Annotated in this window: 59 protein-coding genes, 5 tRNA genes and 1 pseudogene; 36 read left to right on the top strand and 29 right to left on the bottom strand. The window is 63.2% G+C overall.

Annotated features, from left to right (window positions below; all coding sequences use genetic code 11):
• Positions 1–71: 71 nt before the first annotated feature.
• Together glnA and ATB98_RS12455 are read right to left on the bottom strand one after the other, a co-directional pair.
• The gene (glnA, locus tag ATB98_RS12460; protein ID WP_066874030.1) at positions 72–1481 is read right to left on the bottom strand and encodes a type I glutamate--ammonia ligase; all 1410 of its coding nucleotides are present in this window, start codon (positions 1479–1481) and stop codon (positions 72–74) included.
• A 91-nt stretch (positions 1482–1572) separates the two neighbouring features.
• Complete coding sequence (locus ATB98_RS12455) at positions 1573–1911, bottom strand: P-II family nitrogen regulator (RefSeq protein ID WP_003528058.1); 339 nt, start codon at positions 1909–1911, stop codon at positions 1573–1575.
• Positions 1912–2264: 353 nt separating this feature from the next.
• Between ATB98_RS12455 and ATB98_RS12450 the strand changes: the two genes are divergently transcribed.
• Positions 2265–3740 carry a bifunctional ADP-dependent NAD(P)H-hydrate dehydratase/NAD(P)H-hydrate epimerase gene (locus ATB98_RS12450; protein WP_066874028.1) on the top strand — a complete coding sequence of 492 codons (1476 nt, stop codon included), beginning with the start codon at positions 2265–2267 and terminating at the stop codon, positions 3738–3740.
• 13 nt (positions 3741–3753) lie between these two features.
• Here the strand turns inward: ATB98_RS12450 and gpt are convergent, their stop codons facing one another.
• Both gpt and ATB98_RS12440 read right to left on the bottom strand, forming a co-directional pair.
• Positions 3754–4251, bottom strand: a complete 498-nt coding sequence (gpt, locus tag ATB98_RS12445; protein ID WP_066874026.1) for a xanthine phosphoribosyltransferase — start codon at positions 4249–4251, stop codon at positions 3754–3756.
• 204 nt (positions 4252–4455) lie between these two features.
• The gene (locus tag ATB98_RS12440; protein ID WP_066874024.1) at positions 4456–5211 is read right to left on the bottom strand and encodes a competence/damage-inducible protein A; all 756 of its coding nucleotides are present in this window, start codon (positions 5209–5211) and stop codon (positions 4456–4458) included.
• A 103-nt stretch (positions 5212–5314) separates the two neighbouring features.
• Between ATB98_RS12440 and ATB98_RS28930 the strand changes: the two genes are divergently transcribed.
• The 3 genes from ATB98_RS28930 (at position 5315) to ATB98_RS12430 (ending at position 6135) form a co-directional block, all read left to right on the top strand.
• Positions 5315–5521 (top strand): hypothetical protein, encoded by a 207-nt coding sequence (locus ATB98_RS28930; protein ID WP_153435532.1) that lies wholly within the window; start codon positions 5315–5317, stop codon positions 5519–5521.
• A 63-nt stretch (positions 5522–5584) separates the two neighbouring features.
• The gene (locus ATB98_RS12435) at positions 5585–5827 is read left to right on the top strand and encodes a DUF2188 domain-containing protein (RefSeq protein WP_066874022.1); all 243 of its coding nucleotides are present in this window, start codon (positions 5585–5587) and stop codon (positions 5825–5827) included.
• 89 nt (positions 5828–5916) lie between these two features.
• Positions 5917–6135 (top strand): hypothetical protein, encoded by a 219-nt coding sequence (locus ATB98_RS12430; protein WP_066874020.1) that lies wholly within the window; start codon positions 5917–5919, stop codon positions 6133–6135.
• 126 nt (positions 6136–6261) lie between these two features.
• Here the strand turns inward: ATB98_RS12430 and ATB98_RS29485 are convergent, their stop codons facing one another.
• The 3 genes from ATB98_RS29485 to ATB98_RS12420 all read right to left on the bottom strand — a co-directional run bounded on the left by ATB98_RS29485 (position 6262) and on the right by ATB98_RS12420 (position 7128).
• On the bottom strand, positions 6262–6438 hold the full coding sequence (locus tag ATB98_RS29485; RefSeq protein WP_167354073.1) for a hypothetical protein: 177 nt from the start codon (positions 6436–6438) through the stop codon (positions 6262–6264).
• Entirely contained in the window at positions 6435–6674 is a 240-nt protein-coding gene (locus ATB98_RS12425; RefSeq protein WP_066874385.1) for a hypothetical protein, read from the bottom strand. Before ATB98_RS12425 ends, ATB98_RS29485 begins: the two co-directional genes overlap by 4 nt.
• A 175-nt stretch (positions 6675–6849) precedes the next feature.
• On the bottom strand, positions 6850–7128 hold the full coding sequence (locus tag ATB98_RS12420; protein ID WP_066874018.1) for a hypothetical protein: 279 nt from the start codon (positions 7126–7128) through the stop codon (positions 6850–6852).
• Between the two features lie 221 nt (positions 7129–7349).
• On the opposite strand from ATB98_RS12420, the gene ATB98_RS12415 reads away from it, so the two are divergent.
• Positions 7350–7434 (top strand) — tRNA-Leu (locus ATB98_RS12415).
• Positions 7435–7519: 85 nt separating this feature from the next.
• On the opposite strand, the gene ATB98_RS12410 is transcribed toward ATB98_RS12415, so the two are convergent.
• Together ATB98_RS12410 and ATB98_RS30350 are read right to left on the bottom strand one after the other, a co-directional pair.
• Positions 7520–8107 carry a hypothetical protein gene (locus tag ATB98_RS12410; protein ID WP_066874016.1) on the bottom strand — a complete coding sequence of 196 codons (588 nt, stop codon included), beginning with the start codon at positions 8105–8107 and terminating at the stop codon, positions 7520–7522.
• 80 nt (positions 8108–8187) lie between these two features.
• Positions 8188–9641, bottom strand: a pseudogene (locus ATB98_RS30350) (TrkH family potassium uptake protein).
• A gap of 155 nt (positions 9642–9796) precedes the next feature.
• On the opposite strand from ATB98_RS30350, the gene ilvA reads away from it, so the two are divergent.
• Positions 9797–11044 carry a threonine ammonia-lyase gene (gene ilvA / locus ATB98_RS12400; RefSeq protein ID WP_084435452.1) on the top strand — a complete coding sequence of 416 codons (1248 nt, stop codon included), beginning with the start codon at positions 9797–9799 and terminating at the stop codon, positions 11042–11044.
• Between the two features lie 79 nt (positions 11045–11123).
• A complete protein-coding gene (locus ATB98_RS12395; RefSeq protein WP_066874012.1) occupies positions 11124–11444 on the top strand; it encodes an HlyU family transcriptional regulator in 321 nt (106 codons plus the stop codon).
• 141 nt (positions 11445–11585) lie between these two features.
• On the opposite strand, the gene ATB98_RS12390 is transcribed toward ATB98_RS12395, so the two are convergent.
• Positions 11586–13568, bottom strand: coding sequence for a bifunctional 2',3'-cyclic-nucleotide 2'-phosphodiesterase/3'-nucleotidase (locus ATB98_RS12390; protein ID WP_066874010.1), 1983 nt, complete (start codon positions 13566–13568; stop codon positions 11586–11588).
• A gap of 209 nt (positions 13569–13777) precedes the next feature.
• Between ATB98_RS12390 and ATB98_RS12385 the strand changes: the two genes are divergently transcribed.
• Positions 13778–15025: a GGDEF domain-containing protein gene (locus ATB98_RS12385; RefSeq protein ID WP_066874008.1), complete on the top strand. Its 1248-nt coding sequence runs from the start codon at positions 13778–13780 to the stop codon at positions 15023–15025.
• A gap of 4 nt (positions 15026–15029) precedes the next feature.
• Here the strand turns inward: ATB98_RS12385 and ATB98_RS12380 are convergent, their stop codons facing one another.
• Entirely contained in the window at positions 15030–15491 is a 462-nt protein-coding gene (locus ATB98_RS12380) for an Lrp/AsnC family transcriptional regulator (protein WP_066874006.1), read from the bottom strand.
• A 157-nt stretch (positions 15492–15648) separates the two neighbouring features.
• Between ATB98_RS12380 and ald the strand changes: the two genes are divergently transcribed.
• Positions 15649–16767, top strand: a complete 1119-nt coding sequence (gene ald, locus ATB98_RS12375) for an alanine dehydrogenase (RefSeq protein WP_066874004.1) — start codon at positions 15649–15651, stop codon at positions 16765–16767.
• Between the two features lie 117 nt (positions 16768–16884).
• On the opposite strand, the gene ATB98_RS12370 is transcribed toward ald, so the two are convergent.
• The 5 genes from ATB98_RS12370 to ATB98_RS12350 form a co-directional block, all read right to left on the bottom strand.
• Entirely contained in the window at positions 16885–17385 is a 501-nt protein-coding gene (locus tag ATB98_RS12370; RefSeq protein WP_066874001.1) for a DUF1203 domain-containing protein, read from the bottom strand.
• A 77-nt stretch (positions 17386–17462) separates the two neighbouring features.
• A complete protein-coding gene (locus ATB98_RS12365; RefSeq protein WP_066873999.1) occupies positions 17463–18026 on the bottom strand; it encodes a GNAT family N-acetyltransferase in 564 nt (187 codons plus the stop codon).
• Between the two features lie 5 nt (positions 18027–18031).
• On the bottom strand, positions 18032–18895 hold the full coding sequence (gene sseA / locus ATB98_RS12360) for a 3-mercaptopyruvate sulfurtransferase (protein ID WP_066873997.1): 864 nt from the start codon (positions 18893–18895) through the stop codon (positions 18032–18034).
• Between the two features lie 121 nt (positions 18896–19016).
• The gene (locus tag ATB98_RS12355; RefSeq protein WP_066873995.1) at positions 19017–19766 is read right to left on the bottom strand and encodes an alanyl-tRNA editing protein; all 750 of its coding nucleotides are present in this window, start codon (positions 19764–19766) and stop codon (positions 19017–19019) included.
• Positions 19767–19773: 7 nt separating this feature from the next.
• Complete coding sequence (locus ATB98_RS12350; RefSeq protein ID WP_066873993.1) at positions 19774–20814, bottom strand: cysteine synthase A; 1041 nt, start codon at positions 20812–20814, stop codon at positions 19774–19776.
• A gap of 315 nt (positions 20815–21129) precedes the next feature.
• On the opposite strand from ATB98_RS12350, the gene ATB98_RS12345 reads away from it, so the two are divergent.
• Positions 21130–21975 carry an SDR family NAD(P)-dependent oxidoreductase gene (locus ATB98_RS12345; RefSeq protein ID WP_066873991.1) on the top strand — a complete coding sequence of 282 codons (846 nt, stop codon included), beginning with the start codon at positions 21130–21132 and terminating at the stop codon, positions 21973–21975.
• Here ATB98_RS12345 and ATB98_RS12340 read toward each other — a convergent pair.
• Together ATB98_RS12340 and ATB98_RS12335 are read right to left on the bottom strand one after the other, a co-directional pair.
• Positions 21963–22289, bottom strand: coding sequence for an SMR family transporter (locus ATB98_RS12340; RefSeq protein ID WP_066873989.1), 327 nt, complete (start codon positions 22287–22289; stop codon positions 21963–21965). The genes ATB98_RS12345 and ATB98_RS12340 overlap by 13 nt on opposite strands.
• Positions 22286–22645, bottom strand: a complete 360-nt coding sequence (locus ATB98_RS12335) for an SMR family transporter (protein WP_066873987.1) — start codon at positions 22643–22645, stop codon at positions 22286–22288. The genes ATB98_RS12340 and ATB98_RS12335 overlap by 4 nt, the downstream gene beginning before the upstream one ends.
• Before the next feature lie 300 nt (positions 22646–22945).
• On the opposite strand from ATB98_RS12335, the gene ATB98_RS12330 reads away from it, so the two are divergent.
• From ATB98_RS12330 to nuoG, 14 genes are all read left to right on the top strand, one after another.
• Positions 22946–23443, top strand: coding sequence for an NADH-quinone oxidoreductase subunit J (locus tag ATB98_RS12330; RefSeq protein WP_066873985.1), 498 nt, complete (start codon positions 22946–22948; stop codon positions 23441–23443).
• On the top strand, positions 23443–23748 hold the full coding sequence (nuoK, locus tag ATB98_RS12325) for an NADH-quinone oxidoreductase subunit NuoK (RefSeq protein ID WP_066873983.1): 306 nt from the start codon (positions 23443–23445) through the stop codon (positions 23746–23748). Before ATB98_RS12330 ends, nuoK begins: the two co-directional genes overlap by 1 nt.
• 4 nt (positions 23749–23752) lie before the next feature.
• On the top strand, positions 23753–25216 hold the full coding sequence (locus ATB98_RS12320) for a monovalent cation/H+ antiporter subunit D family protein (RefSeq protein ID WP_066873982.1): 1464 nt from the start codon (positions 23753–23755) through the stop codon (positions 25214–25216).
• Positions 25213–25467: a hypothetical protein gene (locus ATB98_RS12315; protein WP_066873980.1), complete on the top strand. Its 255-nt coding sequence runs from the start codon at positions 25213–25215 to the stop codon at positions 25465–25467. The genes ATB98_RS12320 and ATB98_RS12315 overlap by 4 nt, the downstream gene beginning before the upstream one ends.
• Positions 25460–27220, top strand: a complete 1761-nt coding sequence (locus tag ATB98_RS12310) for a Na(+)/H(+) antiporter subunit D (protein ID WP_066873978.1) — start codon at positions 25460–25462, stop codon at positions 27218–27220. The genes ATB98_RS12315 and ATB98_RS12310 overlap by 8 nt, the downstream gene beginning before the upstream one ends.
• A gap of 9 nt (positions 27221–27229) precedes the next feature.
• Positions 27230–28705: an NADH-quinone oxidoreductase subunit M gene (locus ATB98_RS12305; RefSeq protein WP_066873976.1), complete on the top strand. Its 1476-nt coding sequence runs from the start codon at positions 27230–27232 to the stop codon at positions 28703–28705.
• Positions 28702–30141 carry an NADH-quinone oxidoreductase subunit N gene (locus ATB98_RS12300; RefSeq protein WP_066873974.1) on the top strand — a complete coding sequence of 480 codons (1440 nt, stop codon included), beginning with the start codon at positions 28702–28704 and terminating at the stop codon, positions 30139–30141. Before ATB98_RS12305 ends, ATB98_RS12300 begins: the two co-directional genes overlap by 4 nt.
• 192 nt (positions 30142–30333) lie before the next feature.
• Positions 30334–30699 carry an NADH-quinone oxidoreductase subunit A gene (locus ATB98_RS12295; protein ID WP_066873972.1) on the top strand — a complete coding sequence of 122 codons (366 nt, stop codon included), beginning with the start codon at positions 30334–30336 and terminating at the stop codon, positions 30697–30699.
• Positions 30687–31190, top strand: coding sequence for a NuoB/complex I 20 kDa subunit family protein (locus tag ATB98_RS12290; RefSeq protein ID WP_066873970.1), 504 nt, complete (start codon positions 30687–30689; stop codon positions 31188–31190). Before ATB98_RS12295 ends, ATB98_RS12290 begins: the two co-directional genes overlap by 13 nt.
• Positions 31187–31729, top strand: coding sequence for an NADH-quinone oxidoreductase subunit C (locus ATB98_RS12285; protein ID WP_066873968.1), 543 nt, complete (start codon positions 31187–31189; stop codon positions 31727–31729). The genes ATB98_RS12290 and ATB98_RS12285 overlap by 4 nt, the downstream gene beginning before the upstream one ends.
• Before the next feature lie 77 nt (positions 31730–31806).
• Entirely contained in the window at positions 31807–33021 is a 1215-nt protein-coding gene (gene nuoD, locus ATB98_RS12280; protein WP_066873966.1) for an NADH dehydrogenase (quinone) subunit D, read from the top strand.
• Between the two features lie 18 nt (positions 33022–33039).
• On the top strand, positions 33040–33552 hold the full coding sequence (gene nuoE / locus ATB98_RS12275; protein ID WP_066873964.1) for an NADH-quinone oxidoreductase subunit NuoE: 513 nt from the start codon (positions 33040–33042) through the stop codon (positions 33550–33552).
• A 4-nt stretch (positions 33553–33556) separates the two neighbouring features.
• Positions 33557–34822, top strand: a complete 1266-nt coding sequence (gene nuoF / locus ATB98_RS12270) for an NADH-quinone oxidoreductase subunit NuoF (protein ID WP_066873962.1) — start codon at positions 33557–33559, stop codon at positions 34820–34822.
• Positions 34823–34909: 87 nt separating this feature from the next.
• A complete protein-coding gene (gene nuoG / locus ATB98_RS12265) occupies positions 34910–37483 on the top strand; it encodes an NADH-quinone oxidoreductase subunit NuoG (protein ID WP_066873961.1) in 2574 nt (857 codons plus the stop codon).
• Positions 37484–37498: 15 nt separating this feature from the next.
• On the opposite strand, the gene ATB98_RS12260 is transcribed toward nuoG, so the two are convergent.
• The 4 genes from ATB98_RS12260 to ATB98_RS30445 all read right to left on the bottom strand — a co-directional run bounded on the left by ATB98_RS12260 (position 37499) and on the right by ATB98_RS30445 (position 40259).
• Positions 37499–37939 (bottom strand): CBS domain-containing protein, encoded by a 441-nt coding sequence (locus ATB98_RS12260; RefSeq protein ID WP_066873958.1) that lies wholly within the window; start codon positions 37937–37939, stop codon positions 37499–37501.
• Positions 37940–38072: 133 nt separating this feature from the next.
• Positions 38073–38639, bottom strand: a complete 567-nt coding sequence (locus tag ATB98_RS12255; RefSeq protein ID WP_066873957.1) for an NADH-quinone oxidoreductase subunit I — start codon at positions 38637–38639, stop codon at positions 38073–38075.
• Between the two features lie 92 nt (positions 38640–38731).
• Positions 38732–39718: an NADH-quinone oxidoreductase subunit NuoH gene (gene nuoH, locus ATB98_RS12250; RefSeq protein ID WP_066873955.1), complete on the bottom strand. Its 987-nt coding sequence runs from the start codon at positions 39716–39718 to the stop codon at positions 38732–38734.
• A gap of 157 nt (positions 39719–39875) precedes the next feature.
• The gene (locus ATB98_RS30445) at positions 39876–40259 is read right to left on the bottom strand and encodes a hypothetical protein (protein ID WP_153435533.1); all 384 of its coding nucleotides are present in this window, start codon (positions 40257–40259) and stop codon (positions 39876–39878) included.
• Between the two features lie 85 nt (positions 40260–40344).
• On the opposite strand from ATB98_RS30445, the gene ATB98_RS28920 reads away from it, so the two are divergent.
• The 3 genes from ATB98_RS28920 to ATB98_RS12235 all read left to right on the top strand — a co-directional run bounded on the left by ATB98_RS28920 (position 40345) and on the right by ATB98_RS12235 (position 41974).
• Positions 40345–40497 (top strand): hypothetical protein, encoded by a 153-nt coding sequence (locus tag ATB98_RS28920; RefSeq protein WP_153435534.1) that lies wholly within the window; start codon positions 40345–40347, stop codon positions 40495–40497.
• A 224-nt stretch (positions 40498–40721) separates the two neighbouring features.
• Positions 40722–41639: a DnaJ C-terminal domain-containing protein gene (locus ATB98_RS12240; protein ID WP_066873951.1), complete on the top strand. Its 918-nt coding sequence runs from the start codon at positions 40722–40724 to the stop codon at positions 41637–41639.
• Complete coding sequence (locus tag ATB98_RS12235) at positions 41636–41974, top strand: chaperone modulator CbpM (RefSeq protein ID WP_066873949.1); 339 nt, start codon at positions 41636–41638, stop codon at positions 41972–41974. The genes ATB98_RS12240 and ATB98_RS12235 overlap by 4 nt, the downstream gene beginning before the upstream one ends.
• 213 nt (positions 41975–42187) lie before the next feature.
• Here the strand turns inward: ATB98_RS12235 and ATB98_RS12230 are convergent.
• Positions 42188–42262: transfer RNA gene (locus tag ATB98_RS12230), tRNA-Asn, on the bottom strand.
• 143 nt (positions 42263–42405) lie between these two features.
• On the opposite strand from ATB98_RS12230, the gene ATB98_RS12225 reads away from it, so the two are divergent.
• Positions 42406–42711, top strand: coding sequence for a hypothetical protein (locus tag ATB98_RS12225; protein ID WP_066874383.1), 306 nt, complete (start codon positions 42406–42408; stop codon positions 42709–42711).
• A gap of 130 nt (positions 42712–42841) precedes the next feature.
• Here ATB98_RS12225 and ATB98_RS12220 read toward each other — a convergent pair.
• The 5 genes from ATB98_RS12220 to ATB98_RS12205 form a co-directional block, all read right to left on the bottom strand.
• Positions 42842–42915, bottom strand: a tRNA-Cys gene (locus ATB98_RS12220).
• Between the two features lie 158 nt (positions 42916–43073).
• Complete coding sequence (lexA, locus tag ATB98_RS12215; RefSeq protein ID WP_066873947.1) at positions 43074–43793, bottom strand: transcriptional repressor LexA; 720 nt, start codon at positions 43791–43793, stop codon at positions 43074–43076.
• A 214-nt stretch (positions 43794–44007) separates the two neighbouring features.
• A complete protein-coding gene (locus tag ATB98_RS29475; protein WP_167354072.1) occupies positions 44008–44172 on the bottom strand; it encodes a hypothetical protein in 165 nt (54 codons plus the stop codon).
• A gap of 322 nt (positions 44173–44494) precedes the next feature.
• Positions 44495–44570: transfer RNA gene (locus tag ATB98_RS12210), tRNA-Ala, on the bottom strand.
• A 174-nt stretch (positions 44571–44744) separates the two neighbouring features.
• Positions 44745–44834 (bottom strand) — tRNA-Ser (locus tag ATB98_RS12205).
• Between the two features lie 283 nt (positions 44835–45117).
• Between ATB98_RS12205 and ATB98_RS12200 the strand changes: the two genes are divergently transcribed.
• The 4 genes from ATB98_RS12200 (at position 45118) to ATB98_RS12185 (ending at position 49220) form a co-directional block, all read left to right on the top strand.
• The gene (locus ATB98_RS12200; protein ID WP_066873945.1) at positions 45118–46170 is read left to right on the top strand and encodes a septal ring lytic transglycosylase RlpA family protein; all 1053 of its coding nucleotides are present in this window, start codon (positions 45118–45120) and stop codon (positions 46168–46170) included.
• A gap of 47 nt (positions 46171–46217) precedes the next feature.
• Positions 46218–47372 carry a D-alanyl-D-alanine carboxypeptidase family protein gene (locus ATB98_RS12195; protein ID WP_066874381.1) on the top strand — a complete coding sequence of 385 codons (1155 nt, stop codon included), beginning with the start codon at positions 46218–46220 and terminating at the stop codon, positions 47370–47372.
• Positions 47373–47487: 115 nt separating this feature from the next.
• Entirely contained in the window at positions 47488–48192 is a 705-nt protein-coding gene (gene tmk, locus ATB98_RS12190; RefSeq protein WP_066873943.1) for a dTMP kinase, read from the top strand.
• The gene (locus ATB98_RS12185; RefSeq protein WP_066873941.1) at positions 48189–49220 is read left to right on the top strand and encodes a DNA polymerase III subunit delta'; all 1032 of its coding nucleotides are present in this window, start codon (positions 48189–48191) and stop codon (positions 49218–49220) included. Before tmk ends, ATB98_RS12185 begins: the two co-directional genes overlap by 4 nt.
• A gap of 85 nt (positions 49221–49305) precedes the next feature.
• Here ATB98_RS12185 and ATB98_RS27990 read toward each other — a convergent pair whose 3' ends face one another.
• Positions 49306–49758 (bottom strand): MarR family winged helix-turn-helix transcriptional regulator, encoded by a 453-nt coding sequence (locus ATB98_RS27990; RefSeq protein ID WP_084435450.1) that lies wholly within the window; start codon positions 49756–49758, stop codon positions 49306–49308.
• A gap of 71 nt (positions 49759–49829) precedes the next feature.
• Here ATB98_RS27990 and ATB98_RS12180 point away from each other — a divergent pair, with 71 nt between their 5' ends.
• The 4 genes from ATB98_RS12180 to ATB98_RS12165 all read left to right on the top strand — a co-directional run bounded on the left by ATB98_RS12180 (position 49830) and on the right by ATB98_RS12165 (position 53534).
• On the top strand, positions 49830–50120 hold the full coding sequence (locus ATB98_RS12180; protein WP_066873940.1) for a DUF1330 domain-containing protein: 291 nt from the start codon (positions 49830–49832) through the stop codon (positions 50118–50120).
• A 225-nt stretch (positions 50121–50345) separates the two neighbouring features.
• Complete coding sequence (gene metG, locus ATB98_RS12175; RefSeq protein WP_066873937.1) at positions 50346–51896, top strand: methionine--tRNA ligase; 1551 nt, start codon at positions 50346–50348, stop codon at positions 51894–51896.
• Between the two features lie 20 nt (positions 51897–51916).
• Positions 51917–52696 carry a TatD family hydrolase gene (locus ATB98_RS12170; protein WP_066873935.1) on the top strand — a complete coding sequence of 260 codons (780 nt, stop codon included), beginning with the start codon at positions 51917–51919 and terminating at the stop codon, positions 52694–52696.
• Position 52697: 1 nt separating this feature from the next.
• Positions 52698–53534 (top strand): MBL fold metallo-hydrolase, encoded by an 837-nt coding sequence (locus tag ATB98_RS12165; RefSeq protein WP_066873933.1) that lies wholly within the window; start codon positions 52698–52700, stop codon positions 53532–53534.
• The last annotated feature ends 168 nt before the right edge of the window (positions 53535–53702 follow it).

The raw sequence follows: 53702 nt of genomic DNA, 5'->3' as shown, positions 1-53702 counted from the left end.
CGGATGAAACCCGCCTTGCTCGTTCGTCGCGAAGGGGCGGGCTCTCATTGAAGATGCCGCCCGTACCGTCATCAGACGGAATAGTACATGTCGAACTCGACCGGGTGCGGGGTCATCTCGAAGCGCATGACTTCCTGCATCTTCAGTTCGATGAAGGAGTCGATCTGGTCGTCGTCGAAGACGCCGCCGGCGGTCAGGAACTTGCGGTCCTTGTCGAGGCTTTCAAGTGCTTCACGCAGGCTGCCGCAGACGGTCGGGATCTTCTTCAGCTCCTTCGGCGGCAGGTCATAAAGGTCCTTGTCCATGGCCTTGCCGGGGTGAAGCTTGTTCTTGATACCGTCGAGGCCTGCCATCAGCATGGCGGCGAAGGCGAGATAGGGGTTGGCGCTCGGGTCCGGGAAGCGGACTTCGACGCGCTTGGCCTTCGGGTTGCTGCCGAACGGGATACGGCAGGAGGCGGAGCGGTTGCGGGCCGAGTAGGCGAGCAGAACCGGCGCTTCGTAGCCCGGAACGAGACGCTTGTAGGAGTTCGTCGACGGGTTGGTGAAGGCGTTTAGCGCCTTGGCATGCTTGATGATGCCGCCGATGAAGAAGAGGCAGTTCTCCGACAGGCCGGCATATTCGTCGCCGGCAAAGGTCGGCCTGCCGTCCTTCCAGATCGACAGGTGCACGTGCATGCCCGAGCCGTTGTCGCCGAAGATCGGCTTCGGCATGAAGGTCGCGGTCTTGCCATAGGCATTGGCGACCTGATGCACGACATACTTGTAGATCTGCATCTTGTCGGCGTTGCGCACGAGCGCGTCGAACTTGACGCCGAGTTCATGCTGGGCAGCCGCCACTTCGTGGTGGTGCTTTTCGACCGTGACGCCCATTTCGGCGAGGACGGTGAGCATTTCCGAGCGCATGTCCTGGCTGCTGTCGACCGGCGGAACCGGGAAATAGCCGCCCTTGATGCGCGGACGATGGCCGAGGTTGCCCGTCTCGTAGTCGGTGTCGTCGTTGGAGGGGAGTTCCGAGCAGTCGAGCTTGAAGCCCGTGTTGTAGGGGTCGGCCTTGTACTTGACGTCGTCGAAGACGAAGAACTCGGCTTCCGGACCTACGAAGACGGCATCGCCGATGCCGGAGGCCTTGAGATAGGCTTCCGCCTTCTTCGCCGTGCCGCGCGGGTCGCGGTTATAGGCCTCGCCGGAGACCGGATCGAGGATGTCGCAGAAGATGACCATCGTGGACTGCGCGAAGAACGGGTCCATATGGGCCGTTTCCGGATCGGGCATCAGCACCATGTCGGACTCGTTGATGGCCTTCCAGCCGGCAATCGAGGAGCCGTCGAACATCACGCCGTCGGCGAACATGTCCTCGTCGACCACGGCGATATCCATCGTTACATGCTGCAGCTTGCCCTTCGGGTCGGTAAACCGCAGGTCGACGAATTTGACGTCGTTATCCTTGATTTGCTTCAGAACTTCACTCGCAGTCGTCATTTCTTGTAATTCCCTGTGTGTGATGACGAGGATTGAAAAAATCGGGGCCGGACGGCCCCTCTATGAGGCGAGGTTATATCAGACGACGTGATCAGATGGCGTCGAGGCCGGTTTCACCGGTGCGGATTCGGATGACTTCTTCCACGTTCGACACGAAAATCTTGCCATCACCAATGCGGCCGGTCTGCGCGGCATTGCGAATGGCTTCGATGACGGCCTCCGCATTTTCATCCGCCAGCACGACCTCGACCTTCACCTTCGGCAGAAAGTCGACGACATATTCGGCGCCCCGGTAGAGCTCCGTGTGTCCCTTCTGCCGTCCGAAGCCTTTTGCTTCCGTGACGGTAATACCCTGCAGGCCGACCTCTTGAAGAGCTTCCTTCACTTCGTCGAGCTTGAAGGGCTTTATGATCGCTTCGATCTTTTTCATGAGAAAATGTCTCTCCGCTTCTCCCTGAACAGCAGGTTCGAGCCCGCTCGCCCCCCAATATGCATGTAGCGTGCCAAATTTATAGAGGAATGACGTGGCAAGCGCCAAATTTCCCGGGTGAATTCGCGGCGGTCGGCTGCCCGAACGCGTCGGCTGTCGGCATTCTGCCTATTTTTTATGAGATTTCGCCGTCTGTGCGGACAATCCTGTGGCTGGCGCCGCCGTTTCGCACTCATCGCCCGTTATTTGAGCACCATAAACGTGCAAATGCATAAATTATGAGCATTTCGGTTCGATCTCACGCCGTCCATCGCGCACTTGTCTTGCGCTCCCGGGCGCGCTTAGATCGGTCCATGCCAGATAAGCTCCAGGATATCCTCGTGACCCCCGCCGAAATGGCCGCGATCGACAGGGACGCGGCCTCGTCGGGCATCGACAGCTTTTCGCTGATGCGTTCGGCGGGGACCTCCGTGTCGGCTGCGGCCTTGCGGCTCTTTCCGGCGGCGCTGCGTTTCGTCGTCCTTTGCGGCCCGGGCAACAATGGCGGCGACGGCTATGTCGCAGCCGCCGCCCTGGTGGAGAGCGGCGCGGAGGTTGCGGTGTTTTCGTTCGGCGATCCGGCGATGCTGAAGGGCGACGCGGCTCGGGCGCGCGATGCCTGCGCGCTGACGCCGGAATCCGTTGAGGCCTACCGGCCCCGGACGGGTGACGTCGTCATCGATGCGCTTTTCGGGGCAGGGCTCGCGCGCGATTTGCCGGAGCCGTTGCAGGCGGTGATCGAACGGGTGAACGAAAGCGGCATCCCCGTCGTTGCGGTCGATCTGCCTTCCGGCCTCGACGGTCGCACTGGCGAGGTGCGCGGCGCGAGTTTCGTTGCGGCCCACACGGTCACCTTCATGGCCGCCAAGCCCGGCCACGTGCTGATGCCGGGCCGCAGCCGCTGCGGCACGCTGGAGGTGGCCGACATCGGCATTCCGGCGCGACTCATCAGCGCGCGCGCCGGCCATCTGCGCGTCAACACGCCCGCGAGCTGGAAGGACCATGCCGCCGCGCTCGATCCGGCGACACACAAGTACAGGCGGGGGCACCTCGGTGTCCTATCCGGAGGACAGGCGGCGACCGGCGCAGCCCGGCTCTCGGCCGCCGTCGGCCTCCGTGCCGGCGCGGGCCTCGTCACGCTCGCCTCGCCGCCGGACGCGCTCGCCGTCAACGCGGCACACCTTACGGCCGTGATGCTGAAGGAGGTGAGGAACGCCTCCGATCTTGCGGCGTGGCTCAAGGACAAGCGGCTGAACGCCTTCGTGCTCGGCCCCGGTTTCGGCATCGGCAAGAAGGCGAGGGACTTTGCCCTGATGCTCTGCGACCGGGCACTGGTGCTCGATGCCGACGGGATGACTTCGTTCAGCGAGGGAAGGGCGGAGCTCTTCGAGCGAATAGCGCAGGGCGGCGGCGACGTCGTCATGACGCCGCATGAAGGCGAGTTTGTCCGCCTTTTCCCGGAAGTGGCCGCGGATGCCCGACTCTCCAAGATCGAAAAGGCTGCAGCCGCGGCGAAGCTCAGCCATGCGGTGATCGTCTTAAAGGGACCGGATACGGTGATTGCCGACCCGTCCGGCCGCGCGGTCGTCAACGCCAACGCGCCGCCGTGGCTCGCGACCGCGGGCTCGGGCGACGTGCTTGCCGGCATCGTCGGCGCGCACCTGGCGCAAGGCATGCCGGCCTTCGAGGCCGCCGCCGCCGCCGTGTGGCGCCACGGCGAAGCGGGCACCCGGGCAGGCCGCACGGCGACGGCCGAGACGCTCGTCGACCACATACCGCCGCTTGCATGAGGCTGCCGTTACGTCAGCCGCGCGCGCCCTTGGCGATCGGCTCCTGATAGGTAAAGCCCATGTCCCAGGGGAAGTAGATCCAGGTGTCCTGGCTGACTTCGGTGACGAAGGTGTCGACCAGCGGCCGGCCCTTGGGCTTGGCATATACGGCCGCAAAATGCGCCTTCGGCAGCATCGCGCGGACTTCGGCGGCGGTCTTGCCGGTATCGGTCAGGTCGTCGACGACCAGCACGCCTTCGCCGCCGTCGCGCGCGATCTCCGGCGAGATACCCTTGAGCACCTTCATCTGACCTTGCGTGTCGTAATCGTGATAGGAGGCGATGCACACGGTCTCTATCATTCGAATATTGAGTTCCCGCGAGATGATCGCGGCGGGAACGAGGCCGCCGCGTGTGATGCAGACCATCGCGCGCCATTCCTGTCCGTTGTCTGCCAGGCGCCAGGCGAGCGCGCGCGCGTCGCGGTGGAACTGATCCCAGGATACGGGGAAGGCTTTATCGGGAAGAGGCATGTGCAGGCTCCGGCTTCTCATCCAATCTTGATGCGAAGCGCGGGCGGCGAACGGCCGTCTGGCCGCCGGCGCTTCGATGGTTTGCGCAATGCCATAGCGGCAACGGAGCTAGGAGCGCAAGAGCCGCGCGCACGGGGCTCTTGCAGTCTTGTCTTCATGCATGTCGTCGCGCTGAAACCGCCGCGCGCTTTCGGGCGCGATGCATCAATCATCCTGGCGTGAGCGGCCGATCGCTTCGATCATCGCCGTCACTTCGGCTTCCGCCGCAGCGAGCAACGCTTCGTCCCGTGCGCGGATGACGATGTCCGTCGAGAAGCTCTTGCCGTCGAATTTGGGATAGGAGCCGATGCTCGTTTCCGGATGGTTCTTTTGCACCTGCGTGAGCGGCCCGCCGATCACCCCTTCGCCATAGGGCGAACGCACCGTGCGAGACTGAACGGGCGTGCCGGCCTTGAGCGTCGGCAGCAGCGCGTCGAGCATGGCCTGGAACACCTGCGGCACGCCGGCCATGACATAGATATTGCCGATCGCAAAGCCGGGCGCCGTCGATACGGGGTTGGGAATGTGCGCCGCGCCGGCCGGCATGCGCGCCATTCTCTTCCGTGCCTCGGTGAACTCCATGCCGCGGCGCTCGTACATGGCCGCGAGCAGTTCCATCGCCTTGGCATCGTGGACGCAAGGGACCTCGAAGGCCTTCGATATCGCGTCGGCGGTGATGTCGTCATGGGTCGGGCCGATGCCGCCGGAGGTGAAGACATGGTCGTAGCGGCTGCGCAGGGCGTTGATCGCGTCCACGATCGCCCCCTCGTCGTCGGCCACGATGCGGACCTCCCGCAGGTCGATGCCGACCATGGTCAACATGTCCGCCAGATGGCCGATGTTCTTGTCCTTGGTTCGACCGGAGAGAAGTTCGTCGCCGATGGCAAGCATGGCGGCGGTGACAATGCTGGGACTGGTCATGCGGACTCCGGCACGAGCGGATCGCCCGGGGCGATCTCATTGATGTTATCGCAGGCTTGAACGGCCCGTTCGCCGCCGCCGTTTTGGCGCAGGATGTGCCTTGATGAATCCCGTCGACAGCGTGATTTCATCGCACTCGGCAGGGGTGCTCAAAATTATCCCGGCGGCGCGATTTTGTGGTAACATCGCGCCGTCTGGCATGCAAATGCCCGAGAGCGCTGTGCGTCGTTTTTCAGATGGATGGCTGTTTGTTCTCACCCTTGGTCGGCGCTCGATCCAGGGAGACGTGCAGCAGACAGGAGGAGCATAGAGGCCGTACGGCGACGGCCCGCCGGGGAGCGCGAGCGTCCTCGAAAATCCATGGGAGTGAAGGATGGTGCGGATCAAATATTCGATCGTTCCACATGACGGAGGCTGGGCCTACAAGGCAGCCGACGCCTATTCAGAGCCCTTTCCCAGTCGCGAAATGGCGCTGGCGGCCGCAAAGGTCGCGGCGGCCGAACAGCAGGTTGGCGGCGACGATGAGGAAATCAGCTTCCAGGATGAGAATGGCGTTTGGCATTTCGAACACGCCGACGGGGGAGACCGACCGGAGGCGACAGTCGAAGATGGCTGAAATGTAGTGTTGATGGGCGAGCGCCCGATGGCACGTCGCCCCTGAGTACGCCGCCCGCGTACGCGGCGATTAACGCGACGGAGGGTTCCATGCATTACAGCGTTCAGATCTTCACCTGGACCGCCCGGCAAGGCGTACATCAGGTGGGATCCGTCATCGAAGTCGATGCCCCCAATCCCAAGGCAGCCGCGGTGTCGCTGCTCGGATTGAGGCTCGACGACAGCGGCACGTCGTCGAGACTGGCAGTCAGGGTCTGGCGAGGCGAGGACCCCGACAAGGTCGATTGCGACTGTTTCTACTATCACTGAGGCTTAATCCCTGCCTTGACGCCGCAGGGCCCGGACGGGCTCGGTACACCAAGGCACCTCCTCCAGTCACGCCTTCCGTGTGAAGACTCCGGCTGCCATGCTGGCGAACGGAGCGCAATCACGCGTTCAGTTTGACTTCCTGAAAAGAAGCGGCTTCCAGCCGGTGCGCTGGCCGGGCAGCTCCCGCGCGCGCAACTCCGCCTGGCGCGCCTCGATGGCGCTCGCGAATGCGTCCTTCATGGCATCGATGTGGCGACGCTTTTCCAACGGATCCTCGCCATCACGCACCGTCTCTGTCGTCATGCCGGGCGCCTCCGCTCGTGGGACCGGTTTACGAAGGAGTGGCCCGCCCTGAGGAGAAGCCATTCATCCCGCGTGCCTGCCTGATATTCCTCGATGAGCATCCTGCCATATCGCTGCGCCTGGGCGCTGTCCCGCGGCCAGCGGTAGTCGCGGCACAACCGGTCGAACACGCGCTGAAGCGCGGCGAGGTCTTCCGGATACAAAGGCACAGTGCTGGACGCTTGCAATGGACGCACGCCGGTACCCTCTGTCATCAATGCAAGGATTTTTTCGAGACCGACATACATTGCCAGCAACGCGCGATAATTGAACCCCTGGCGAATCAGGGGTTGCGCAAGATTCTTCAAGGCGAGTGCCTTGCGCGAGGGCCGACCGGCCCGTCCCTGACGCAGTAGCCCGAAACGACCCACCTCAGGGGCGCCTTTGGAGATATCTTGCCAACAGCGCCCGCTGCGCCTGCCGGCGGCGCCGTTCTCTCAATCTCTCCAGTCTTTCCGGAGGGTCGATGAACAGCACCAGGACAACCGCAACGGCGACGAGCACATAGCCCGGAATGCCCGTCATCGCGCTCGCGAGAGCCGCGATCAGCATGGCGACGGCGATATAGAGCCCGATTGAATAGCGGCCGGATACCGCCTCCCACGCGAAATCGGAAATACGGTCTTTCCGTCTGACGTCCAAGAGTGTCATGGCTGAAGGGTCCCGATAGAAGTGCTTCGAAATGGTCGATAGCAGGTGTTCTGTCGGCGGTGTCGTTTGCCGCAACGTGCAGGCCGCACCATATCGCAACCGCCAGCGCAACGGATCGGACCTTTGGCGGTCGAAGCGCATCTTGCCTTCGGACTAAAGTCCGACCCGGCCGGAAAACATTCCCTTGACTGAATCGTCCAAGTGCTCGATCTAAGCTGCGCGCGGACGTGGCGAAACTGGTAGACGCAAGGGACTTAAAATCCCTCGGGCTTGCCCGTACGGGTTCGATCCCCGTCGTCCGCACCAGCGACTGATTTGCTTTGCAGACTCAATCGATTTGTCCCGGCTTTGCGGATACTTGCGGCGGCCGATCGACCCGTTCCAGCCCCGATCACGGCGCGGCGATCTTGAAGGGCTGGTCGACGCTTGCGCTCTTGCCGCTGTTGATGTCGTTGAAGCGGAAGCGCAGGACGTAGTCGCCGGCGGGCGCGCCGGTGACGTCGATCGTCAGCGTCGCATAGATCTCCTGGTTGCGCCGATAGCCCGTGAAGGTGAAGTCGCCGAAAGCCTTCTGGCCGGCGAGGACGTCTCCCTTCGGATTGAGGATGTCGAAATCCACCGTGAAGCGCGTCTCGAGCTTGCCCTTGGTGCTCGCATCCTTCCAGGTGAGCCCCACCGGTTCGACATAGGACACCAACGGCTCGCCGGCCTTGAAGACCGGGTCGGGCTTCGGTTCGTACATCGCGTAGCCGGCCGGTTCGGCCGTGACGAAGACGGCCTTGCCGATCGCGAAGGGAAGGGTTTGCGAGAAATCGCTCACCGCCTGTCGCAGCGTTTCCCGTGCCCCGGCCGCGTCTCCCGCGCCTGCCTGCTTTTCCGCCTTCGCCGCAGCCTCCGCAAGCGGCCCGGCCCGCGCTCCCGGATGAAACAAGACCGCGATCGCGATGGTGAGCGCCGCAAGCAGCAGGTGTTTCGGCATCACGTTCACCCCAGTGCCCGATCGTCAAAGATTTCCGGCATTTGGCGTGCGAGTCAAGTCGACTGCGCCCGTGGTGGGCGTCACTGCCTCCAGTAGATCGGCGTCAGGATGACGAGCACGGTCAGCACCTCCAGGCGGCCGAGCAGCATCATCAGCGACAGGAGGTAGAGTTCCGGGTCCTCGAGGGTCGAGTAGTTTCCGGCCGGCCCGATGATGCTGCCGAGGCCGGGGCCGACATTCGAGAGGCTGGTGATCACCGACGAGACGGCGGTGACGAGGTCGTAGCCAAGCGCGCCCATGACCAGGCTGCCGAGAGCCCAGAGCAGAATGTAGGTGATGAAGAACAGGAAGATCGCGCGTTGCGTGTCGGCGTCGACGGTATTCTTGCCGTATCGTACCGCATAGATCGCATTCGGGTAGACGAGCCTGTTGAGGCCCGACCGTATTGCATTGAAAAGGATGATGAAGCGATAGGCCTTGATGCCGCCGGCGGTCGAACCAGAGCAGCCGCCCATGAAGGTGGCGATGAACGCCGCCATGACGGCGAAGGGGCCCCACAGGCTGTAGTCTTCGCTCGCATAGCCGCTCGTCGAGAGAATCGAGCTTATGTTGAAGAAGGAATGCGCGAGCGCCAGGTGGAATTCGACGCCGTTTGCCAGCCGATGGTAGATTGCGACGGCGATCGAAAAGGCGGTGAGATAGCCGAGGAAGACGGCGATCTGCGGATCGCGCAAGGCGTCGAGCCGGCCACGGGCCACGAAGACGATGAGGATCGAGAACGGCAGGCTGCACAGCGTCATGAAGAATGTGCCGGTCCACAGGAGCGGAACGCTGCCGAAATAGGCGAAGGACGCATCATGGGTCGAGAAGCCGCCGGTGGCGACCGTCGACATGGCATGGTTGATCGCGTCGAACCGGTTCATGCCGGTCACGTTGTAACCGATCGCGCAGAGCAGGGTGATTGCCACATAGACGGCGAGGAAGGCACGGCTGAAGGTGGCGAGGCGGGCAAACGGCTTGTCGCTGGTGTCGGAGGACTCCATCTTGAAGAAGGACATGCCGCCGACGCGCAGATAGGGAATGATGAACAGGCCGAGGCGACCACGCCGATGCCGCCGAGCCAGCACAGGAGCGAGCGCCAGAGCAGCAGGCCCGGCGGCACATCGTCGAGACCGACGATGACGGTCGAGCCGGTGGTGGTGATCGCGGAGACTGACTCGAAGAATGCCTGCGCGAAATCGAGCTTCAGCGAGGACAGCCAGAGCGGGAGCGCTCCGACGACGGAGAAGACGGCCCACAGCACGTTGACCAGCAGGAAGCCGAATTTCTTCGAGAACGGCGGCGGGCCGGAGCGGGTCGCGAGGAAGGTTCCGGCCGAAAGGCCGCCGATCATGAACGCCGTCACGGCGAAGACCTGCCAGTCCGGGTGGCCGTAGGAGAGGTCGACCAGCGCCGGGATCAGCATCGCCGCGGAAAGATAAAGCCCGAGGATTGCCGCGATATGGACAGCGTGCCGGATCAGGTTTGCGTTCAAGCTTTGATTTCCCGGAAGCGTTATCGGAAGGGGCGGCGCCGCCCGAACGGCGCGATAGTGTCGTGCCCGCCCGATTCGTGTCAAATCGATGGTCTCCGGCGCGGCAATGTGCAATAGCCACTGCCATCGGCAAACTCAACGGATGATGTCACGTGATGAAGCAGGATGTTGAAAAGGCAGCGGCCGCCATGCGCGAGATTTTCCCGCCGACCCCGCTGCAGCTCAACGAGCACCTGAGCGCGCACTACGGCGCCACCGTCTTCCTCAAGCGCGAGGACCTGTCGCCGGTGCGGTCCTACAAGATTCGCGGCGCCTTCAATTTCTTCCGCAAGGCGCTGGGCTCCGGGGCGGCAGGCAAGACCTTCGTTTGCGCCTCCGCGGGAAATCACGCGCAGGGCTTTGCCTTTGTCTGCCGGCATTTCGCCGTGCCCGGCGTCGTGTTCATGCCGGTGACGACGCCGCAGCAGAAGATCGACAAGACGCGCATGTTCGGCGGCGAATTCATCACGATCCGCCTCGTCGGCGATATTTTCGACCAATGCTATCAGGCGGCGCGCGACCACGTCGAAGCGATCGGCGGCGTCATGGTGCCGCCCTTCGACCATGCGGACATCATCGAGGGGCAAGCGACGGTTGCGGCAGAGATCGCCGGGCAGTTGCTGGACGGGGTCCGCCCCGACCTCGTCGTCCTGCCTGTCGGCGGCGGCGGCCTGGCGGCGGGGGTTACCGGCTACTTCGGCCGCAGCCTCTCCAAAGACCGGTTCCTGTTCTGCGAGCCGGCGGGCGCTCCGAGCTTGCGGCGGAGCCTTGAGGCGGGCGGCGTGGTCACCCTCGACCAGGTCGACAACTTCGTCGATGGGGCCGCGGTCGCGCGGATCGGCGACCTGAATTTTGCGGCGCTCCGCGCATTCTCGCCGGAGCAGGTGATGCTGCTCCCGGAGAATGCGATCTGCCTGACGATTACCGAGATGCTGAACGTCGAAGGGGTCGTCCTCGAACCGGCCGGCGCCCTGTCGATCACCGCGCTGGAGACGCTTGGCCGCGAGAAGCTGGAAGGCAGGACGGTGGTCGCCGTCGTCTCCGGCGGCAATTTCGATTTCGAACGCCTGCCGGATGTGAAGGAGCGCGCGATGCGCCATGCGGGGCTCAAGAAATATTTCATCCTGCGCATGGCGCAGCGCCCCGGCGCGCTGCGCGATTTCCTTAGCCTTCTGGGCGAGGAAGACGATATCGCCCGCTTCGAATATCTGAAGAAGTCGGCGCGCAATTTCGGCTCCGTCCTCATCGGCATCGAGACCAAGCATGCGGGAAACTTCCCGGTCCTGAAGCAACGTTTCGACGCCGCGGGGCTGCGCTACCAGGACATCACCGAGAATGAAGTTCTCGCGAACCTCATCATCTGATCCCGGGGCGCCCCGGCCCCGAGTGCGTCGCGTCAACTTTGGCTTTGACAGCGTCTGCGGCCGCGGCTAACCATGGGCCATGGCATCGTTCTTCTCGAAACTTTTCGGCTTCTCCGGCGGCTCTGAAAAAGAGGCGCAGCCTGCAGCGGGCAAGACGGAGACCTATGCGGACTGCCTGATCCGCGCGACACCGATGCGCGAGGGCTCGCAATACCGGCTCGCGGGCAGCATCGAAAAGACGATGCCCGATGGCGCGACGAAAGTCCGCAGCTTCATTCGGGCCGATCTCTTCACCGCCGAGCAGGACGCGATCGATTCGGCCCTGCGCAAGGGCCGGCAGATCATCGACGAGCAGCGCGCGACGCTCTTTTCCGACGACGCCCAGTCGCGGTCGGTGTAAAGCAGCAATCGCGTTTAGCTACAACGCGTTACCGGGATTTCCTCATTCAATCTTTTGATTTCGTCGGCCCAGCCATCCGAGGCAACGGCCGGCGCCGGTCAACGGCGCCGGGATCGATCCAAGCCTTCGGCCGCTCACGCATCAGAGCCTGATACGGAAGCGGGCGAAACCGTCAGCGCCGTCGCCGGCATCCTCGATCGTCACCGCCTTGACCTCGGACAGCAACTGCCGAGCCTTCGGGCTGCTGTCGAAGAGCACGCTCGTGCCCTCGAGCGGCGTGAATTTCCAGTTCGAGTCGGCTGACGGATTGATCGTGCCCTGTTCGACGATGTAGCGGACGATCACGTCGCGATTGGTATCCGGTGCGACGAAGACCACCTTGTCGGCGGCGATCTCCGGGAAATGACCGCCGCCGCCGGCGCGGTAGTTGTTGGTGGCCACCACGAATTTCTGCGCGGGATCGATCGCCTTGCCGTCGAACTGGAGGTCGCGGATGCGGTTTGCCTGCGGGTTCACGAGGTTGCCGTCCTTATCGAACCTTGCCGGCTGGGAGAGGTCGATCTCATAGGTGACGCCGTCGATCACGTCGAAATTATAGGAAGGGAAGTCGGCATTGATCAGGACCGCGTCGGACGATCCCGGCGCGACCTGGTTGAAAATGCCGGCGGACATTTCGAGCCAGTTCCGCACCTGCTCCCCGGTGATGACGACGGCCTGCACCGTGTTCGGGTAGAGATAGAGATCGGCGACGTTCTTGATGGCGATGTCGCCCGCCGGAACGTCGGTGTAATACTCGGCGCCGCCGCGTCCGCCGGCCTTGAACGGGGCGGCCGCGGAAAGCACCGGCAGGTCCCTGTGCTCGGTGTCCTTGAGCATGTCGCGGATATACCAGGTCTGGGCCTGGCTGACGATCTGCACGGACGGATCGTCGGCGACGAGGGCGAAATAGGAGTAGAGCGGCGCCGACGTCTTGCCGACCGGCGTGCGGACATAGGCGAGTGTCGCCTCGTGATCCTTTTTCGCGGCCGCCAGCACCTCCGTCTTGTCGCCGACCTCGGCGATCACCTTCTTCTCCTCGCGGCGGTAGATCGGCCGCGCCTCGCTCGTGGAGCCGATCACCCGCCAGGCGTTGCCGTCGCGCTCGAGCAGGAGGTCGATCAGGCCGAGATGCGAGCCCCAGAAGCCGCCCATGACACCGGGCTTGCCGGAGATCAGCCCTTTCGCATTGTCGACACCGGCGAGGCCTTCGAACTTGGGTCCGGGGAAGTCGAGATGGCTGTGGCCGGTGACGATGGCGTCGATGCCCTCGATCGCCGCAAGCGGCACCGAGGCATTCTCCAGGTTCTCCGCATAGGCCTCCTGTCCGATTCCCGAGTGGGAGAGCGCGACGACGATATCGGCGCCTTCCTCGCGCATCTGAGGCACCCAGGCCTCCGCGGCCTTGACGATGTCGCGGGCGTTCGCCTTGCCCTCGAGGTTCTTGGCGTCCCAGGTCATGATCTGCGGCGGCACGAAGCCGATCAGGCCGATGCGGATGGGGTGCTCCTGACCGGTGCCGTCCTTGAGTTTCCGGTCGAGGATGATGTACGGCTTGAGGAAAAGCGCGTCCTGACGCGGGGTTGCGGCGAGCGCGCCCTTGGTCAGATTGGCGCAGACGACCGGGAAGTTGGCGCCGTTGAGCACGTTGAGCATGAAGTCCAGGCCGTAGTTGAACTCATGGTTGCCGAGCGTTCCGCAGTCGTAGCCGAGCACGTTCATCGCAGCGATGATCGGGTGGACGTCGCCCGCCTTCATGCCGCGCTTGTAGGCGATGTAGTCGCCCATCGGATTGCCCTGCAGGAAGTCGCCATTGTCGACGAGGATGGCATTGGTCGCCTCGGCACGGATCTGGTCGATGATCGAGGCGGTGCGCGCCAGCCCGAGCGTGTCGTTCGGCTTGTCCGCGTAGTAATCGTAAGGAAAGACATGCACGTGCAGGTCGGTCGTTTCCATGATCCTCAGATGCGCCTGGTTGGCGGCGGCGCGGGTGGAGAATGGATGGAGCACGGCGAGGGCGGAGGAGGCGGCGAGGCCGCCAAGCAGGGCGCGGCGCGAAATAGGATGCAAAGCGATCGTCGATGACATTGCGGTCTCCCGGTCGAAAATTCTTTCATGTGCAATTGGGTATCGCGTTGCGCCCACGGCGGCATCGCATATCCCCGGCCGACTATGGCCGAATGCCGGCCCGGCGGAAAGCGGTTGAATCTTGCCCGCTCTTCATCCCGCACTGGTAAAGTTTTCTTCAAAATTTAACCCTAAAGACAAGGGCTGACGCAACCGGATCGCCCACGCACATGCCAAACGCCAATCTCGTTCTGTTCATCGGTGAGGCGCTGGTCTATGTCGCCGCGATGATCGGGCTCCTGCATCTGCGCGCGCGCCTGGGGCTCGGCGTCTTCGTGGCGGCGCTCGGGGTCATGCATTTCATAGAGACCTATCTCGCCGCCGTCTTCTACGTGCAACTGCCCTTCGGCGTGATCTCTCCGGGGTCCGCCGTCCTCTTTTCCGGCAAGCTGATGATGATCCTGCTCCTCTATGTGAAGGAGGATGCGGCAACGGTCCGCCAGCCGATTTACGGCCTGCTTGCCGGCAACTTCCTGACGGTGGCGCTCGCCTTGCTGCTGAGGCGGCACGATACGGTCGACATCGTTCCCGGTCGCACCGCGGACATCGCCTTCATCGATGAGATGGGATGGCTGATGGTCTGGGGCACGACGCTCCTCTACTTCGATTCGCTGATCATCATCCTGCTCTACGAAAAGCTGGGGCGGTGGTTCCGTCGGTTCGTCACGGTGCGTTTCCTGATCTGCGGCGTGACCGTGCTGACGTTCGATCAGGTCGGCTTCTACGCGGCACTGCACTGGGTGAACGACGCGCCTGCGGACGTGTTCTGGGGCGGATGGCTGGCGAAGATGCTGGCGGCACCGTTCTTCGCCGTGGCCATCGGCTTCTATCTGAATGCATCGCGCCATCCGTTCCTCGCGATCTCGAACCGGCCGCTCGGCGACATCTTCAACGACCTCACGTTCCGGGAACGCTACGAGGATCTGCTGTCGCGCTCCGGACAGGATACGTTGACCGGGGCGCTCGACCGGGGACGGTTCGAGCTCGAGGGGCACCAGATGATGCGTGAGGCTGCGGCCGCCAACGCGCCGGTGAGCCTGATGATCATCGATGTCGATCACTTCAAGGACGTCAACGACCGGTTCGGTCACCTCGAAGGCGATCGGGTGTTGCAGAAGCTGGTGGAGACCGTGAAAGAGAAGCTCAGACCGGACGATCGCGTGTTCCGCTACGGCGGTGAGGAGTTCGTCCTTCTCTGCCCCGGAATTGCCCATGCGGAGGCATATGCGCGAGCCGAAGACATACGGCTTGCCGTTTCCGGCAGGGTCACCACGCCGGACGGCGGTCCGGTCACCGCCAGCATCGGCCTTTCCTCGACGCTTGCCGATGGCACGGGCATCCATGAACTCCTGTCCCAGGCCGACATTCGTCTTTACGCCGCCAAGGGCAGCGGCCGGAATTGCGTCGTCGGGCGCTGACCGCTCAGATGCCGACGTTGGGGCGGTCGATGACTTCGCGCAGCGAGAAGCTCGAATTGATCCGCACCACATGCGGCAGCGCCGATAGCCAATCGCGGTGGATGCGCTCGTAATCCTCCAGATCCCTTGCCGCCACCCGCAGGATGTAGTCGTATTCCCCGGACATCAGATAGCAGACGAGCACGTTCGGACAGAGCTTCACCGCCGCCTCGAATTCGGTGAGGGTCTTGGCAAACTGGCCGGAAAGCGAGATATGGACGATGACCATGATCTTGTAATCGAGCGCCTTGTGGGCGATGCGGGCGTGGTAGCCGGCGATCGTGCCGGATTTCTCGAGGATGTCGACCCGCCGCGAGCAGGCGGAAGGCGAGAGGCCGACCTTGGCGGCGAGATCGGCATTGGATATCCTGCCGTCCTCCTGAAGAACGCGCATAATCGCACGATCAATGGCATCAAGGTCGCTCATTCGTGATTTCCTTCGGAATCGGCACGTTTTGTGCAATAATACGCGAAAATAATGCGCTGCAGCTCATCGCTTTGCAAGGACATTCGCAGCACCTTCTGGTTTGCTTGGTTCCTCATCAACACGGCGGAAAGCCCACGGACAGGAGAGGAACGCAAAGATGCGTGTCGGTTGCCCGAAGGAAATCAAAAATCATGAATATCGGGTCGGCCTGACGCCCGGCTCGGTGCGTGAATACGTCGCCCATGGCCATGAGGTCATCGTGGAAACCAAGGCCGGGGCAGGGATCGGGGCCGACGACGACGCCTATCGCGCCGCGGGCGCGAGGATCGTTCCGACAGCGAAGGACGTGTTCGAAAAGGCCGACATGATCGTCAAGGTCAAGGAACCGCAGCCGACGGAATGGACGCTGCTGCGAGAAGGCCAGATCCTCTATACCTATCTCCATCTTGCGCCGGATCCCGAACAGACGAGGGGACTTCTGAATTCGGGTGTCACGGCGGTCGCCTATGAGACGGTAACGGATGAGCGCGGCGGCCTGCCGCTGCTTGCACCGATGTCGGAAGTGGCTGGCCGCCTGGCGATCCAGGCAGGCGCGACATCGCTGCAGAAGGCGAACGGCGGCCGCGGCATCCTGCTCGGCGGCGTGCCCGGCGTGCTGCCCGCCAAGGTCGCGATCATCGGTGGCGGCGTCGTCGGCCTGCATGCCGCCAAGATGGCGACCGGTCTCGGCGCCGACGTCACGATCCTCGACCGGTCGATCCCGCGCCTGCGCCAGCTCGACGACATCTTCAACGGCCGCGTCCACACGCGCTATTCGACGATCGATGCGCTGGAAGAAGAGGTCTTTTCCGCCGATCTGGTCATCGGTGCGGTGCTCATCCCGGGCGCTGCCGCGCCGAAGCTCGTCACCCGTGAAATGCTGTCGGGCATGAAGAAGGGCGCCGTCATCGTCGATGTCGCGATCGACCAGGGCGGCTGCTTCGAGACCTCGCATGCGACGACGCATTCCGAACCGACGTTCGAGGTGGACGGCGTTGTCCATTACTGCGTGGCGAACATGCCGGGTGCCGTGCCGATCACGTCCACCCACGCGCTCAACAACGCGACGCTCCAGCACGGCCTGCAGCTCGCGGACCGCGGTCTCAAGGCGATTGCCGAAGATCGCCATCTGCGCGCCGGCCTCAACGTCCATAAGGGCCGCATAACCAATGCTCCGGTCGCCGAAGCGCTCGGCTACGACGTTCATGCGCCCGAGGCCGCCCTCAACGTCGCCTGAGGCAATCCCTCGAGCATTATGCAGTCAGGTGGAATCACCTGACGTCGCACAAATGCGGCAAAAACAAACAGGTAGAGCGGTGGCGCGAACGCATGTGAGCGCATTCCGCTCTCGCCATCAGGCCCGGCGCTTGTCTGCGCCGGGCTCTTCTCGGTCGGCTTCGATGCGGCACTGGTAGCAATTGTACTTCGCGGAGCGCACATGGACGAAAGTGACGTCCGGTCGCGCCAGCAACGCCACGGCACGTTCTACGAGCCCTTCCGCCGAGACGATCCCGCCGGTGCCGTAGACGATACGCTCATCCGCATCATATCCGCGCAGCAGGTAGTCCTTGCTGGACGTCAGAATGGCCGGGAGCGAGCGTTCGTCATGCGCGGGGCATTTATCGGCGTGCATGAAGATCGGCCCGGTTTCAGCGTAAGCTTGCGCTGACGCAAAAGGACGATAGGCCAGGATCAGATAGGCCTCGCCGGCATCGACGTTGCGCAGGCAATGCCTGCACGGCACACCGTCGCCATCCGAAACGCGGCGCTCGGGCGGATTGCCATAGGCGTCACTGCCGCCTTGCTGCAGCCGTTCGGCTTCGTCGTCGGGCATTGCAATATAACGCAGTGGCATCGCGCCTCTCCTCAACCGATCCGTTGAGGAGAGAATGTCCGCGTTGGTGCCGCGGCGACACCCGAAACTTGCGTGGTTCAGAGCTTCTTCGCGAAATCGAGCAGCTCGTCGTCGCTCAGCGGCTCGACGACTATTTCGCTCGTCGCAACCGGTGAGAAGCCGAATTGTTGATAGAGTTGCAGCGCGCGGGGATGGTCGAGACTGTTGGTCGTGACCTTGACCTTGCCGGGGTTCACGGCCCATGCCTCGAACAGCGCCTGCAGCAGGAACCACTTACCGAGCCCGAGGCCCAGGGCATGTTCCATGAGTCCGAAATGGGTCATTTCGACGACGTCGTCTTCGAGCTGGTGCAGTTCGAAGAACCCGGCCGGGGCGCCGTTGACGTAGAGCACCGTAAGCGTCGTCCGCTTGTCGTGCAGGATCGCCGTGAGCTCCTCGTCGTTCATGCGCAGACGCTCCGCCCAGTGCCAGCGCTTGCCGACGCCGAGATAGAGGAAGCGATAGTAGGCGAGCGGAATGTCCGACACGCGCAGGACCGCCGTCTGTATGTTGATGGGCATTGGAAGGCTTTGCTTCGGCGGTGACGTCATCTCGAGTTCGGTCACGTGCGCCGTCAGCGCGCCAGGCTTCGACCCTTTCATGGTTCTCACTCTTTACCTGTTGCGACCGGAGTGTCCGGCCGCCCGCCCCATTCCGACCAGGAACCATCATAAAGCGTATTGGCCGTATGTCCCAAGGATTGAAGCGCAAGGGTGATGATGGCGGCGGTTACGCCGGATCCGCAGGTGGTCACGACCGGCTTCGTCAGGTCGATGCCGGCCTCTTCGAAGGTGCGCCGGAGCGCGTCGAGGCTCTTCAGCCTGCCGTTCTCCGAAAATACGCCGGAGGGCAGGCTTCTGGCGCCCGGCATATGGCCGGAGCGGATTCCCGCCCGCGGCTCGGGCTCCTCGCCGGTGAAGCGTCCTGCGCCGCGGGCGTCGGCTACCTGCGCAAGGCGGTTTTCGACGATATCCCTCATGCGCTCGAACGAGGTCACCGCCTCCCGATTGAAGGTCGGCTTGAAGGCGCGCGGCGCGGGCGTCGGGACCTCGGTCGTCGTCGGTCTTCCCTCCGCTTTCCAGCCGTCCATTCCTCCGTCGAGAACGAACACGTTCTTCGCGCCCATGATGCGAAACATCCACCAGACCCTCGGCGCGGTGAAGATACCCGGTCCGTCATAGACGACGATCGTGTCGTCCTCGCCGATACCCATTGCCCCGACGGCCCCGGCGAATGCCTCCGGCGAGGGCAGCGTGTGCGGCAGGCCGCTCGTCTGGTCGGCGATTGCGTCCTGGTCGAAGAAGATCGCTCCGGGAATGTGCGCCGACCGGTATTCGGTCCGCGGATCGCGATTCTGCGCCGGCAGGTACCAGGAGGCGTCCAGAATCTTGACCGCCGGATCGCCGAGGCGCTGTTCGAGCCATTCCGCGGAAACGACAAAGCTGCTCTTGTTATCGTTGTGGCCGTTCATTGTCGTCCTTCCATCGATCCGGAGCGGAATGCGCTAAAATGCGTTCGCGCCACCACTCTATCTGTTTGTCTTTGCCGCATTTGTGCAACGTGAGGTGATTCCACCCGACTGCAAAGATGCCCTAGGCGCCGGCCCGGTTCTCGGCCGTCCCGAAGCGTATTCTGAAGCGTCGGTTCTCCTTGCCCTTCTTCTCGATCTTGGCGATGTGGATCGCGCCCACTTCCTGCGTCTCGGAGACATGGGTGCCGCCGCAGGGCTGGCTGTCGATCGCGGAATTTTCGCCGATGCAGACGAGGCTCACCCGGCCGAGGCCCATTGGCGGGCGGACGTTCTTGGACTTGACGATGCCCGGATTGGCTGAAAGCTCCTCGTCGGTGATCCACTGGACGTAGACCGGATGGTTCTCCTCAACGAGCTTCATCAGTGCCGCTGTCACCTGGTCCTTGTCGATCGTTTCGCTCATGTCGAAATCGACCCGGCTTTCCTCCTCGCCGACCGCCGCGCCGGTGATCGGGAAGGGGCAGACGACCGAGAGCAGGTGGCAGGCCGTATGCATGCGCATCAGTCGGTAGCGCCGCGGCCAGTCGATGTGGAGGACGAGCGGCTCGCCGACCGCCGGCACGGGCTGTCCCTCCGCGGGTACATGCACGATGACGTCCTTGGTCGTCCCGTGGCGCGTTTCGGCAATGAGGATCCGGCTGCCGTCCGCCCGTTCCAGGAAGCCCGTGTCGCCGGGCTGTCCGCCGGAGGTGGCGTAGAAGCACGTCTGGTCGAGTTCGATCCCGCCATCCTCCAGGATTGCCGTCACGCTTGCTTCACAGGTCGAAAGGTAGAAATCGTCGCGGAAGAGGGCAGTCACGGTCCTGGTCATGGCATGGCTATCCAACTGGTTCGTACGGAACGGTTATGGTCGAAGCCGTCTTCAACCAGGCGGGGACCGGCAGGCCCTTGGAGGTCAGGAAATCCGGGTTGAAGAGCTTCGACTGGTAGCGGTTACCATAGTCGCAGAGGATCGTCACGATCGTATGTCCCGGCCCAAGCTCCCGGGCCAGCCTTACGGCGCCGGCGATGTTGATGCCGGTCGAACCGCCGACGCAGATGCCTTCCTTCTCGATGAGGTCGAAGACGTAGGGCACCGCTTCCGAATCGGGAATCTGGTAGGCGAAATCGGGCGTGAAGCCCTCGAGGTTGGCGGTGATCCGGCCCTGGCCGATGCCCTCGGTGATCGAACTGCCGCTCGCCTTGAGTTCCCCGTGAGCATAATAGTTGTAAAGCGCCGCACCCTCCGGATCGGCGATGCCGATCTTGATTGCGGGGTTGCGGGCGCGCAAGCCCTGCGCCACGCCGGCGAGCGTGCCGCCGGAGCCTACCGCGCAGATGAAGCCGTCGACCTTGCCGTCGGTGTCGCGCCAGATTTCCGGCGCTGTCGTTTCGACATGCGCGTCGCGATTGGCGACGTTGTCGAACTGATTCGCCCAGATGGCACCGTTCGGCTCGGTCTTCGCGAGTTCGGCGGCGAGCCTGCCGGAGATCTTCACGTAGTTGTTGGGGTTCCTGTAGGGCACCGCCGGAACTTCGACCAGTTCGGCGCCGAGCAGGCGCAGCGCGTCCTTCTTCTCCTGGCTCTGGGTCTCGGGAATGACGATGACGGTGCGGTAGCCGAGCGCGCTGGCGACGACGGCGAGACCTATGCCGGTATTGCCGGCCGTGCCCTCGACGATCACGCCGCCCGGCCGCAACTGCCCGGACTGCTCCGCCTGGCGGATGATCCAGAGCGCCGCCCGGTCCTTCACCGATTGGCCGGGGTTGAGGAATTCCGCTTTGCCGAGGATGGTGCAGCCGGTCGCTTCGGAAACGGCCTTGAGCCGGATCAGCGGCGTATTGCCGATTGCTTCGAGCACGGACGGAAGAGCAGGCATTTTGAAACCTCACACTGGACGGAACGGATGCCGGGCCTAGAGCCAAGCATTAACCTCGACGAACGGCAAGCCGATAAACATTTGTTCCAGGAGCAGGATCGCCGAAATATTGGCGTGTTTTCGGCTCAGGCTGTTCCACAGGCAAGAAATAGCGTTTCGCAGCATTCCTGTCCCGGGCAAAAAACGTCTCAGGTGTCGATCGACGGGCGGGAAGCGGAGAATGCGGGCAGCCGCTTGCCGTCGGAGAGGGGAGGCGACCCGGCCGAATGATGCGTCCGGTCATGGAGCAAAACCCCGTCGACGTGCGAGGCAGAAATGGAAACCGTATTTACCGCCCGGCCCGAACATGGATTGGTGTGGATCACCGGAGCAAGCTCCGGGATCGGACGCGCCGTGGCGCTCAGGCTAATCGAGGAAGGCTACTCGGTCGTCGTCACCGCACGAAGCCATGAAAAGCTGGTCGAACTGCAGCACGAGACGACTGGCCCGGGCAGGATGATCGTCCTCGATGGCGATGTCACCGATCCGCTCGACATGGAACGGTTGCTGGCGGCGATCGAATACGAGTACGGCCAGGTGGCGCTCGCCATCCTCAATGCCGGCGTCGTCATCCCGGTGCGTGGCGACGATCTCAATCGCGCGGCCTTCGACAAGAGTTTCGCCGTCAATCTTCACGGCGTCGTCAACTGCCTTGTGCCCCTGGTCGAGCACATGAAGGCGAAGGGGCATGGCCAGATCGCCATCATGGCCTCGGTGGCCGGTTACGGCGGCACGCCGATGAACGCTGCCTACGGTGCGAGCAAGGCGGCACTCATCAACATGGCGGAAAGCCTGAAATTCGACCTCGACCGCATCGGCATCCGCCTGCAACTGATCTGTCCCGGCTTCGTCGACACGCATGGAACGGTCAAGGGCTTTCAGAGGCCCGCGCTGGTGAGCGTCGAAGAGGCCGCGGACCGGATATGCCTCGGGCTCAAGTCTGCGCGCTTCGAGATCACCTTTCCGAAGCGCTTCACCTATTTGGTCAAGGCACTGCAGATCCTGCCTTACGGCGCCTATTTCGCCCTTCTCGACTGGCTCGTGCCCTGGCGGATAGCCGCTGCTTCTGCGCCGAAGAACAAGCATTCCGGCCCCGATGGGCGGCCGCGTCAGGCGGTGTGAAGCACCAGCACCGCACCGAAGATCATGAGGAGGCCTGCCCAGCCGATCGGTTTCAGCCTTTGTCCGAAAAAGAGGCGGCCGCAGATGGCCGTGCCGAAGATGCCGGTCGCGCCGAGAACCGCATAGGCGACAGCCAGGTCCATGCCCTTGACCGCCTCGGCAAGCAGCGCGAAGGCGGCGAGCACCAGGGCAATCGACAGCGCCCCCCAGCCGCGGCGGGCAAAGCCATCCGATTTGGTGGAGGCGAGATTTGCCGCAACGTCGAGGATGCCCGCCATGACCGCGAAAGCGAAAGAGAAGCCGGAGGCCGTCATCGGATCGATTCCCCGGTCGCTACGGCGTCTTCGCCGCTCTTGCCGGCATTGACGAGGAGAATGCCTGCAACGGCCATTGCCAGACCGAGCATCTCGCGGCCGGTCAGTTCATGGCCGAAGACAAACACGGAAACGAGCGTGACGAGCGCGACACCGGACCCTTCCCAGATCGCATAGGCGATGCCGACCGGGATTGTTTTCACGGCCCTTGCCAGGAAGACGTAGGAGAGGGCGATCGACGCATACATGACCGCGTGTCCGTAATAGGAGCCTGCGACGGAAGCCGCCTTCATGACGGTGAGGCCGACGATCTCGGTTGCTATAGCGAGGATGAGGAATAGCCATGCAAGAGGCATGATGGACCTTCGTGAGGAAACAATCGGAAACCGGCAGAAAGAGCCATTCGGGTCTTTGCCGCGAACGGCTCCCCATGCGCAATTCAAAAGGCTACGGCAACCTCGTGCCTATGGGAGCGCGAAGACGAATTCTCGATTCCGCCATCTCTGTCAACGGCAGCGTCTTCCTCCTCCGCCGACAATAATCTTGTGAAAAATCCGAGACTAGGGCACAATTTCTGAACGCATCTGAAGTGCGGCGCTATCGCAAATCTGGCCGTCTCGCGCCGAGTTACAGTTCGCGTGGGAGCGTCGGCGTCGATGGATCAGGGGTTTTTTCTTCTGTTTGCCACGGTGTCCGTGATCACGGCCCTGACCGTGGTCCTGGCGCGAAACCCCGTTCACAGCGCCTTGGCGCTGATGGCCTGCTTCCTGCAGATCTCGGCGATCTTCGTCCTCCTCGAGGCGCCGTTGCTCGCGGTCATCCAGATCTTCGTCTATGTCGGCGCGATCATGGTCCTGTTCCTGTTCGTGATCATGATGATCGATGTGCGCGAAGCGGTGCTGCAGCGGTTCGTCCCGGGCGGCAACCTGCCGGCACTCGTGCTGCTCGTCCTGCTCGGGGTCGAGATGCTGGTCCTGGTGCTGTTGAGCGAGCGCTTTTCGGTCACCGAGCCCGTCGCCACCCGCGGCGGCGAGATCAGAGCGCTCAGCACGACACTTTTCGCCGACTATCTCCTGCCGTTCGAGGTCGCCTCGGTCATCCTGCTGGCGGCGCTCGTCGGTGCGATCGTGCTGGCGCGCAAGGAGTCGGGATGATGGTTCCACTCTGGTGGTACATTTCGCTCGCGGTCGTCCTCTTCGTGATCGGAGCTGCGGGCGTGCTTCTCAGGCGCAATATCCTGGTGGTGCTGATGTCGCTGGAGTTGCTGCTCAACTCGGTCAACATCAATTTCATCGCCTTCGGGCGCTATTACTACGACGACTTCCGCGGACAGGTCTTCGCGATCTTCGTCATCGCAATCACCGCGGCGGAGGTTGCCGTCGCCCTCGGCATCCTGGTCGCCCTCGTGAGGAACAAGTCCACCCTCAAGGTCGACGATGTGACCATGATGAAAGGATAGCGGCTTGGACCCGGTGCTATCAATCCGGCCGCTTTTAGCCGTCGCCGTCGCCTCTCTGGCGGCCCTTTCGGTCCTTCTCTTGCACAACCGCGAGAAACTGCGCGACCTCGTCTCGCCCGTGGCCGCGGTCCTCATGTTCGCGATCGTCGCCTCCATGGCACCGACGGTTCTGGCGGGCGGGACCGTCGATCTGCGGCTGTTCGAGATCCTGCCCGGAATCGACCTGGCTTTCCGTGTCGACGCGCTCGGCATGGTGTTCGCCACGGTATCGTCGCTGTTGTGGATCGTGGCCGCGGTCTATTCGATCGGTTACATGCGGCACCTGAACGAGCATGCGCAGACCCGCTTCTACGCCTGCTTCGCCTTGAGCCTCGCGGCGGCTGTCGGCGGCGCCTTTTCCGCCAATCTGTTCACTCTGGTGATCTTCTACGAGGTGCTCAGCCTCGTCACCTATCCGCTCGTCTACCACCACGAGGACGAGGAGGGATGGGCGGGCAGCCGCAAGTACCTCGTCTACCTGATGGGCGCCTCGAAAAGCGTTCTTCTCGCCGCCCTGGCGCTGACATACCACATCGCCGGATCGCTCGATTTCAGGGCGGGCGGACTGTTGGCGGGCGCCGATGCCTCGCCGGCGCTGCTGACGGTCGTCTATTTCTGCTATCTCTTCGGTTTCGCCAAGGCGGCGGTGATGCCGATGCACGCCTGGCTGCCGGCAGCGATGGTGGCGCCGACACCCGTCAGCGCGCTCCTGCATGCAGTGGCCGTCGTCAAGATGGGCGTTTTCTGCGTGCTGCGGGTGATCTTCAACGTCTTCGGCGTCGGGCTCGTGGGCGACCTTGGGCTCGGCATCGCCACGGCCTATCTGGTTTCGTTCACCATCCTGATGGCCTCGGTCTATGCGCTGACGCGCGATGACCTGAAGGCGAGGCTCGCCTATTCCACGGTCAGCCAGCTCTCCTACATCGTCCTCGGCGCAGTGCTGTTGTCGCCGGTCGCCATGGTCGGCGGGATCATCCACATCGCCGCGCACGCCTTTTCCAAGATCACGCTGTTTTTTTGCGCCGGTTCGATCTATTGCGCCTCGGGAAAGCGCAAGATCAGCGACATGGCCGGCATCGGCCGGCGGCTGCCCTGGACGATGGGGGCATTCTTCGTCGCGTCGCTCTCCATGATCGGCATCCCGCCGACGGCAGGCTTCGTCAGCAAGTGGTATCTGGCCGAGGGTTCGGTGGAGGCCGGGCAGGTCGCATTCCTGCTCGTGCTGCTGACGAGCTCGGTCCTCAACGCCGCCTATTTCCTGCCGGTCAGCTATTCCGCCTTCTTCGAGGCGGAGAGCGGCGAGGGGCACGCGACGGTGCGCGAAATTCCGCTGGTGACGGTGCCGCTGGTCGCGACCGCCTTCCTGTCGGTGCTGATGGGCATTTTTCCCGATTATTTTCTCACGCTCGCGAACGGAGTGGTCAGATGATCAAGCGTATCGTCGACTTCTTTGGTGACGAGGAACATGCGAGGCAGCGGCGCCGCCTGTTCTATCTGGTGCTCGTGCTGATCGTCATCGCCGACTTCCTGGTCCCCCGCGAACACGCCGAGTATCCATGGGAGCGCCTTCCGGGCTGGTCGGCCGTGTACGGCTTCGTCTCCTGCGTGCTGCTGATATTCGTTTCCAAGTTCCTCGGCCATCAGGGCGGGCTCATGCGGCGCGAGGACTATTATGACTGATTTCGTCCACCCGGCCGCCATCTTCATTCTCGGCGCCCTGCCGGTCCCGTGGCTTCGAGGCACGATCCGGCAGGCCTACCTCGTGCTGATCCCGCTGATGGCGATCCTCGCCGTCATGACGATGGAGCCCGGCAGCTATGGCGCGGCGCGGTTCATCGGGCATGAAGTTCTCGTCGCGAAGGTCGACAAGCTCGCCATCGTCTTCGCGACCGTCTTCACCATCATGGCGCTGATCGGTACGGTCTACGCCCTGCACCTCACCAGCGCCGGCCAGCATGTGGCCGCCTTCGTCTATGTCGGCAGCGCGCTCGGGGTAGTGTTCGCCGGCGACTACCTGACCCTCTACCTGTTCTGGGAGGGCATGGCCTTCGCCTCCGCCTACCTTGTTTTCGCCAGGGGCAGCAGGCAGGCGATCCGCGCCGCGTTCCGCTACCTCATGGTCCATGTCACGGGCGGGGTCGTCCTGCTTGCCGGCATCCTTCTGCATGGAGCGTCCGCCGGCTCGCTGCTGTTTGGCCCGATCGAAGGGCCCCTCGGCCTTGGCGCCTATCTGATCCTGTTCGGCTTCGTCCTCAATGCCGCGGTCCCGCCGCTCAATGCCTGGCTCACCGACGCCTATCCGGAGGCGACCGTCACCGGGGCGGTGTTCATGAGCGCCTTCACCACCAAGACGGCCGTCTATGTGCTGGCACGCGTGTTCCCGGGTACCGAGCTCCTGGTCTGGCTTGGCACGGTGATGGCGCTCTACGGCGTCGTTTACGCGGTGCTCGAGAACGACTGTCGTCGGCTGCTCGCCTATCACATCGTCAGTCAGGTGGGCTACATGGTCGCGGGCGTCGGCATCGGCACCGAACTGGCGGTGAACGGCGCCACCAGCCACGCCTTCGCGCATATCCTCTACAAGGCGCTCCTCTTCATGGGAGCGGGGGCGGTGATCCACGTCACGGGACGACGCAAGCTCACCGAGCTCGGCGGGCTCTACAAGGCCATGCCGCTGACCGTGGCGCTCTACATGGTCGGCGCCTTCGCGATATCGGCATTCCCGTTCTTCTCGGGCTTCGTCAGCAAATCGATGGTGGTGGCTGCCGCCGGGCAGGATCACCGGGCGCTGGTGATGCTGGCGCTGACGATGGCCTCGTCCGGGACGTTCCTGCACACCGGCCTCAAGCTTCCTTACTACATGTTCTTCGGTACGGACCGGAAACTGGAGGCGCGGGAGCCGCCGGGCAACATGCTGGTGGCGATGAGCATGGCGGCGGCGCTCTGCATCGCGATCGGTGTGTTCCCGGGACCGCTTTATGCGCTTCTGCCCTATCCGGTCGACTTCGAGCCCTATACCGGGTCGCATGTCACCGAAAGCCTCGGAATCCTGATGTTCACCGCTTTGGGATTCGTGTTGTTCCTCCGGGCGCTCGACCCGGAGAACACGATCAGCCTCGATACCGACTGGTTCTATCGCAAGGCCGCCCGCGCCTTCATGTGGTTCGCCGAAAGGCCGCTGGCGCGCTACGAGAAGGCGGTGAGCAGCGTATCCGAGACGGCGGCGCTGCCTTTCCTGCATGGGACCGCGCGCGCGGGGCTCAGGCTCGATCTGAACGCCGTCGACGGCGCGGTAAACGGCATCGCTCGTTCGATCCTCGATGGCGGCGGCGTGCTGCGGCGGCTGCAGACCGGCGTCGTGACCCATTACGCGCTGGCGATGATCGCCGGCGTGATCGCGGCCACTGCCGTCTTCGCCGTCGTGTGGCAATAGGGGGGAGCAATGACGTTGCCGCTGCTCAGCCTCATCGTCTTCCTGCCCGCCGCCGGTGCTGCGGTCCTGATGTTCCTGCGCAACGACGATGCGGTGCGATGGATCGCACTCGGCTTCACCCTGCTCGATTTCGCCCTCGCGGTCGCGATGCTGGTCGGCTTCGACACCACCACCCATGAGATGCAGTTCACCGAGACGCGGCCATGGGTGCCGGCGCTCGGGATCACCTATGCGCTCGGCGTCGACGGCATCAGCGCGCTCTTTGTGTTTCTGAGCGCCCTGTTGGGCTGGATCTGCGTGCTCGCCTCGTGGGCCGCGATCGACCGCAAGGTGAAGGAGTTCATGGTCAGCCTGCTTTCCATGCAGGCGCTGATGCTGGGAGTGTTCTGCGCGCTCGACCTCTTCCTGTTCTACGTCTTCTGGGAGGCGATGCTGATCCCGATGTATCTCATCATCGGCGTCTGGGGCGGGGAGGGCCGGGTCTATGCGGCGTTCAAGTTCTTCCTCTACACGCTTGCCGGCAGCCTCCTGTTCCTGGTCGGCGTGATCGTGCTCTATTTCCAGGGCGGCCAGACCTTCGACATCCTCGCCCTGACGGCGCGGGATTTGCCGTTTCATGTCCAGTCCTGGCTGTTCTTCGCTTTCCTGATCGCCTTCGCCGTCAAGGTGCCGATGGTCCCGGTCCATACCTGGCTGCCCGACGCGCATGTGCAGGCGCCGACGGCCGGCAGCATCATTCTTGCCGGCGTGCTCCTGAAGATGGGCGCCTACGGGTTCCTGCGGTTTTCGTTGCCGATGCTGCCGGACGCGTCGCTCTATTATTCGACGCTGATGCTGGCGCTTTCGGCGCTTGCGATCGTCTATGGCGGTTTTCTGGCGCTTGCGCAGGACGATCTGAAGAAGCTGGTGGCCTATTCCAGCATCAGCCACATGGGCTTCGTGACGCTCGGGATCTTCGCGCTGAACCTGCGCGGTCTGGAGGGCGGCATCCTGCAGATGTTCAACCATGGGGTGACGACCGGCGCATTGTTCCTGTTCGTCGGCCTGATCTACGAGCGAACCCATACGCGCAGCATCGCCGACTATGGCGGGCTGATGAAGGTGGCGCCGGTCTATACCGCGTTTCTTGCCTTGTTCACCCTGTCGTCGATGGCGCTGCCGGGCACGAATTCGTTCGTGGGCGAATTGCTGGTGCTGACGGGCGGGTTCGCGGCCAGCCCGGCCTTCGGCGCCGCCGCGGTTCTCGGCGCCTTGCTCGGCGCGGCTTATCTGCTCGGCATGTATCGCAAAGTCGCGCTAGGGCCCGCGGACGCCCGCGCCCGGTTCAAGATACACGACGTGAACGGCCGCGAGTTGGTTGCGATCCTGCCGCTGGCGGTCTTCGTTCTTTGGGTCGGGCTCTATCCGAAGCCCTTTCTCGGCATCATCGACGCCTCGGTGAAGCATCTCTTGGTGCAGGTGCACGGTAACGGGAGCAGCCCATGACGGCCGCCGCGCTTTTGCAGTCGGTCCTGGCGAGCCTGCCGGAGATCCTGGTCGTCAGCGGGGCCTGCATCCTGCTGATTGCGGGACAATTCGTGCGGAAGGGGCAGGAAGATCTGCTCGTCTGGGCGTCGGTCGCTGTCGTGTTGATCGCGACCTTGAGCACACTCATGCTGGCGGGCGAGGCGCGGCCCGCCTATGCCGGCATGTTCGTCGCCGATCGCTTCGCGGCCTTCTTCAAGTGCGTGTTCTACCTCGCCACGGTCCTGACGTTCCTTCTTTCGCGAAAATATGCGGACATAGAAGGGATCGGCAGCAGCGAATACTACGTCCTGCTGCTCTTCGCGCTTACGGGAATGATGATCATGGCCTCGGCGACCGATCTCCTTTCGATCTTCGTCGGCCTCGAACTGATGGTGCTCTGCACCTATGTGCTGACCGGATTCCTGCGGCGGGAGCGACGCTCGAACGAAGCGGCGCTGAAATACGTGATCCTCGGCGCGGTCTCGACCGGGATTTTCCTTTACGGCGTGTCGCTCGTCTACGGGCTCACCGGGACGACGCAGCTTGACGGGATGGCGCGGGCAGTGACCGAAGATCCGCTCGATCCCGCCTTGTTGCTGGCCGTGGTCTTCATCGTCGCGGGGCTCGTCTTCAAGGTCGGCGCGGTACCGTTCCACATGTGGGTGCCGGATGTCTATGAAGGTGCGCCGACGACGGTCACCGCCTTCATGTCGGTGGGGCCCAAGGCGGCGGGCTTCGCGGTGATCCTGAGGGTCTTCCTCAACCCGCTGGTCCAGGCCTCGGATGCATGGATCATCGTCGCGCTGATTGCTGTGGCGACGATGGCGGTCGGCAGTTTCGTGGCGCTGGTGCAGGACAATTTCAAACGGCTGCTTGCCTATTCCAGCATCGCCCATGCCGGCTTCGCCATTTTCGGCGTCGTGGCCGGCGGCGCCGACGGGATCGCCAGCGTGATGCTCTACCTGCTGATCTACGCCTTCATGAATCTCGGCATCTTCGCCGCCGTCATCATGATGCGCAACGGCGATTTCTCGGGCGAGGTCATCGACGACTACGCGGGTTTCGGCAAGTCGCATTCCGGGCTCGCGCTTCTGATGCTCATCTATCTGTTCTCGCTGGCCGGCATTCCGCCGACGGCCGGCTTCTTCGCCAAGTTCTACGTGCTCACCGCGCTCGTCGAGCGCGGCTTCGTGGTGCTGGCGGTGATCGCAGTGCTGTTGAGCGCCGTCGCCGCCTATTTCTATATCCGCGTCGTCATGGTGATCTACATGCGCGAGCCCCAGAGGGTGTTCGAGCCGGCATTGACGCCGCTCGTCCGCGCCACGCTTGCCGTCACCGCCCTCGGCACGATCGGCATCGGCCTGTTTCCCGCGTGGTTTCTGGGGCTCGCCCAGCAATCGGTGTTCGGGGGGTAGGGGCCGGGTCAGTGCGCAAGGCGGGTGCCGATCCCGCCTAATCGATTGGATTTGCAATGATCCGCCCGACAGAATAGAGTCAAAGTGTAGAAGGATTGCCCAAGTCGCCACTCGGGGGCGACGGCATTTTCGGCCCCGAAGGTTTGATGGCGGCCTGAGCAAAGCTCTTGTTGTGTGCCGGGGCGTTGCGACATGACGGCAATTGAGTTCCTGCCGGTTCTCATCATGGTCGCCGGAATTGTTCTGGTGGCGGTGGCGACGCTTTTCGTCTCGTCGCTGTTGCGCCCGTCCAACCCCTATCGCGCTAAGAACCTGCCCTATGAATGCGGCATGGATCCGGCAGGCGAGGCCGCCGGGGGCCGCTTCAGGGTGCCGTTCTTCATCCTCGCGATCCTGTTGGTGGTTTTCGATGTCGAGGCGATGTTCCTCTTTCCGTGGGCGGTCGTCCTGAAAGAGATCGGCCTCGTAGGCTATATCGAGATGTTCGTCTTCATCTTGTTGCTGCTCGTGGGCTTTGCCTATGCCTGGCTGAAGGGAGCGCTGGAATGGGAGGAGTGAACGACACGATCCGCGACAGCGTCCTGTTCACCACGGCCGACAGCATCATCGGCTGGAGCCGGAGGTCGGCGCTGTGGCCCGAGACCTTCGGGATTGCCTGCTGCGCCATCGAGATGATCTCGGCCGGTTGCGCCCGCTACGATCTCGACCGGTTCGGCGTGGTGTTCCGTCCGTCACCCCGGCAGTCCGACGTGATGATCATCGCCGGCACGATCACGCGGAAGTTCGCGCCGGTGGTGCGCCGGCTTTACGACCAGATGCCGGAGCCCCGCTGGGTCATCGCCATGGGCACCTGCGCCATCTCGGGCGGGGTCTATAACACCTATGCCGTGGTGCAGGGAGCGGAGACCTTCGTGCCGGTGGACGTGCATGTGCCCGGCTGTCCGCCGCGGCCCGAGGCGCTGATGCACGGCTTCCTCATGCTTCAAGAGAAGATCAAGAGATCGCGCGCGCTGACGGGCACGGCTCTCGATCGGGCTGCCGTCTCATGAGTGCGGAGCCGTCCCTCAATCGCGCTCCGATCATGGAGCGCTTCGAAGGAGTGATCGAGGATCTCGGCAGCGCCCACGGCATCGAGATCTTCGCCGTGCCGCCGGAGACGATCGTTGAGTTCTGCCGGTTCCTGAAAGAACATCCGGCCCTTCAATTCAATTTCCTCTCGGACATTTGCGGCGTCGACCGTTATCCCGAAACGCCGCGCTTCGAGACGGTGTACCACCTCTATTCGCTGCCCAACAAATGGCGCGTTCGCATCAAGTGCCGGCTGGGCGATCCGCCGCGGGTTCCCTCGGTCACGGGCGTCTGGCGCACCGCCAACTGGCATGAGCGCGAAGCCTGGGACATGTACGGCATCCGGTTCGAGGGGCACCCTGATCTCCGCCGCATCTACATGTGGGAGGGCTTCGAGGGCTTTCCCCAGCGCAAGGATTTCCCGCTCAGGGGCTTCAAGGACAAGCTGAACCCCTTCGGTGTCGAAGGTCCGCCGCCAACCGAGCCCGACCTTGCCACCAGGGAGATACCGCGAGGATGAGGAAAAGTGTGTGCGGTTTTCGGCCCGCATCCCGCTCGAACCGATCTGAAGGAGGCCGTTGACGACGGAGAGTCGAGATGACCGAAGTCACCGAGCTCATGAGGCCGGAAGGCGAGGCGCTCAATACCAAGGAAGTGCTTCTCAACCTCGGCCCGCAGCACCCCAGCACCCATGGGGTTCTCCGGCTCGTCCTCGAGCTCGACGGCGAGATCGTCGAGCGCGTCGATCCGCATATCGGCTATCTTCATCGCGGCACCGAAAAACTCGCGGAAAGCTTCACCTACACCCAGATCTTCCCGCTGACCGACCGGCTCGACTATGTCTGCCCGCCGTCGAACAACCTGGCCTTCGCGCTTGCGGTGGAGAAGCTCCTCGGCATCGAGGCACCGATCCGGGCGCAATATATCCGCGTGATGATGGCGGAGCTCGCACGGATTTCCGGCCATCTTCTGATCACCGGCGCGCTGCCGATGGACCTCGGTGCCATGACCGCGCTGCTTTACGCCATGCGCGAGCGCGAGATGATCATGGATCTCATGGAGATGATTACCGGTGCGCGCATGCATACGTCCTTCTGCCGGGTCGGCGGCGTGCGCGAGGACCTGCCGGAAGGATTCCTCCCGAAGATCAGGGAGTTCTGCGCGATCTTCCCCAACCGCATCCGTGACTATGAGCGGCTGGTCGAGGACAACCGGGTGTTCCTGAAGCGTACGCAAGGCGTCGGCGTGATTTCCGCCGAGGACGCCATCGACCTGGGCTTGAGCGGCCCCAACCTGCGCGCCTCCGGCGTCGACTGGGACATTCGGCGTGACGAGCCTTACGAAGTCTACGACCGGCTCGCCTTCAACGTCATCACCCGCAAGGAGGGCGATTGCTTCGCGCGCTGGCAGTGCCGGGTCGACGAGATGCGCGAGAGCGTCCGGATCATCGAGCAATGCATCGAGCAGATGCCGGAAGGGTTGTTCCAGGTCGACATGCCGACGATCGCCTTCCCGGTGGACAAGGAACGGGTGCATTGCTCGATGGAGGCGCTGATCCAGCATTTCGACCTGTCGGCCTATGGCTTCGACGTCCCTCCGGGCGAGGTCTATTCGGCGATCGAGGCGCCGAAGGGCGAGCTCGGGTTCTACATCATCAGCGACGGATCGCCGAAGCCGTTCCGCATGAAGGTCAGGGCACCGTCCTTCGTCAATCTTCAGGCATTGTTCGGGGTCACCAACGCCCGCTACCTAGCGGACATGATCGCCGTGCTCGGCAGCATCGACCCCGTGATGGCGGAGGTGGACAAGTAGCAGGGAGGGCAGGTTCGGATGACGATGCGCGAAAAGATCGAAGAGGCGGCGGCACGCTATCCCGACCGGCGCTCGGCGATCATGCCAGCGCTGCTGATCGCGCAGGAGGAGCATGGCCATCTGCCCGGTCCCGTGCTGGAAGAGGTCGCCGAGATTCTCGGTGTCGAGAGGATCTGGGTCTTCGAGCTCGCGACCTTCTACACGCTCTTCCATACGGAGCCGGTCGGCCGGTTCCACCTGCAGCTTTGTGACAATGTCTCCTGCATGCTGTGCGGATCCGAGGACCTCTTGAAACACCTCGAAACGACCCTCGGGATCGGGAAGGGCGAGACCACTGCGGACGGGCTGTTCACGCTTTCCACCGTCGAGTGCCTCGGGGCCTGCGAGATGGCGCCGGTGATGCAAGTCGGCGACGATTACCACGGCAACCTCGACGTCGCGCGGCTGGACGCGCTGCTGCAGGGCCTCCGCGTTGCGGCAGGTCGCGTGACGAGCGTGGAGCACGCCTCCGCGCCGGCACCGGGAGAATAGCGCCATGTCGGAGCCGGTTCTTCTCAGGAATGTCGACGCAGCGGACGGCCATCTGCTGTCGACCTATGAGGCCGATGGCGGCTACCAGGCGCTCAGGAAAGCGCTTGGCGAGCACACGCCGGACGAAGTCATCGACCTCGTCAAGCAGTCGAACCTGCGCGGCCGCGGCGGGGCCGGGTTCCCGACGGGCATGAAATGGAGTTTCGTGCCGAAGGGGACCGACAGGCCGAAATACCTGTGCTGCAACGCCGACGAAGGCGAGCCCGGCACTTTCAAGGACAGGATCATCATGGAGCGTGATCCGCACCAGCTCATCGAGGGGCTGGCGGTCAGCGCCTACGCGATCGGCGCCGAAACCGCCTATGTCTATGTTCGAGGAGAATATGTAACGGCAATCCGCCGCCTTCAGCAGGCGATCGCCGAGGCGCACGCGAAGGGCTATCTCGGAAGGGGCGTGCTGGGCTCGGACTTCAATTTTTCCGTACACATCCACTGCGGCGCCGGCGCCTATATCTGCGGCGAGGAGACCGCGATGCTCGAGTCGCTCGAGGGCAAGCGGGCGCAGCCGCGCTTGAAGCCGCCGTTCCCCGCCGTGGCCGGGCTCTACGCCAGCCCCACGGTGATCAACAATGTCGAGACGCTCGCCTGCGTGCCGCATATCGTGACGCGCGGGCCGGCCTGGTTCCGGGGAATCGGCCCGGACAAGAGCCCGGGCCCGAAGCTCTATTGCGTGAGCGGCCAGGTGCGCAAACCCGGCCTCTATGAATTGCCGATGGGCATACTGTTGCGTGAACTCATCGAGGACCATGCCGGCGGTCCGCTGCCGGGACGCCGGATCAAGGCGGTGATCCCGGGCGGCGTCTCGGCGCCCGTCATCCCCGAGAGCGGGCTGGACGTGGGCATGGATTTCGACTCGCTCGCTGCCGCGGGATCGATGCTCGGCTCGGCCGGCGTCATCGTGATCGACGATACGGCCTGCATGGTCAAGGTCGCCACCCGGATCATCGAGTTCTTCCACCACGAATCCTGCGGCAAGTGCACGCCGTGCCGCGAAGGATTGAACTGGGCCGTGAAGGTGCTGCGCCGGATCGAGGCCGGGGAGGGCGCCCCTGGCGATCTCGAGCAGCTGGACAGGCTCTGCAAGGGCATTTTCGGCAACACGTTCTGCGCTCTTGGCGACGGTGCGGCGATGGGATTGCGGGCCGCCCTGAAGCATTTCCGCGATGAATTCGTCGCCCATATCGAGGCGCGGAGGTGCCCCTATCACTAATGCATGGCGCCCGGATGTGTGCAGCGGCTTTGGGACGACGACATGCATGAAAGCAGGACGACCACGCTGGATAAGGGCCGAGGAAAGATGGTTAGCGTTACGATCGACGAACAGACGCTTGAAGTTGAGGCGGGCTCGACCGTGCTGAAGGCCGCGGAGCGTCTTGGCGTCGAGATCCCGACCTTCTGTTACTGGAAGCGCCTACCGCCGCTCGCCTCCTGCCGCATGTGCCTGGTGGAGATCGAGGGGCAGCGGCGGCTGCAGCCGGCCTGCGCGACAGTGGCCACGGAGGGGATGGTGGTCAGGACGAATACGCCGCTGATCGAGGAAACGCGCGCGTCGATGCTCGACATGCTGCTCGCCAACCATCCTCTCGATTGCCCCATCTGCGACAAGGGCGGCGAGTGCGAGCTCCAGGATATGGTCATGGCCTATGGCCCCCGCAAAAGCGAATTCCGCGACCTGAAGCGCGTGTTCCACTCGAAGGACATCCGCCTGAGCCCCGTCATCATCATGAACGTCAACCGCTGCATCCAGTGCCAGCGCTGCGTGCGGATGTGCGAGGAAGTCGTCGGCGCGGTGGCGCTGGGCACGGTCGAAAAGGGCATGGACACTGCCGTCACCGGATTCGAGGGCAGTCTTGCGAGTTGCGACCAGTGCGGCAACTGCGTCGAGGTCTGCCCGGTCGGCGCGCTGATGAGCTTTCCTTACCGCTACAAGGCACGGCCCTGGGACCTTGCCGAGACCGATACGGTATGCCCGCATTGCGGCACCGGTTGCCAGCTCACCGTCGGCGCGCGCAAGGGCGAGTTCATGCGCGTCCGCTCGGACTGGGAGCACGGGGTCAACCGCGAAACGCTCTGCGTCCGCGGCCGCTTTGGGCTCGACTTCATCGAGAACCGCGAGCGCATCAAGCGACCGATGATCCGCCGCGACGGCGCGCTTACGCCGGTTTCCTGGGAGGAAGCGGGCGCCTACCTGCGCCGGCGCCTGTCGGCGGTCGAGGGCAGGGCGGCTGGCGGGCTGATCTCGCCGCGCCTGCCCAACGAGGTGCTCTATCAATTCCAGAAGCTGATGCGGACGGTATTCCACACCAACAACATCGACTGCTCGTCGCGCTGGTCGACGCCCGTCGACAGCTTGGGCCCGCTGGTGACAGGCTTCTATACGCGCGCGCCGCTCGCAGATGTGCTCGGCAACGACTGCGTCCTCGTCGTTGGCGGCAACGTGACCGAGGAGAACCCGGTTACCGAATACCTGCTGCGCGACGCCGCGCGACGGCGGCAGACCGGATTGCTCATGCTCTCGGCGCGGCCGTCGCGGCTCGATGCCGACGCTCGGGTGGCGGTTCGCGTGCCCCCGGGTGGGGAGGCGGCGAGCCTTGCGGCGGTGGCGGCCGGGCTCCTGGCGGATGCCGACGGCTTTGCGCACATCCGCGCGACGATTGGGGATGCGAGCGCCGGCGGTGAGGGGATCGATCGCCTGGTCGCCGAGCTCAAGAAGAGCCGCAGCGTCAGCGTGCTGGTCAGCGTCGAACTTCTGAGACTGCCGGAGGCGCGCCTGACGCTGCAGCAACTCAGCAGCCTGCTGCAGCTTCTCCGCCTGCTCGGCAAGGGGCCGGCGATGCAGTTCCTCTTCGACCGTGCCAACCAGATGGGCGCCTGGGACATGGGCGCCGTGCCGGGGCCATGGCCGGCAACCGACGCGGCATGCGCCGAACTTGCGCAGGACCGGGGCACCGAACTCCCCGCCGAAGCCGGCGCCGATCTCGATGCCATGCTGGACCTCTGTGTCGGCGGGCAAATGGGTGCGCTCTATATCGTCGGAACAGACCCGCTGATCTCCTATCCCGACCGGGATTTCATCAGCCGGGCGCTCGGCGCCGCCGACCTCCTCATCGTGCAGGATACCTTCCTCACGGATACGGCGGGTCTTGCCGAGGTCGTCCTGCCGGCGGCGGGCTATGGCGAAGAAGCAGGGACCTTCACCAATAATGAGGGCCGCATCCAGGTGGTCCGCAAATTCCGTGAGGCCGCCTTCGAGGCGCGGGGCAATCTGGCGATATTCGATTTCGTCGCGGCGCTCCGCGACAAGGTGCTGAAACCATCGGCGCAGGGGGAAATCTTCGACGAGATCGCCCGGCTGCTTCCGGCCTATCGCGGACTGAGGCAGGAAGAGCTCGGCGCCGACGGAGCATTCACCAGGAGTTCCGGAACGCTGACGGCTGACGCATTCTTCGCCGCACCGCCCGCGACGAGAGCGGCAGGCCGGCTGATGCTGATCACCGGCAACGGCCTCTTCCACAATGGATACCTGTCCGAACGCTCGGAAATCCTGAATACGGTCGCGGATGACCCTTACGTCGAGATGAGCGCTGAGGATGCCGCTGGGCTCGGTCTTTCGGATGGCGACCAGGTGGTCGTGCGCTCGGCCCAGGGTGAACTGGCGGCGAAGCTGAAGATCAACGGGCGCTTTCCAGGCGGCCTCGTGTTTGTTCCCGAGAACTACAGAGCCCTGCGTCTCAACAGCCTGATGCGACGGGGTGAATATCCGTGCCCGGTGGATGTTCGAAGGGCGGAGACTGTCTTGGATATCGCTCCGCCGAGTGCCGCCCTTGGCCCGGAGGACCGCGGCCAAAGCGCGCGCGACGGCGCGTCCTGAAGTGCACCGCACCCCTCAGCGATAGTTGGTGCCGCATATGTAATCCTGCAGGTACTGCTCCGTGCGCAGCGCCTCATCGAGCCGGTGCTTGACCACGTCGCCGATGCTGACGACGCCGATGGCGGAGTCGCCATCCATGACCAGCACATGGCGCGTGCGCCGCTGGGTCATGATCGCCATCACGAAGGGCAGCAAGTCTTCGGTCGAGCAGGTCGCCACACTGCGGTTCATGACGTCGGCGATCGGCATCAGCGCCGCCTCGGGCCCGAATTCCGCCAGCGCATTGCAGCAGTCCCGCTCCGAGAGAGTGCCCAGGCATTCGCCGGTCCCGTCGCTGACGATCACGAAACCGATGTTCCTGTCGCGAAACAGCTGCAGAGCCTCCACCATCGTGCGATCGGGAGTAACCGCGATCACTCCGACACCCTTGTTCCTGACGATTTCGCCGACAAACATCTGCGCCTCCTACCCGACAGCGCCGTGCGTCCTTTCAGGCGCACGAGCGGCTCTCCGAATGCTGCATGTTTCCTTAGAACGGCTCCGGTCTAAGGAAACATGCAGTAGCGCTCGGGCTCAGCCTGCGGCGTGCTCACGTCCGCCGGATATTCCGCCACCAGTTGTAGCCCTGCGGCTCGTTCGTCTCGACCAGCACATCCTTCTTCGTGTTCAGGCGCGCGGCGACCACACCGCCACCGGTCGGCGCCTTCCCGGGCTTGGCGAGCAGGTCGTCACGCCCGATCACCAGGTCGCGCGAGGAAAAACTCGAGAATTCATATTGCTGCCCGAGCGCGATCGCATCTGCCGGGCAGGCATCCTCGCATAGCCCGCAAAAGAGGCAACGGGCCGTGTCGATCTCGAATTTTATCGGGTGACGATTGCCCTTCTCGTCCTCATAGGGGACGACTTCGATGCAGTCGCAGGGACAGATCCGCGCGCAGAGCTCGCACGCCACGCACTTGATCTCGCCCTCGTCGTCGCGCTTCAGGAAGTGATGACCGCGATAACGCGAATAGGGGAGCCACTTCTCCTTGTCCGGATACTGCATGGTCACGGATCGGGAGAACATGTAGCCGAAAGTCAACGCCAGGGCGCTTGCAAGATCGGCGAAGAAGGCCCAGCCGATCCATGTTCCAATTCTGTCCCGTGCGCGCAACATCGCCGCACCGCTCCGAGCTCACGGCGCCGCGCCCGCTCAGGCGCGCAAGGAGCGCCGTAGCACTTTGAATTGCCGCATCTTTCCGACATGGATCAGATGAAGGCAATACCGGTTAGGATTATGTTCGCCATCGACAGAGGAAGCAAGACTTTCCATCCAATCGACATCAGCTGGTCGTAGCGGTAGCGCGGGAAAGTGAAGCGGAACCACATGAACAGATAGATGAACAACGCCACCTTGAGGGCGAACCAGAGGAGCGGCGGCAGGGGGATCAGCACGCCGTTCCAGCCGCCGAAGAACAGGATCACCGCCAGGACCGACACCAGCAGCATGATGACGTATTCGCTGACCATGAAGAAGGCGAAGCGGATGCCGCTATATTCGGTGTGGAACCCGGCCCCGAGATCCCCTTCCGCCTCCGCCAGGTCGAAGGGGATGCGCTGCGCCTCGGCGAGCCCGGCGATGAAGAACACCAGGAAGCCGATTGGCTGGTAGACGATGTTCCAGACATCCGCCTGGGCACGCACGATGTCCAGAAGGCTCATCGATTGCGCCAGCATCACCACGCCGATGACCGCGAAGCCCATCGGGATCTCGTAGCTGATCATCTGCGCGCAGGTCCTGAGGCTGCCCAGGACGGCATATTTGCTATTGGCGGCCCAGCCGCCGAAAATGACGCCATAGACCTCGAGCCCGATCACGGAGAAGACAAAGAGCAGCGCCACGTTCATGTCCGAGACGTAGAGCGAGATCTCGTTGCCAAGAACCGAGATGCTTTCGCCGAACGGAATCGCGACGAACACCACGAAGGGGGGCGCGAGCGCCAGGATCGGAGCGAGCTTGAAGAGGAAGCGGTCGGCTTCGGCCGGAATATGGTCCTCTTTCGTCAGGAGCTTTATGCCGTCCGCCACCGGCTGCAGGAGCCCGTGCCACCCCACGCGCATCGGGCCCATCCGCTGCTGCATGTGCCCGGCTATCTTGCGTTCGACCCAGGTCAGCGGCAAGGGGAGGAGGAGCAGCATCGCGATCAGCAACGCGACCTTGAATACGATCAGGCCAAGGGCAACGATAAGTTCCATGATCCGCCTGCAATTCAACGGATTGAAACATGCGACCGGCTTCGGCTCCCCGGTAAACACCGAGCGACCTGCGCAGTTTGTCAACTTGAACGGTACAACGGTGACGCGCCACAGACAATGACGATTACATCGCCGCGAGCGGCCGAGACCGCCAAGCTCAGCTTCGCGAACGCATGGCGAGTTTTTTCAGAAGTTCGAGGTCACGCACGCCGCTGCGATAAATGGCGATCAGCCTGGCGGCGAGGTCCTCGGCCCTTTCTCCCTCCCGCGGGATCTGATGTTCATCCAGGATCTGGTCGAAGAGTTTGCCGAGCATCTCCACGGCGTCAGGACTGATCGCTGCGGGTTCGTCGCCACGGCGCTCCATCGGGAACTCTCCTCCCGGCGCGAGAACATCTCTCTCCCGGCCATGAGGGCCGGTGCCGACAACACGATACGCCTTCCAATGCGGGTTTGCAGCAAAATTGAAAGGAGGGCGGCCGCCCGTTCTGTCCGCGCCAAGGCGGAACTTTCCACGGTATCCGACATTCACAATGAACAAGAAGGGAGAACTTCATGTCCGACCGGACAGAGCATCACCATCCGCGGGGAAGCGCAGCTAACGGCATGACAACGAGTGGCATGAGATGGCAGGCTTGGTAGTCATCGTGGTTCTGTCGCTGCCGCTCGACCTGGCGCTTTTGCTCCTGTGGTGCGGTCCCGTATGGAAGGAGCATGCCGGCCCCACCAAATATGCGTCGATCTGGTCTGCGCAAAGTACGCTTTCAGGGCGCATATGAACGAGGCCGCACCCGCGCGGAAGAGCGCGGACTGAAGGCGCACCGCCGAAAGGTGCTCGCTTCCCGGGCCTCGAGTCCCGCGGGCAAATCAATCATTCCGCAACGCCCTCCCAAGCGAGAGAAGGGTGGGCAAGTAAGACCGTGAACCCCATATTGAAGACTTGTCGTTGACGGTGCGCTGATGTCGAAACCGCAGCGCAAGATCAAGTCGGTGGAGGTGATCGGTGACGGACGATCCATATCAGATCCTGGGCGTTTCGCGTACAGCCACACAGAACGACATCCGCAAGGCCTATCGCAAGCGCGCAAAGGAACTGCATCCCGACCTGCATCCGGGCGACGAACAGGTGGAGGCCCAATTCAAGGCGCTCTCGGCCGCCTATCATCTCCTGAACGACCCCGAGCAGCGCGCCCGTTTCGACCGCGGCGAGATCGATGCATCCGGGGCGGAGCGAGCCCAGCAGCGCTTCTACCGGCACTATGCGGACGCAGACCAGGCGGGCCGGTATACGTCCGCGTCCGGAGCGGGCGAATTCGAGGACCTCTCCGACATTTTCTCGGACCTGTTCGGCCGGACCAGGACAGGGACTCGCTTCAAGACGCGCGGACAGGATCTCCGCTACCAATTGGAGGTCGAATTTCTGGAGGCGGCCAACGGCGCCCAGCGCCGCATTACCCTTCCCGACGGAAACACGCTCGAACTGACCATTCCCGCCGGCACGCGCGACGGCAGCACGCTGCGGCTCAAGGGAAAGGGCGCGCCGGGATTTGGCGGCGGGGAAAGCGGGGATGCCCTGATCGGGATCAGCATCCGTTCCCACCCGCTTTTCCGTCGCGAGGGCAACGACATCGAAATTGAACTGCCGATAACACTGTACGAGGCCGTGCTCGGTGCCAAGATCGAGGTGCCGACGATCTCCGGTCGCGTGATGATGACGGTGCCGAAGGGCTCGAATACCGGCGATGTGCTGCGCCTCAGGGGCAAGGGTGTGAAGCCTTCGAAAGGCCCGGCGGGGGACCAGCGCGTCAAGCTGAAGGTGATGTTGCCCGACAGGATAGACCCCGATCTCGAAAGGCTCATCGAAACCTGGGGCCGGGCCCATGCCTATGACCCACGGCAAGCGCTGAGGAAGGCTTCATGAGACTGACGGAGGAACAGGTCCTCGAACTCTTCCACACCGTCACCGGCCGCCAGTTGCGGCAATGGGTGCGTCGCGGCTGGATCATGCCGTCTCAGGGGCAGGCGGGACCGCTTTTCGATGAAGTCGACATCGCTCGAATTCGCCTCGTCTGCGAACTGCGGAACGACATGAACGTCAACGACGATGCCGTGCCCATCATCCTTGCGCTCTTGGATCAGCTTTACCGCTTGAGGGGCGAGCTCAGGTCAATCGCCGACGCACTCCGCGACCAGCCCGATGAGATTCGCCAGGAAATCGGGCGAGCCTTTTCGGTCATTGTAACGCGCCACCGGTAGATGAGGGCGAGAAAGATGGCGTCAGCCTCAGCGAAACCCGACCGGCCTCGGGCGCCATCAGGCTCATTTCCCCGGGCCGATGACGAGCGCCTCCGCTGTCCTGTAGGTCAAACACTGAACTTTGGCAGTCGTCGCGCGTTCACCTGTTCCGGTAAGCCGTTGAGAACCCGACAGAAAAAAGGCCCGCACCCTGAGGTGCAGGCCTTTCGAAACTGGCTCCCCGGGTCGGATTCGAACCGACGACCTATCGATTAACAGTCGAGTGCTCTACCGCTGAGCTACCAGGGATCATCTGCGCCGCAGACGTGAGGCTGCTAATACAAATGCTTTTTCGATTTGCCAAGCGGTTTTTCAAAAAAAATCCCGAGGCGCGGTTGTCAGGCTGTGGAGAAAGCCCCAACTCTGGAGGACTGGCTTACGAAAGAGGAATGATGGCGAGCGACAGGAAGAAAGTACATTTCGGTATCGATCCGCAGACGCGGGAAATCGTGCTTGGCAAATGGCGCATGGCCTTGCCCAGTTCGCCGCTCCCACGGATCCTGATCGGCTTGCTGCTGGTTGTCGGCGGCCTGCTCGGCTTTCTGCCGGTCCTCGGCTTTTGGATGGTTCCCCTGGGCCTGCTTATCCTTTCCCACGACATCCCCTTCGTGCGCCGCCAGCGCCGCAAGCTTGCCGTGTGGTGGGCGCGCAGGCGCGGTGCGCAGAATTCGTCCGGTGGGTCCGACGCGGGCGCGTGAGGGCGAGGGGCTCCTCAAGGCCGTTCCCGCTGATTTTGCGAGGCCGTAACCCGCAGGTCGGGCAAAGACGCGCGAGCGCAACCGGCGGTTCCGGTCTGCGTCGTTACTTGCTTATAGGAGAGAAGATCTTTGGAGGCCTCGCCCGGAATTGAACCGGGGTACAAGGATTTGCAGTCCTCTGCGTCACCACTCCGCCACGAGGCCTCTCTGACCTGAATTCTCAAGCCGTGGCGCGATTTAGAATGATTGACCGGAAACCGCAAGAGGCAATTTCTGAAAAAAATCCGTGGCGAATCCAGAAACGTGCGCCTGCCCGACATTTCACACGAGCACGGCTGAGAGCCGCTACACCTGCCGCCGCCTCAATGATAGCGGCGGATCAGGCCGATGAGTTTACCCTGGATCTTCACCCGGTCCGGTCCGAAGATGCGCGTTTCGTAAGCCGGGTTCGCGGCCTCGAGCGCGATCGATGCGCCCTTCCGGCGGAAGCGCTTCAGGGTGGCTTCCTCGTCATCGATCAGGGCGACGACGATGTCGCCGGGATTGGCGGTGCTGGAGTTGCGGATGATGACCGTATCGCCGTCGAGGATGCCGGCCTCGATCATCGAATCGCCCTTGATCTCAAGCGCGTAGTGCTCGCCGTTGCCGATCATTTCGACCGGTACGGAAATGTCGTGCGTGTTGTTCTGGATTGCCGAAATCGGCACGCCCGCGGCAATGCGCCCCATGACCGGAATGGCAACCGAAGCGTTCTCGGCCGGTGGCGGCGACTTCGCCGGGACAGGCGGAGGCGCGGGCGGCTTGCCGAGGCTCCCCTCGATCACGCTCGGCGAAAAGCCGCGGCGGACCTGTGCGGCGCCAGCATAGGCTTCCGGCAGCTTGATTACTTCGAGCGCGCGGGCGCGGTTCGGTAGCCGGCGAATGAACCCGCGTTCCTCGAGTGCGGTGATCAACCGGTGGATGCCCGACTTCGACGCGAGATCCAGCGCGTCTTTCATCTCGTCGAAGGACGGCGGGACCCCGGACTCCTTCATTCGCTCGTGAATGAACAGAAGCAATTCCTGTTGCTTGCGGGTCAGCATGGCGCGTCACTCCAGAATCGCGAAACAAATCAAGAACAGAAACTATCTGTTCCATATGTGTTCCGCAAGTGCCTAAAATTCCGTGAATTTCGCCGGGTGATGAAAAGATCGCGCCCGGGTTCGCCGCCGCAAGCAAAGGCCGGCGCTCGAGCGCCTGGAATCTTCGGGGCAGGGGGAGTGCCGCGGCTCTCCGCCGCAGACCGGATGCGGTGTTTCAATAGGCGAGACGGAGACCGCCCGGGCTCAGAACGTCGAAATCCGGCTCCGGATAGGGGCCATACCACTGGGTATAGGACGTATTGAGATCGCCGGTCGTCGCGCATCCCGAAAGGGTGAAAAGGGCAATTGCTGCGGCTGCCATCACAGATTTAAGCGGCATGATCGTCTCCACTTGCGGGAGTTGCCCGGGCCCTGAACGGCCCGACGAAAACTGTCTCTCAAATCAGCTGTTTTGGCAAGCCTGACTCAACCGGCGGAGGACCTGTTGCCGGGCGCCGACAGGGGCTGAAATGCGTCGCCGGGAGGGTACTTGGATCGTTGCGGTACAGCCATGCCGTTATGCCCAGATCGGCAGAGATCGGCAGCGATGTCATGCTGACATGGGACTGTCCAAGCCATCGACAACCCGTTCGGCACGAGCTTGTCACCCATGTCTCAGGTACGTTCTGTTACCTATGTCTCCGGGCTGGACAAGGGATGCTTGGTGGAGTCGAAGGGAGTCGAACCCTCGACCTCCGCAGTGCGATTGCGGCGCTCTCCCAACTGAGCTACGACCCCAGCGGCTCTTGTCTATAAGCGGTTTCTCTCAAACGCGCTAGTACCTTCCGGCGCCTTTTCGACAGGACTTGGTGGCCAAACGGGAGCGGATTGTCGTAGCGGTGCGCGGCTCGTTGTCAACGCTCTCCCGCGTGATCAGCGCAGATGAGCCGGGTATGCGATCGCTTGGCGATGTGGCGGATGGGGTGGGATTCGAACCCACGGTAGGCTTTCACCTACGCCGGTTTTCAAGACCGGTGCCTTAAACCGCTCGGCCACCCATCCGGGCAGCGCGTTATTGCGCGAAGCGGGAGACGTTGCAAGATTTAAGCTGCGTCGGACTTGAAGAATTTCTCGGCTCGTGCCGAGCGCGAAGGTCTCCGGCAGGGTCCGCCTTTACTGTTTGTAAACCATAAATAGAGATTTCCCGCGCCGTTTCGCCTTCACAATCGCAATTCTGCCTTGTTGTTGTCATGATTGCTCAATTGTACCGTTTCGGGACGCCGGGATATCCGCTGGGGCGGCGGATTGTTCCGGGCGAGGCTTTGCGAATGACTTTGTGGGACAGATGACATCCAGTAAGAGTGCGGCCTATCTTGTGAGGGGAATGCGTCTCGCAGCAGTTCCGTTGCTTTGCGCGACGCTTGCCGCCTGCGGTTCGGCGACGTCGAGCGTCAAGAAGACGAAGACGCGGAGCAAGGAATATTTCGCCGAGTCGGTCTATGGCGTCAAAGCGAGCCCGCGTGTCGCGGCGGGGCGCAATATCCCCAAGGGCGGCGGCCGGTACCAGGTCGGCAAAGCCTATCAGGTCAAGGGCAGGTGGTATCAGCCGAAGGAGGATTTCGGCTATAACAAGACCGGGATGGCGTCCTGGTATGGCTCGGCCTTTCACGGGCGGCTGACGGCAAACGGCGAAATCTACGACAAGTATCATCTGTCGGCGGCGCATCCGACCTTCCCGCTTCCGAGCTATGCGCGCGTCACCAATCTTGAAAACGGAACGTCGGTCATCGTTCGAGTGAACGATCGCGGTCCCTATGAATATGGCCGGATCATCGACGTCTCGTCGAAGACGGCCGACCTCCTCGACATGAAGGGCAAGGGCAGCGCCAAGGTCCGCGTGCAATATGTCGGACGCGCGCCGCTCGAAGGCAACGACATGCCCTATCTCATGGCTTCCTACGTCAGGAAGGGCGATCGCGCGCCGAGCGTGATGCCGGAAGGGCAGATCGCGACGGGCGTCATGGTCGCCTCGAACGAACCGCTGCGCAACCAGATTCCGGATATTCGTTCCGTGCCCGTGCCGCGCAACTCCACGCTTGACGCGGGCGTGCCCGTCACGGCCATTGCAGAGCCGGCCGCGGCCCCGGCGATGCCGCAGGCGTTCGGCGAATTCGCGATCCTGCCGGACATCGGACCGATCCCGACCGCCCGGCCGCAATTGATCCCGCTGCCGGACGGCAACATGGCCTATGCCGCCGCTTACGTCGAAGTTCGCGTCAGCGACGAGCCGTCGCCCTTCGAGGCCATCATGGTCGACCGCAATCCGCTGACCCCGGAATCCATCCTCGCCTACGCGAATCGGCAGCACGGGAGCGCCTCCTCGCATCAACATCGTTGAAGAGGGGTGTGCGCGCTGCTATGCCCATGAAGAAACCGGAGTTTCTCATGCGCATGAAGTGGCTTGCGGTCGCGGGCTTGCTTGCGGCCATCGTTTCGGCGGAGGCGGTCGCGCAGACGCCCACTTTCGACACGAAAGCGAAGCAGATCTATCTCGTCGATTCCGAAACGGGGACCGTGCTTTTCTCGCGCGGCGAGAACGAGGCGGTGCCGCCTGCATCGCTCGCCAAGCTCATGGCGATGGAAGTCGTCTTCGAGGCGCTGGACAAGGGCGAACTGACGCCGGAGACAACATTCGAAGTCTCCGAGCATGCCTGGCGCACGGGCGGCGCGCCTTCCGGCACGGCCACCATGTTTGCCGCGATCAAATCGCGGATCCGCGTCGCCGATCTCATCCAGGGTGTGACGGTGCAGCAGGCGAACGACGCCTGCATCATTCTCGGCGAGGGACTGACGGGCAGCGAGACGGCCTTCGCCGGGCGCATGACTGCGCGAGCGCGCGAACTCGGCATGCCGACTGCAACATTCAAGAATGCCACGGGCCTGCCGGACCCGGGAAACCGGGTCACGATGCGGGAAGTCGCGACGCTGATACGGCATCTGCGCGAAGCCCACCCGGATTTCTATCGCCTCTATTCGCAGCCCGAATTCGAGTGGAACAAGATCCTGCAGCGCAACAGGAATCCGCTGATTGCCGCCAGTATCGGCGTCGACGGGCTGGCGACCGGGTTTGCGGAGGGCTTCGGCTTTTCGGTGGCAGCCTCGATGCAGCGCGGCGACCGTCGGGTTTACCTCGCGATGGGCGGGCTCGCGAGCGAGAAGGAGAGGATCGAGGAAAGCCGCCGGGTGCTCGATTGGGCAATGACCGCCTTCGAGAAGCGGCGGATCTTCGCCGATGGCGAGACGGTTGGAGAAGCGAGCGTCTATGGCGGTGCGGCGTCCCGCGTCGCGCTCGTGGCGAGCGGGCCGGTGGACGTGCTGCTGCCGGTCAACAATCCCGAGCGCTTGACGGCTCGAATCGTCTACAAATGGCCGCTCAGGGCTCCGGTCGCAGCCGGGCAGGAGGTTGGCGTCGTCAAGCTCTGGAACGGCGACAAGCTGCTGCGGGAGGTTCCCGTGAGAACAGTCAATGCGGTCGAGACCGGTACGCTCACGAGCCGCGCCCTCGACGCGCTCCAGGAACTGCTGTTCTTCTGGCTCTGAGAAATGCGCACCGACCCGGAGGGGCTGCGCGCCCTTTCGCGACATCCTTTCGGCGCCGCGGTGGCCTGACAGAATCGTTTCCATTTCGCCGGGAAAGGCTCTAAACAGGGCCGATATGCACGCCGATCCGGGAAGAAATGTGTCGCTGACCAAGGGTTTGTTCGTAACGTTCGAGGGAGGGGAAGGGGCCGGAAAGTCGACCCAGATGCGCCTTCTTGCCGAAGCGCTGAGCGCACGCGGCTACCCCGTGCTGACCACGCGGGAGCCCGGCGGCTCGGTCGGCGCCGAGGCCGTTCGCCATGTGCTTCTCTCCGGCGCTGCCGAGCCTTTCGGCGTCAGGATGGAGGCGATACTCTTCGCGGCGGCGCGCAGCGACCACGTCGAGGAGGTGATTCGTCCGGCGCTCAAGGAAGGCACGATCGTCCTTTGCGATCGTTTCATGGATTCCTCGCGCGTTTATCAGGGGATCACCGGCAATCTCGAGCCTGCATTCGTCGAGACCCTGGAGCGCGTGGCCGTGAACGGTGTGATTCCCGATCGCACCATCATCTTCGACCTTCCGGCCGCCGTCGGGCTCGAGCGTGCGCGCCTTCGCGCCGCCAGCGACAGTCCCGACCGGTTCGAGAAGGAACAACTCGAGACGCACGAGAAGCGGCGCGAAGCCTTTCTCGACATTGCCGAGGCCGATCCCGGGCGCTGTCGTGTGGTCGACGCGACGCGGCCGGCGGACGTCATCGCCGCCGAAGTGCTGGGCCTTGTCGAATCGCTGCTGCCGGCCGAGGGCAACCCGCAATTGTCGAATACGGAAAAGGCCCAATGACGACGGAGCGTTCAGGCGTGCTGGAGGGAGCGATCGCGCCGGCGGAAAACAGCAAGCTCTTCGGCCATCGGGAAGCGGAGGCCTTCCTCGCGCAGAGCTATAAATCCGGCAAGGGCCATCACGCGATTCTCGTCGAAGGCCCGGAGGGCATAGGCAAGGCGACGCTCGCCTTCCGCTTTGCCAACCACATCCTGAACCATCCGGAGCCCGCGGAAGCGCCCGACAGCCTCGGCGATCCGGACCCCGGTTCGATCGTCACGCGGCAGCTCGTCTCCGGCGCATCGCACAACCTCTTGCATCTGACGCGACCGATCGACGAAAAGACGGGCAGGGCGAAGGGCGCGATCACGGTGGACGAGGTGCGTCGCGCCGGCAAGTTCTTCGGCCAGACATCCGGCAGCGGAAACTGGCGCATCGTCATCATCGATCCGGCTGACGACCTCAACCGCAACGCGGCGAACGCGATTTTGAAGATACTGGAGGAGCCGCCGCGCCGTTCGCTGTTCCTGGTACTGACGCACGCGCCCGGAAAACTCCTGCCGACGATCCGTTCGCGCTGCCTGCCCTTGCGGCTGAAGCCGCTCGACGCCGGCGCCATGCGGCAGGCGCTCGCCCTTCTCGGCTTCGACGTTACCGGCGCCAATGCCGAGCGGATACTTGCGGCGGCGGGCGGCAGCGTCTCCGAGGCGCTGAAGCTGATCAATTACGGCGGCCTCGATATCGCCGAGGCTTTCGAGGAGATCCTCAAGGGGCAGGGGCCATCCGTTCGCAAACAGATGCACAAGCTTGCCGATATTCTTTCAGCGAAGGACAGCGAGACGATTTTCGACTTCTTCTCTTCGCTGCTGACCGGTCGCGTCATCCAGTCGGCGCGGGAAGCCGCCGCCGCCGGCGACATCGAACGGGCGGAGAGGCTGGCGAGACTGTCCGGCATTTTTGCCGAGCGGCTTGCGTTGAGCGATGCCTATAACCTCGATCGCAAGCAGACGATCCTGTCGCTGCTCGATGACCTGAAGGACGCTTCATAGGCCGGGATCGAACTTCCACCTCCGCGCGATCGCTGCGGCAAGATCGATATCGTTGTCGGGGGCGTCTGCGGTACGGGGCGGAAATCTACCCTAAAGCCGCCGCCTTGGCTAACTCCGCCATTGCCCGTGTTGCCGATCGAAGCCGTTCATCGCCCATGTGGCGGGACAGCTCCGCTTTGGCCGATTTCCATACGGGAAAGGCATCTACCATGAGGCGACGCCCGGAACTGGTCAAGTTTAGCCGCTTTCCTGCGCGGCCACGTCCGCCTTCAGCGCGGACCAAACCTCGCGCCTCCAGGTTCTGAACATTTCGGCTGAGAGTAGTCGCATCGACCCCTGCGCTAACCGCAAGATCAACGAGTGTAGCTCCCGCGGCCGCTCCGATTCCGACCAAGAGGCTGAACTGCTCGGCCGTCAGCCCGAGCGGCTTGAAGCAGGCGTTGTAATAGCGCGTGACTGCGCGCGCCGTCGCACGAGCCTGAAAGCCCGGACATTCGGCTGCGACGCCATTCAAAAATTCTGGATCAAACCCGCTCACGTCTGCACCCTCGACAACCCGGCGTGAGCATAATAGTGTATATGCATTATTTGGCAATGTGGAGATCTATTATGCCAGCGTACGTGCATATCAATCTGCGCGTCATTGACCCCGTCAAGCAGGCGGCGCTCGCTCCTCGCTTTCAGGCGGCTCTACAAGAGGCGGGCGGGCGGATTCTGCACTTCGGTCGTGTTGCGCAGGTTCTTGAAGGCAACGAGGCGCCTTTCCCAATAGCTGGCGTGTTTGAGTTTCCAACCCTGGCCCAAGCGCTAGCCTTCTACAATTCCGATAAGTACGCACCGATCAAGGCCGAACGCCGGGAGGCTCAGCAAGCGAGGATGTTCGTTGTCGAAACCGGCTGAAGCCCCGCGCCAAACGACCGAGTATAGCAAGTTGCACCCGCATCGCTCGCTTCGCGTCGACACCCGTCGTGACGACGCTCGACCAAGGACGCGCTTGCCAACTGTCAAGTCGCCACAATGGCGCCACCGTACGTCAGGCTTTTTCTGGGTGCGGCGGTTCCCTACCTAAAGGCGATGCGCTAATAGCTGCCGTAGTTTCCGATCCGAGGTAAATCGAAGCCCGCCATGAGAGACACGTCCCCATTCTACATCACGACCGCGATTTCCTATCCGAACGGCAGGCCGCATATCGGCCACGCCTATGAGCTGATCGCGACGGATGCCATGGCGCGCTTCCAGCGACTGGACGGGCGCGAGGTGTTCTTCCTGACCGGCACGGACGAGCACGGCCAGAAGATGCAGCAGACGGCAAAGAAGGAGGGAATTTCGCCGCAGGAGCTTGCCGACCGCAACTCCGCCGAGTTCCAGAAGATGGCGCGGCTGCTCAACGCCTCCAATGACGACTTCATCCGCACGACCGAAAAGCGCCACCACGAGGCATCGCAGGCGATCTGGATGCGCATGAGCGAGGCGGGAGACCTCTACAAGGACTCCTATGCCGGCTGGTATTCCGTGCGCGACGAGGCCTACTACCAGGAAAACGAGACGGAGCTGCGCGACGACGGCGTGCGCTACGGACCGCAGGGAACGCCGGTCGAATGGGTGGAGGAGGAAAGCTATTTCTTCCGGCTCTCCGCCTACCAGGAAAAGCTCCTGAAGCACTACGAGGAGAACCGGGACTTCATCGGCCCGGCGGAGCGGCGCAACGAAGTCATCTCCTTCGTCAAGTCGGGGCTCAAGGACTTGTCCGTCTCGCGCACGACCTTCGATTGGGGCATCAAGGTCCCGAACGATCCGGCGCACGTGATGTATGTGTGGGTCGACGCGCTGACCAACTATTTGACTGCGACCGGCTACCTGACCGACCCGAGCGGCCCGCGCGCGAAATTCTGGCCGGCGGATATCCATGTGATCGGCAAGGACATCATCCGCTTCCATGCCGTCTACTGGCCGGCTTTCCTGATGTCAGCCGGCCTGCCGCTCCCCAGGCGCGTCTTCGCCCATGGCTTCCTGCTCAACAAGGGCGAGAAGATGTCGAAGTCGCTCGGCAATGTGGTCGATCCGTTCAACCTGGTCGAGCACTTCGGCCTCGACCAGATCCGCTATTTCTTCCTGCGCGAGGTCTCGTTCGGCCAGGACGGCAGCTATAGCGAGGAGGGGATCGCAACCCGCATCAATTCCGACCTCGCCAACGGCATCGGCAATCTGGCGAGCCGCTCGCTGTCGATGATCGTCAAGAACTGCGAGGGCCAGATTCCCGTTTGTGGAACGCTGACGGACGAGGACAAGGCGATGCTCGCTGCGGCCGATGCGCTGATCGACACGGCACGCGAGGAAATGAGCAAGCAGCTCATTCATCGTGCACTGGCCGCGGTGATCGCCGTCGTGTCCGAAACCGATCGCTATTTCGCCGCCCAGGAGCCTTGGGCGCTGAAGAAGACCGATCCGGCGCGCATGGCGACGGTGCTCTATGTCACCGCCGAAGTCGTCCGCCAGATCGCGATCCTCCTGCAGCCCTTCATGCCGGAATCGGCGGGCAAGCTGCTGGATCTCGTCGCCGTCCCCGCCGACAAGCGCGACTTCGCCGAGCTCGGCGAAGCGGGCCGCCTCGTCGCCGGAACGCCGCTCGAGGCGCCGAAGCCGGTCTTCCCGCGTTACGTGGCGCCGGAAGCGTAAGCAAGAGCGAAAGCGGACCAATGCTGATCGATACCCATTGCCACCTGGATTTTCCCGATTTCGAAGCCGAGCGTGACGCGATCATCGAGCGCGCGCGCGAGGCGGGGGTCACGCAGATGGTGACGATTTCGACCCGGGTGAAGCGGTTCGACGGGGTTCTTTCGATTGCCGAGAAATATCCGAACGTTTTCTGTTCGGTCGGCACGCATCCGCACAATGCGGATGAGGAACTCGATGTCACGACAGACGATCTCATCCGGCTGTCGGCGCATCCGAAGGTCGTGGCGATCGGCGAGGCGGGGCTCGACTATTTCTACGATAACGCCCCGCGGGACGCGCAGGCGGAAGGCCTGCGCCGGCACATCGCGGCGGCGCGGGCGACCGGACTGCCGCTTGTCATCCACAGCCGGTCGGCGGATGACGACATGGCGGCGATCCTGACCGAGGAAACAGGGAAGGGCGCCTTCCCTTTCCTGCTCCACTGCTTCTCGTCCGGCCCGGAGCTTGCCCGCGTCGGCGTCGAACTCGGCGGCTATATATCGTTCTCCGGCATCCTGACATTCCCGAAATCCGAGGAACTGCGCGAGATCGCCAAGTGGGTGCCGCACGACCGGCTGATCGTCGAGACCGACGCACCCTATCTCGCGCCAAAGCCCTTCCGCGGCAAGCGCAACGAACCGGCTTACGTGGCGCATACGGCCGAGGTGCTGGCGCAGACGATCGGCGTGTCGAGGGACGAAGTTGCGGCCATAACCACGGAGAATGCATTCCGCATCTTCTCGAAAATGCCGAGGCTCTGACATGGCGTTTCGGCGGGTCTTCACCATCCTTGGCTGCGGATCGTCGCCGGGCGTACCGCGCATCACCGGGGATTGGGGCGCCTGTGACCCGTCGAACCCGCGCAATCGGCGCATGCGGGCGGCGCTGCTGGTGGAACAGATCGCGCCGGACGGCGGCAAGACCACCGTGGTCATCGATACCGGTCCGGATTTCCGCGCCCAGATGATCGCCGCCGACGTTCGTCATATCGATGCGGTTTTCTATACGCACGCCCATGCCGACCATCTGCACGGGATCGACGATCTTCGCGGCTTCGTGATCGAGTACCGCCGGCGCGTGCCGATCTGGGCGGACAGCTTCACCATGGGCCGGATTCGCGAGGGTTTCCGTTACTGCCTGGAATCGCCGCATGGCAGCGGCTATCCGCCGATCGTCGAGGCAAATGTCATTCCCGACGACCTTCCGCCCGTGATCATCCATGGCGCCGGCGGCTCGATCGCCTTCGAGCCGCTGATGCAGTTCCACGGCAACATCCATTCGCTGGGTTTTCGCATTGGCGACTTTGCCTATTGCAGCGACGTCAGCGACTTCCCGCCGGACACCGTCGAAAAGCTCACCGGGCTTGATCTGCTGGTGATCGATACGCTGCAGTACAGGTTTCATCCGAGCCATCTGTCGCTGGTTCAGTCGCTCGGCTGGATCAACCGGCTTCAGCCGAAGCGTGCGGTGCTGACGCACATGCATGTGCCGCTGGATTACGACGTCGTGCAGAACGAGACGCCGGACCATGTCGAACCGGCTTACGACATGATGCGTCTGGAGTTCGAGATCGACCAGCCAACCGCCGAAGAAGCGTGAAGGTCGGACATCAAGTTTCGCTTTCAAGCAATTGGCGGCTTCGGTTACATGCGTTAGTTCCATAATCTATCTTATGCGATTGTCGTTTGTAGCGGCATTTTAGAGATGCGACATATGAGCCAGTTAGAGATGCGACAGTCGTCGCCTCTTGGGATGCTGGTCAAACGT

The sequence above is a fragment of the Sinorhizobium saheli genome, from assembly GCF_001651875.1.
GTDB classification, from domain to species: Bacteria; Pseudomonadota; Alphaproteobacteria; order Rhizobiales; family Rhizobiaceae; genus Sinorhizobium; species Sinorhizobium saheli.
The sequence above is the reverse complement of the archived record's forward strand: the minus strand, read 5'-3'. Positions and strand labels throughout refer to the sequence as shown.

What these genes read in the sequence shown, in the direction of transcription:
- glnA (WP_066874030.1), bottom strand. Translation starts at nt 1,481, where the DNA reads ATGACGACTGCGAGTGAAGTTCTGAAGCAAATCAAGGATAACGACGTC.
- ATB98_RS12455 (WP_003528058.1), bottom strand. Translation starts at nt 1,911, where the DNA reads ATGAAAAAGATCGAAGCGATCATAAAGCCCTTCAAGCTCGACGAAGTG.
- ATB98_RS12450 (WP_066874028.1), top strand. Translation starts at nt 2,265, where the DNA reads ATGCCAGATAAGCTCCAGGATATCCTCGTGACCCCCGCCGAAATGGCC.
- gpt (WP_066874026.1), bottom strand. Translation starts at nt 4,251, where the DNA reads ATGCCTCTTCCCGATAAAGCCTTCCCCGTATCCTGGGATCAGTTCCAC.
- ATB98_RS12440 (WP_066874024.1), bottom strand. Translation starts at nt 5,211, where the DNA reads ATGACCAGTCCCAGCATTGTCACCGCCGCCATGCTTGCCATCGGCGAC.
- ATB98_RS28930 (WP_153435532.1), top strand. Translation starts at nt 5,315, where the DNA reads ATGAATCCCGTCGACAGCGTGATTTCATCGCACTCGGCAGGGGTGCTC.
- ATB98_RS12435 (WP_066874022.1), top strand. Translation starts at nt 5,585, where the DNA reads ATGGTGCGGATCAAATATTCGATCGTTCCACATGACGGAGGCTGGGCC.
- ATB98_RS12430 (WP_066874020.1), top strand. Translation starts at nt 5,917, where the DNA reads ATGCATTACAGCGTTCAGATCTTCACCTGGACCGCCCGGCAAGGCGTA.
- ATB98_RS29485 (WP_167354073.1), bottom strand. Translation starts at nt 6,438, where the DNA reads ATGACGACAGAGACGGTGCGTGATGGCGAGGATCCGTTGGAAAAGCGT.
- ATB98_RS12420 (WP_066874018.1), bottom strand. Translation starts at nt 7,128, where the DNA reads ATGACACTCTTGGACGTCAGACGGAAAGACCGTATTTCCGATTTCGCG.
- ATB98_RS12410 (WP_066874016.1), bottom strand. Translation starts at nt 8,107, where the DNA reads ATGCCGAAACACCTGCTGCTTGCGGCGCTCACCATCGCGATCGCGGTC.
- ilvA (WP_084435452.1), top strand. Translation starts at nt 9,797, where the DNA reads ATGAAGCAGGATGTTGAAAAGGCAGCGGCCGCCATGCGCGAGATTTTC.
- ATB98_RS12395 (WP_066874012.1), top strand. Translation starts at nt 11,124, where the DNA reads ATGGCATCGTTCTTCTCGAAACTTTTCGGCTTCTCCGGCGGCTCTGAA.
- ATB98_RS12390 (WP_066874010.1), bottom strand. Translation starts at nt 13,568, where the DNA reads ATGTCATCGACGATCGCTTTGCATCCTATTTCGCGCCGCGCCCTGCTT.
- ATB98_RS12385 (WP_066874008.1), top strand. Translation starts at nt 13,778, where the DNA reads ATGCCAAACGCCAATCTCGTTCTGTTCATCGGTGAGGCGCTGGTCTAT.
- ATB98_RS12380 (WP_066874006.1), bottom strand. Translation starts at nt 15,491, where the DNA reads ATGAGCGACCTTGATGCCATTGATCGTGCGATTATGCGCGTTCTTCAG.
- ald (WP_066874004.1), top strand. Translation starts at nt 15,649, where the DNA reads ATGCGTGTCGGTTGCCCGAAGGAAATCAAAAATCATGAATATCGGGTC.
- ATB98_RS12370 (WP_066874001.1), bottom strand. Translation starts at nt 17,385, where the DNA reads ATGCCACTGCGTTATATTGCAATGCCCGACGACGAAGCCGAACGGCTG.
- ATB98_RS12365 (WP_066873999.1), bottom strand. Translation starts at nt 18,026, where the DNA reads ATGAAAGGGTCGAAGCCTGGCGCGCTGACGGCGCACGTGACCGAACTC.
- sseA (WP_066873997.1), bottom strand. Translation starts at nt 18,895, where the DNA reads ATGAACGGCCACAACGATAACAAGAGCAGCTTTGTCGTTTCCGCGGAA.
- ATB98_RS12355 (WP_066873995.1), bottom strand. Translation starts at nt 19,766, where the DNA reads ATGACCAGGACCGTGACTGCCCTCTTCCGCGACGATTTCTACCTTTCG.
- ATB98_RS12350 (WP_066873993.1), bottom strand. Translation starts at nt 20,814, where the DNA reads ATGCCTGCTCTTCCGTCCGTGCTCGAAGCAATCGGCAATACGCCGCTG.
- ATB98_RS12345 (WP_066873991.1), top strand. Translation starts at nt 21,130, where the DNA reads ATGGAAACCGTATTTACCGCCCGGCCCGAACATGGATTGGTGTGGATC.
- ATB98_RS12340 (WP_066873989.1), bottom strand. Translation starts at nt 22,289, where the DNA reads ATGACGGCCTCCGGCTTCTCTTTCGCTTTCGCGGTCATGGCGGGCATC.
- ATB98_RS12335 (WP_066873987.1), bottom strand. Translation starts at nt 22,645, where the DNA reads ATGCCTCTTGCATGGCTATTCCTCATCCTCGCTATAGCAACCGAGATC.
- ATB98_RS12330 (WP_066873985.1), top strand. Translation starts at nt 22,946, where the DNA reads ATGGATCAGGGGTTTTTTCTTCTGTTTGCCACGGTGTCCGTGATCACG.
- nuoK (WP_066873983.1), top strand. Translation starts at nt 23,443, where the DNA reads ATGGTTCCACTCTGGTGGTACATTTCGCTCGCGGTCGTCCTCTTCGTG.
- ATB98_RS12315 (WP_066873980.1), top strand. Translation starts at nt 25,213, where the DNA reads ATGATCAAGCGTATCGTCGACTTCTTTGGTGACGAGGAACATGCGAGG.
- ATB98_RS12310 (WP_066873978.1), top strand. Translation starts at nt 25,460, where the DNA reads ATGACTGATTTCGTCCACCCGGCCGCCATCTTCATTCTCGGCGCCCTG.
- ATB98_RS12305 (WP_066873976.1), top strand. Translation starts at nt 27,230, where the DNA reads ATGACGTTGCCGCTGCTCAGCCTCATCGTCTTCCTGCCCGCCGCCGGT.
- ATB98_RS12300 (WP_066873974.1), top strand. Translation starts at nt 28,702, where the DNA reads ATGACGGCCGCCGCGCTTTTGCAGTCGGTCCTGGCGAGCCTGCCGGAG.
- ATB98_RS12295 (WP_066873972.1), top strand. Translation starts at nt 30,334, where the DNA reads ATGACGGCAATTGAGTTCCTGCCGGTTCTCATCATGGTCGCCGGAATT.
- ATB98_RS12290 (WP_066873970.1), top strand. Translation starts at nt 30,687, where the DNA reads ATGGGAGGAGTGAACGACACGATCCGCGACAGCGTCCTGTTCACCACG.
- ATB98_RS12285 (WP_066873968.1), top strand. Translation starts at nt 31,187, where the DNA reads ATGAGTGCGGAGCCGTCCCTCAATCGCGCTCCGATCATGGAGCGCTTC.
- nuoD (WP_066873966.1), top strand. Translation starts at nt 31,807, where the DNA reads ATGACCGAAGTCACCGAGCTCATGAGGCCGGAAGGCGAGGCGCTCAAT.
- nuoE (WP_066873964.1), top strand. Translation starts at nt 33,040, where the DNA reads ATGACGATGCGCGAAAAGATCGAAGAGGCGGCGGCACGCTATCCCGAC.
- nuoF (WP_066873962.1), top strand. Translation starts at nt 33,557, where the DNA reads ATGTCGGAGCCGGTTCTTCTCAGGAATGTCGACGCAGCGGACGGCCAT.
- nuoG (WP_066873961.1), top strand. Translation starts at nt 34,910, where the DNA reads ATGGTTAGCGTTACGATCGACGAACAGACGCTTGAAGTTGAGGCGGGC.
- ATB98_RS12260 (WP_066873958.1), bottom strand. Translation starts at nt 37,939, where the DNA reads ATGTTTGTCGGCGAAATCGTCAGGAACAAGGGTGTCGGAGTGATCGCG.
- ATB98_RS12255 (WP_066873957.1), bottom strand. Translation starts at nt 38,639, where the DNA reads ATGTTGCGCGCACGGGACAGAATTGGAACATGGATCGGCTGGGCCTTC.
- nuoH (WP_066873955.1), bottom strand. Translation starts at nt 39,718, where the DNA reads ATGGAACTTATCGTTGCCCTTGGCCTGATCGTATTCAAGGTCGCGTTG.
- ATB98_RS28920 (WP_153435534.1), top strand. Translation starts at nt 40,345, where the DNA reads ATGGCAGGCTTGGTAGTCATCGTGGTTCTGTCGCTGCCGCTCGACCTG.
- ATB98_RS12235 (WP_066873949.1), top strand. Translation starts at nt 41,636, where the DNA reads ATGAGACTGACGGAGGAACAGGTCCTCGAACTCTTCCACACCGTCACC.
- ATB98_RS12225 (WP_066874383.1), top strand. Translation starts at nt 42,406, where the DNA reads ATGGCGAGCGACAGGAAGAAAGTACATTTCGGTATCGATCCGCAGACG.
- lexA (WP_066873947.1), bottom strand. Translation starts at nt 43,793, where the DNA reads ATGCTGACCCGCAAGCAACAGGAATTGCTTCTGTTCATTCACGAGCGA.
- ATB98_RS29475 (WP_167354072.1), bottom strand. Translation starts at nt 44,172, where the DNA reads ATGCCGCTTAAATCTGTGATGGCAGCCGCAGCAATTGCCCTTTTCACC.
- ATB98_RS12200 (WP_066873945.1), top strand. Translation starts at nt 45,118, where the DNA reads ATGACATCCAGTAAGAGTGCGGCCTATCTTGTGAGGGGAATGCGTCTC.
- ATB98_RS12195 (WP_066874381.1), top strand. Translation starts at nt 46,218, where the DNA reads ATGCGCATGAAGTGGCTTGCGGTCGCGGGCTTGCTTGCGGCCATCGTT.
- tmk (WP_066873943.1), top strand. Translation starts at nt 47,488, where the DNA reads ATGCACGCCGATCCGGGAAGAAATGTGTCGCTGACCAAGGGTTTGTTC.
- ATB98_RS12185 (WP_066873941.1), top strand. Translation starts at nt 48,189, where the DNA reads ATGACGACGGAGCGTTCAGGCGTGCTGGAGGGAGCGATCGCGCCGGCG.
- ATB98_RS12180 (WP_066873940.1), top strand. Translation starts at nt 49,830, where the DNA reads ATGCCAGCGTACGTGCATATCAATCTGCGCGTCATTGACCCCGTCAAG.
- metG (WP_066873937.1), top strand. Translation starts at nt 50,346, where the DNA reads ATGAGAGACACGTCCCCATTCTACATCACGACCGCGATTTCCTATCCG.
- ATB98_RS12170 (WP_066873935.1), top strand. Translation starts at nt 51,917, where the DNA reads ATGCTGATCGATACCCATTGCCACCTGGATTTTCCCGATTTCGAAGCC.
- ATB98_RS12165 (WP_066873933.1), top strand. Translation starts at nt 52,698, where the DNA reads ATGGCGTTTCGGCGGGTCTTCACCATCCTTGGCTGCGGATCGTCGCCG.